46 protein-coding genes (2 of these 46 running past the window's edge) are annotated in these 57,671 nt (G+C 34.2%); 12 read left to right on the top strand and 34 right to left on the bottom strand.

Annotated features, from left to right (window positions below; translation table 11 throughout):
- From CIB95_RS10795 to CIB95_RS10745, 11 genes are all read right to left on the bottom strand, one after another.
- Nucleotides 1-849 carry the 5' portion of a M36 family metallopeptidase gene (locus CIB95_RS10795; protein ID WP_233144118.1) on the bottom strand. It extends 2,436 nt beyond the left edge of the window, so the window shows 849 of its 3,285 coding nt (coding positions 1-849); the start codon lies at nt 847-849; the stop codon falls past the left edge of the window.
- 247 nt (nt 850-1,096) lie between these two features.
- Entirely contained in the window at nt 1,097-1,795 is a 699-nt protein-coding gene (locus CIB95_RS10790) for a tryptophan 2,3-dioxygenase family protein (RefSeq protein WP_094925031.1), read from the bottom strand.
- Nucleotides 1,796-1,806: 11 nt separating this feature from the next.
- A complete protein-coding gene (gene kynB / locus CIB95_RS10785; protein WP_094925029.1) occupies nt 1,807-2,430 on the bottom strand; it encodes an arylformamidase in 624 nt (207 codons plus the stop codon).
- Between the two features lie 15 nt (nt 2,431-2,445).
- A complete protein-coding gene (gene kynU / locus CIB95_RS10780; protein WP_094925027.1) occupies nt 2,446-3,732 on the bottom strand; it encodes a kynureninase in 1,287 nt (428 codons plus the stop codon).
- Between the two features lie 120 nt (nt 3,733-3,852).
- Entirely contained in the window at nt 3,853-4,422 is a 570-nt protein-coding gene (locus CIB95_RS10775; RefSeq protein ID WP_094925025.1) for a PilZ domain-containing protein, read from the bottom strand.
- A 302-nt stretch (nt 4,423-4,724) separates the two neighbouring features.
- Entirely contained in the window at nt 4,725-5,528 is an 804-nt protein-coding gene (locus tag CIB95_RS10770) for a permease prefix domain 1-containing protein (protein ID WP_094925023.1), read from the bottom strand.
- A complete protein-coding gene (locus CIB95_RS10765) occupies nt 5,525-5,866 on the bottom strand; it encodes a PadR family transcriptional regulator (RefSeq protein WP_094925021.1) in 342 nt (113 codons plus the stop codon). The genes CIB95_RS10770 and CIB95_RS10765 overlap by 4 nt, the downstream gene beginning before the upstream one ends.
- A 91-nt stretch (nt 5,867-5,957) precedes the next feature.
- A complete protein-coding gene (locus CIB95_RS10760) occupies nt 5,958-7,901 on the bottom strand; it encodes an insertion element protein (RefSeq protein ID WP_094925019.1) in 1,944 nt (647 codons plus the stop codon).
- A complete protein-coding gene (locus CIB95_RS10755) occupies nt 7,894-8,145 on the bottom strand; it encodes a hypothetical protein (RefSeq protein ID WP_094925017.1) in 252 nt (83 codons plus the stop codon). The genes CIB95_RS10760 and CIB95_RS10755 overlap by 8 nt, the downstream gene beginning before the upstream one ends.
- Before the next feature lie 302 nt (nt 8,146-8,447).
- Nucleotides 8,448-9,389, bottom strand: coding sequence for an L-threonine 3-dehydrogenase (locus CIB95_RS10750; protein WP_094925015.1), 942 nt, complete (start codon nt 9,387-9,389; stop codon nt 8,448-8,450).
- Nucleotides 9,390-9,420: 31 nt separating this feature from the next.
- On the bottom strand, nt 9,421-10,608 hold the full coding sequence (locus tag CIB95_RS10745) for a glycine C-acetyltransferase (RefSeq protein ID WP_094925013.1): 1,188 nt from the start codon (nt 10,606-10,608) through the stop codon (nt 9,421-9,423).
- 191 nt (nt 10,609-10,799) lie between these two features.
- Here CIB95_RS10745 and CIB95_RS10740 point away from each other — a divergent pair, with 191 nt between their 5' ends.
- Nucleotides 10,800-12,020, top strand: coding sequence for an NAD(P)/FAD-dependent oxidoreductase (locus CIB95_RS10740; protein WP_094925011.1), 1,221 nt, complete (start codon nt 10,800-10,802; stop codon nt 12,018-12,020).
- 100 nt (nt 12,021-12,120) lie between these two features.
- Here CIB95_RS10740 and CIB95_RS10735 read toward each other — a convergent pair whose 3' ends face one another.
- Entirely contained in the window at nt 12,121-12,786 is a 666-nt protein-coding gene (locus tag CIB95_RS10735) for an NAD(P)H-binding protein (protein ID WP_233144116.1), read from the bottom strand.
- Nucleotides 12,787-12,884: 98 nt separating this feature from the next.
- Between CIB95_RS10735 and CIB95_RS16355 the strand changes: the two genes are divergently transcribed.
- Nucleotides 12,885-13,046: a hypothetical protein gene (locus CIB95_RS16355; protein WP_198949192.1), complete on the top strand. Its 162-nt coding sequence runs from the start codon at nt 12,885-12,887 to the stop codon at nt 13,044-13,046.
- An 80-nt stretch (nt 13,047-13,126) separates the two neighbouring features.
- On the opposite strand, the gene CIB95_RS10730 is transcribed toward CIB95_RS16355, so the two are convergent.
- Genes CIB95_RS10730 through CIB95_RS10720 form a run of 3 tightly spaced genes read right to left on the bottom strand, consistent with a single transcriptional unit; the run spans nt 13,127 to nt 15,310 of the window.
- Entirely contained in the window at nt 13,127-13,924 is a 798-nt protein-coding gene (locus CIB95_RS10730) for an ABC transporter permease subunit (RefSeq protein ID WP_094925007.1), read from the bottom strand.
- A gap of 13 nt (nt 13,925-13,937) precedes the next feature.
- A complete protein-coding gene (locus CIB95_RS10725) occupies nt 13,938-14,813 on the bottom strand; it encodes an ABC transporter ATP-binding protein (RefSeq protein WP_094925241.1) in 876 nt (291 codons plus the stop codon).
- Between the two features lie 26 nt (nt 14,814-14,839).
- Nucleotides 14,840-15,310, bottom strand: a complete 471-nt coding sequence (locus tag CIB95_RS10720) for a hypothetical protein (protein WP_094925005.1) — start codon at nt 15,308-15,310, stop codon at nt 14,840-14,842.
- A gap of 103 nt (nt 15,311-15,413) precedes the next feature.
- Between CIB95_RS10720 and CIB95_RS10715 the strand changes: the two genes are divergently transcribed.
- On the top strand, nt 15,414-15,845 hold the full coding sequence (locus tag CIB95_RS10715) for an SRPBCC family protein (protein ID WP_094925004.1): 432 nt from the start codon (nt 15,414-15,416) through the stop codon (nt 15,843-15,845).
- 202 nt (nt 15,846-16,047) lie between these two features.
- Here the strand turns inward: CIB95_RS10715 and CIB95_RS10710 are convergent, their stop codons facing one another.
- From CIB95_RS10710 to CIB95_RS10695, 4 genes are all read right to left on the bottom strand, one after another.
- On the bottom strand, nt 16,048-18,477 hold the full coding sequence (locus CIB95_RS10710; RefSeq protein ID WP_094925002.1) for a putative bifunctional diguanylate cyclase/phosphodiesterase: 2,430 nt from the start codon (nt 18,475-18,477) through the stop codon (nt 16,048-16,050).
- A 203-nt stretch (nt 18,478-18,680) separates the two neighbouring features.
- On the bottom strand, nt 18,681-20,864 hold the full coding sequence (locus CIB95_RS10705) for a DNA topoisomerase III (RefSeq protein WP_094925001.1): 2,184 nt from the start codon (nt 20,862-20,864) through the stop codon (nt 18,681-18,683).
- 105 nt (nt 20,865-20,969) lie between these two features.
- Nucleotides 20,970-22,067 carry a fatty acid desaturase family protein gene (locus CIB95_RS10700; RefSeq protein WP_094924999.1) on the bottom strand — a complete coding sequence of 366 codons (1,098 nt, stop codon included), beginning with the start codon at nt 22,065-22,067 and terminating at the stop codon, nt 20,970-20,972.
- 148 nt (nt 22,068-22,215) lie between these two features.
- A complete protein-coding gene (locus CIB95_RS10695; RefSeq protein ID WP_094924997.1) occupies nt 22,216-24,123 on the bottom strand; it encodes an ABC-F family ATP-binding cassette domain-containing protein in 1,908 nt (635 codons plus the stop codon).
- Nucleotides 24,124-24,271: 148 nt separating this feature from the next.
- On the opposite strand from CIB95_RS10695, the gene CIB95_RS10690 reads away from it, so the two are divergent.
- Nucleotides 24,272-24,568 (top strand): DUF3817 domain-containing protein, encoded by a 297-nt coding sequence (locus CIB95_RS10690; protein WP_198949191.1) that lies wholly within the window; start codon nt 24,272-24,274, stop codon nt 24,566-24,568.
- A gap of 91 nt (nt 24,569-24,659) precedes the next feature.
- Here the strand turns inward: CIB95_RS10690 and CIB95_RS10685 are convergent, their stop codons facing one another.
- Both CIB95_RS10685 and proC read right to left on the bottom strand, forming a co-directional pair.
- Nucleotides 24,660-24,860, bottom strand: a complete 201-nt coding sequence (locus CIB95_RS10685; RefSeq protein ID WP_233144115.1) for a hypothetical protein — start codon at nt 24,858-24,860, stop codon at nt 24,660-24,662.
- Between the two features lie 19 nt (nt 24,861-24,879).
- A complete protein-coding gene (gene proC / locus CIB95_RS10680; RefSeq protein WP_094924994.1) occupies nt 24,880-25,695 on the bottom strand; it encodes a pyrroline-5-carboxylate reductase in 816 nt (271 codons plus the stop codon).
- A gap of 202 nt (nt 25,696-25,897) precedes the next feature.
- On the opposite strand from proC, the gene CIB95_RS10675 reads away from it, so the two are divergent.
- Nucleotides 25,898-27,739, top strand: a complete 1,842-nt coding sequence (locus CIB95_RS10675; protein ID WP_142296498.1) for a diguanylate cyclase domain-containing protein — start codon at nt 25,898-25,900, stop codon at nt 27,737-27,739.
- Between the two features lie 46 nt (nt 27,740-27,785).
- On the opposite strand, the gene CIB95_RS10670 is transcribed toward CIB95_RS10675, so the two are convergent.
- A complete protein-coding gene (locus CIB95_RS10670) occupies nt 27,786-29,453 on the bottom strand; it encodes a glutamine--tRNA ligase/YqeY domain fusion protein (RefSeq protein WP_094924991.1) in 1,668 nt (555 codons plus the stop codon).
- A 223-nt stretch (nt 29,454-29,676) separates the two neighbouring features.
- Between CIB95_RS10670 and CIB95_RS10665 the strand changes: the two genes are divergently transcribed.
- Complete coding sequence (locus CIB95_RS10665; protein ID WP_094924989.1) at nt 29,677-31,140, top strand: amidase family protein; 1,464 nt, start codon at nt 29,677-29,679, stop codon at nt 31,138-31,140.
- A 111-nt stretch (nt 31,141-31,251) separates the two neighbouring features.
- Nucleotides 31,252-32,124 (top strand): metal-dependent hydrolase, encoded by an 873-nt coding sequence (locus CIB95_RS10660; RefSeq protein ID WP_094924988.1) that lies wholly within the window; start codon nt 31,252-31,254, stop codon nt 32,122-32,124.
- A gap of 57 nt (nt 32,125-32,181) precedes the next feature.
- Here the strand turns inward: CIB95_RS10660 and CIB95_RS10655 are convergent, their stop codons facing one another.
- The 5 genes from CIB95_RS10655 to CIB95_RS10635 form a co-directional block, all read right to left on the bottom strand.
- A complete protein-coding gene (locus tag CIB95_RS10655) occupies nt 32,182-33,600 on the bottom strand; it encodes an alanine/glycine:cation symporter family protein (RefSeq protein WP_094925237.1) in 1,419 nt (472 codons plus the stop codon).
- Between the two features lie 183 nt (nt 33,601-33,783).
- Nucleotides 33,784-34,593, bottom strand: coding sequence for a P-loop NTPase family protein (locus CIB95_RS10650; protein WP_094924986.1), 810 nt, complete (start codon nt 34,591-34,593; stop codon nt 33,784-33,786).
- A gap of 174 nt (nt 34,594-34,767) precedes the next feature.
- On the bottom strand, nt 34,768-35,967 hold the full coding sequence (locus tag CIB95_RS10645; RefSeq protein WP_094924985.1) for a dicarboxylate/amino acid:cation symporter: 1,200 nt from the start codon (nt 35,965-35,967) through the stop codon (nt 34,768-34,770).
- 147 nt (nt 35,968-36,114) lie between these two features.
- Complete coding sequence (locus CIB95_RS10640) at nt 36,115-37,194, bottom strand: hypothetical protein (protein ID WP_094924983.1); 1,080 nt, start codon at nt 37,192-37,194, stop codon at nt 36,115-36,117.
- A gap of 57 nt (nt 37,195-37,251) precedes the next feature.
- On the bottom strand, nt 37,252-38,517 hold the full coding sequence (locus CIB95_RS10635; RefSeq protein WP_094924982.1) for an MFS transporter: 1,266 nt from the start codon (nt 38,515-38,517) through the stop codon (nt 37,252-37,254).
- Nucleotides 38,518-38,663: 146 nt separating this feature from the next.
- Between CIB95_RS10635 and CIB95_RS10630 the strand changes: the two genes are divergently transcribed.
- Entirely contained in the window at nt 38,664-40,769 is a 2,106-nt protein-coding gene (locus CIB95_RS10630; protein ID WP_094924980.1) for a sensor domain-containing protein, read from the top strand.
- Between the two features lie 33 nt (nt 40,770-40,802).
- On the opposite strand, the gene CIB95_RS10625 is transcribed toward CIB95_RS10630, so the two are convergent.
- The 4 genes from CIB95_RS10625 to CIB95_RS10610 form a co-directional block, all read right to left on the bottom strand.
- On the bottom strand, nt 40,803-42,134 hold the full coding sequence (locus CIB95_RS10625; RefSeq protein ID WP_094924979.1) for a YjiH family protein: 1,332 nt from the start codon (nt 42,132-42,134) through the stop codon (nt 40,803-40,805).
- 238 nt (nt 42,135-42,372) lie between these two features.
- Nucleotides 42,373-43,302: a manganese-dependent inorganic pyrophosphatase gene (locus CIB95_RS10620; RefSeq protein WP_094924977.1), complete on the bottom strand. Its 930-nt coding sequence runs from the start codon at nt 43,300-43,302 to the stop codon at nt 42,373-42,375.
- Nucleotides 43,303-43,407: 105 nt separating this feature from the next.
- A complete protein-coding gene (locus CIB95_RS10615) occupies nt 43,408-44,850 on the bottom strand; it encodes a DEAD/DEAH box helicase (protein WP_094924975.1) in 1,443 nt (480 codons plus the stop codon).
- Nucleotides 44,851-45,043: 193 nt separating this feature from the next.
- Nucleotides 45,044-46,393 (bottom strand): dipeptidase, encoded by a 1,350-nt coding sequence (locus CIB95_RS10610; RefSeq protein WP_094924973.1) that lies wholly within the window; start codon nt 46,391-46,393, stop codon nt 45,044-45,046.
- Between the two features lie 239 nt (nt 46,394-46,632).
- On the opposite strand from CIB95_RS10610, the gene CIB95_RS10605 reads away from it, so the two are divergent.
- The 4 genes from CIB95_RS10605 (at nt 46,633) to CIB95_RS10590 (ending at nt 53,018) form a co-directional block, all read left to right on the top strand.
- Nucleotides 46,633-49,878, top strand: coding sequence for an SNF2 helicase associated domain-containing protein (locus CIB95_RS10605; RefSeq protein ID WP_094924971.1), 3,246 nt, complete (start codon nt 46,633-46,635; stop codon nt 49,876-49,878).
- 292 nt (nt 49,879-50,170) lie between these two features.
- Nucleotides 50,171-50,857 carry a cell division ATP-binding protein FtsE gene (ftsE, locus tag CIB95_RS10600; protein WP_094924970.1) on the top strand — a complete coding sequence of 229 codons (687 nt, stop codon included), beginning with the start codon at nt 50,171-50,173 and terminating at the stop codon, nt 50,855-50,857.
- Complete coding sequence (gene ftsX / locus CIB95_RS10595) at nt 50,847-51,740, top strand: permease-like cell division protein FtsX (protein ID WP_094924968.1); 894 nt, start codon at nt 50,847-50,849, stop codon at nt 51,738-51,740. The genes ftsE and ftsX overlap by 11 nt, the downstream gene beginning before the upstream one ends.
- 33 nt (nt 51,741-51,773) lie before the next feature.
- Nucleotides 51,774-53,018 carry a murein hydrolase activator EnvC family protein gene (locus tag CIB95_RS10590; protein WP_094924966.1) on the top strand — a complete coding sequence of 415 codons (1,245 nt, stop codon included), beginning with the start codon at nt 51,774-51,776 and terminating at the stop codon, nt 53,016-53,018.
- An 811-nt stretch (nt 53,019-53,829) separates the two neighbouring features.
- On the opposite strand, the gene CIB95_RS10585 is transcribed toward CIB95_RS10590, so the two are convergent.
- The 3 genes from CIB95_RS10585 to CIB95_RS10575 all read right to left on the bottom strand — a co-directional run.
- Nucleotides 53,830-55,347, bottom strand: a complete 1,518-nt coding sequence (locus CIB95_RS10585; RefSeq protein ID WP_094924965.1) for a Mur ligase family protein — start codon at nt 55,345-55,347, stop codon at nt 53,830-53,832.
- A 157-nt stretch (nt 55,348-55,504) separates the two neighbouring features.
- Nucleotides 55,505-57,361 carry a diguanylate cyclase gene (locus CIB95_RS10580; protein WP_094924963.1) on the bottom strand — a complete coding sequence of 619 codons (1,857 nt, stop codon included), beginning with the start codon at nt 57,359-57,361 and terminating at the stop codon, nt 55,505-55,507.
- A 30-nt stretch (nt 57,362-57,391) separates the two neighbouring features.
- On the bottom strand, nt 57,392-57,671 hold the 3' portion of the coding sequence (locus CIB95_RS10575) for a hypothetical protein (protein WP_094924962.1). It continues 122 nt past the right edge of the window; only the last 280 of its 402 coding nucleotides appear in the window; the start codon falls outside the window, past its right edge — the gene reads right to left on this strand; its stop codon occupies nt 57,392-57,394.

The raw sequence follows: 57,671 nt of genomic DNA, 5'->3' as shown, positions 1-57,671 counted from the left end.
TGCATCAATTACAATTTCAAACCCTTTATCCAGCTCTTCTACATATAAAACACGGAATGCTGGACGAACACCGTCATTCGTAATAAAAGCAGCTTTTTTCACACGCTGGACAGTTGGGAATACCTCTAATCCTGAAAATACGTCCCATCCATTTTCGTCTTCTAATGCTTCTGGCATGAAATTAACTATTGGTTTGTGCAAAGCGACTGCTTTCATTAACGCATCAGCTGCCGTTAGCTTATATTCACCAATTAACTTAGCGGAACGACTTGGGTTTCCTGTAACTGAAAGTATCTTCCCGTCTCTATTTACAGCTACGATAATCCGTCCTCCGTAGACCGATTCAATTCCGTTAAATGTTTGCTGGAATGTCACTGGGTGCAATCCAGTACCAGGTAATTCAAAGTCTCTAATTACTTTAAAGTTTGCAATATCTGCTGCCGTTAATCCGTAAATTGCTGCATTTTCCTCTAGCCAATTTCGAGCAATTGTCACTGCATCACCACTAGTAGCAGCAGTTAAATAACCTTCATTTTTCACAATCATTGAAGGCGTTCCGAATTTTTCATTCCACTTAATATGAACTTTAGATCCTAGTTTACTGACAGCATTTATTTGATCCTCAGTAGGTTTAAAGACTTGCATGCTTTCTCTCACATCAAAGATTCGTGTTTCGGAATGGTCGTGCCCATCCTCATGAGGTGGCAACATAACTCCGCTTTCTACAGAAGAAATATCAGAGCTTGGTAGATTAGTAAAAGCTGATCCACTTCCAACAAATAAAAGCTGACTTGTTAAAAATGCTGTTGATAGCACTTTCAAAAACTTACCTGTTCCTTTTCTGTTCATCTTAACTCCTCCTAATTTCATTTCAAAAGCAACTTAATATACAGAATATTTATACATTTCATTAAGCACTGTAATTGAAACGAAAGCAATAGAGTTTAATGATGTTTGGACTTTTGTTCACTCAAAATATGCCGGATGTACAAAACTGTAATAGACCTTATGACATATACAGTTATACTGAATACGTTACTTGACCAGTTTTAAGGCGCAAAAAAGACCCGCAAAAAATTTGCGAGTCTAAAATCTGCTAATCTTCTAATGGTTTTGCGTCATAACTACTTCCAGTCCAATCAGTAAGTTCGCATACCGCTTGCCAAAGTTCTGGATAAAACTCTTGGCGCATGCCTTTTTGTAACATTTGAGCAGGAACGCCTTTTAAGCTATTTGTATTTATACCGATCATGCGACGCACAATTTGAAAATGATGATAACGAAAGCTTTGGAACGCTTCGTCAAATTGGTTCATCTCTTTCATGAGTTCATATAAATCAAAGTTCTCTCTAAATGTTTTATGCAGTTCAAGTGCTGTTAAGTTTCTATTTTCAAGTAACTTTGCAAACGGCTCATAAAGTGTTGGTCCTTCTTTTAAAATTGCATTAAACCCTGGCGAATCTTGCCCACTTCCTTGCCCTAGTGAAAGACGGATCGTATGGTAGTCTCTTGGACTAATAACCTTAGTCATGCTGAACACTTCTGGGACATGTTTCACTTGTAAATTAACACGTTTCATTTGCGCTGTAGCTTCGATAATTTCTTTGTTTTCCATATGCTTTTTAGCTAAGTCTAAATATTGTAAGATTAATTTAAAATGTAATTCGGCAATTTGGTGAACCATTTGGAATGTTAACTCATCCTCACAACAAAGTTCTTCTTGTTTCTTTTGTAAGTTCAGTAATTCTTCAGTACGAATATACTTTTCATAATCTGATAGTTTGTTTTGATTCATTTTTATTCCTCCTAAAGGATTGGTTTTAATACTGCTCGCACAGGACTACCATCTGCCTCACTTAATGCTAGAGGTAAGGCCATTAGTTCGTAGCGGCCTGGTACAATATGTTCCAAGTTAATTCCCTCTAATATATAAATCTCATGTTTATGAAGGCCATGATGTGCTTCTAGCTCTTTGCTATTTAATGGGTCAACAGATGGAACATCCACACCAATTAGTCTTACACCTTGTTCCGATAGAAATTGTCCAATATCTGGACGTAAATACGTAATTGTTTCCGGGAAAATAGTGGCATCTTTCCATGAGTTCGTTTTTAATAATATTCTTTCGACACCCTCGAAGTCGATGTGCTTTAGGTCATCTGCGCCAATACTATCTTTTCCAGTCATATCGACTACTAGTGCTTCACCAACATAAATATTAATATCTAAATCTTTCACTTTTTTCCCTTCATTATCAAAGTGAAATGGCGAATCAATATGTGTACCTGTATGAATACTCATTGTTATTTTCCCTACATTTACAGAACCACTTTGTTCTTTTGACCAGCTTACTTCGTAGTTAAACTCCGTATCCCCTGGCCAATTCGGAACACCTTTTTGTAAAGGGCGAGAAATATCAATTAAACTCATATTCGAACGTCCCCCTTAGGCTACTACTCCACGTTTGTTTTCAAATTTTTCATATTCTTTATCATTCATTATACGTTTTAAAATTTGAATTACTTTCCAAACATCATGGTATGTGTTGTATAACGCAATCGGTGCTAAGCGAATAATGTTCGGTGAACGGAAATCTGGAATTACACCATTAGCTTTTAGTGCCTTACATATCCTTGCCGCTTCCTTATGTTCTAAACATACATGACCACCGCGGCGAACATCGTCTCTTGGGTTTCCGATTTCAAATCCTAAACCTGCAAGCTCACTTTCCATTAAGTACATCATATAAGCAGTGCTATAGAGTGATTTTTCACGAACCTTATCAATTGTAGCTTCTGTGAAAATTTCTAATGACCCTAACAATGGTGCAGTGCTAAATACATGTGGAGTCCCTATTTGGAAAGCTCCCGCGTGCTCTGCAGGTGTAAAAATATGCTCCATATCAAACTGCTTATCTTTACTTGATCCAAACCAACCAGTAAGTCCAGGAACCTGATTAAAATGTTTTTTATTTACATACAAGCTAGCAACTCCACCAGGTCCACTATTTAAGTATTTATAATTACACCAATATGCAAAGTCAACGCCCCACTTGCTTAATTCATGAGGGATTGCACCAACAGAGTGACATCCATCAAAGCCAATTAGTATTCCACGGTCGTGAGCTTCTTTTGTTAACCTTTCCATATCAAGTAGTTGTCCGCTTCGGTAAAGAACTGTTGGTAATATAATTAAGGCAATTTCATCCGACATTGCAGCAATAATATCATCTTCCTCTATTAATCTACCATCACGGCTTTCCACTCGGACCAAATGCTCATTTGGATCATAGCCTTTAAGCTTCAACTGACTTTGAAGTGCGTAGATGTCAGAAGGGAAATTTAATTCATCTGCTAAGATTTTAGTACGTTTTCCTTTTGGTTGGTAAAACGTAGCTACCAACTGATGTAAGTTCACTGTAGTAGAACCAGTTACTATTACTTCTTCTGTTAAAGCACCAACTAAAGGGGCAGTTAACGAACCTAATCGTTCTGATAGATAAAACCACGGGTGCTTACCTTCTAACCAGCCATCTATCCCTAATGTTTTCCAATCCTCTATCGACTCTAAAAGTGTCTTCTCTGCTCTCTTTGATATTAATCCTAATGAATTTCCATCCATATAAATGCTGTTAGGCTGCAGGTAGAATTCATCTCGGTATTTATTTAATACATCTGCTTTATCAAGTTCCATTGCAAAACTTTCCGTTAATTGAAAGGAATTTTTATTCATTTTTTCCTCCTTGTTTATACAGTCTAAATTAATTTTAAGGACTCCACTTATGAAGTGTCAATGTTTTAAGAATTTTTAAACAAAAAAACTCACTTAATAGCGAGCTTATTTTGGCATTTTCTATATTGTTCTATTTAGTTTTTTTCGTTTAGGTAAAGTTGACCGCTTCTTGTCACGGTTAAAAGACATGATAATTCTTATTAGGCGACTTTCATCAACTACTGATATTTTTTTAAAATCGATGCCATATGTTATTAAAGAATCTTTATATGTTTCTGTTTTTCTAACTACATGCCCTTCTAATTTAAAATCCTCTTCTAGTGCGAATTTCACCGCTACAATAACTTTATCTCGTACAGGTAAATGTTGATCAAATATAACTCTCATGCCTGTGCCACTAATATCTACTAATCTACCTTTACCTTCAATAGGTTTTTCATTCACATTTTTGTCTCCAACATTAATAACAGTTAAATAACAACTTTGCTTTTCATCCATAAAATTAATTCTATAGCTTCGTCGTCTATTAGATAGGCTTTTGGCAATCGCTTCCTTAGCTATTGTAATCAGCCCTTTTTTCTTTCCGTCTTTTTCATCCGCTGTTAATGTTGCCAAATTAAAATAAATGGATAATGCTAATAATGGTACTAATATTAAAACGGCCATCTCAACACTAGTTAAACTGCCCAAATTTCTCACCCTTCACTACTTGACGGTTAAATAATTTTAATATTCTATTAAATTATACCAAAAAACTATGGTAAGGTAATGGTGTATTTTAATATACTTCTTTATTTTTCTACTTTTTTTATTTTCGCGTATACGTTACAAAAAAAAACTACCCTATTTAAAATTAACGGGTTCGGTTGTTGAGGAGAAAATGCAAAATATTACTGTAAATAAGACATCAATTAACTAATGTTTTAACAAAGAAATAACAACTAAAATAACATATAAAAACGCCCAGGTAGTCCTGAGCGTTTTTTGCTTTCTTATTTGTCAGAAAGTGCTGCATTTTTCCCTCTCAAAGAATAAACCAGATAACCAATAACATTGAAGAAAGCAAATGCAATAATCCATCCAGCATTCAAGCGGTTTCTATGATGAGCATTGATAATCGCCCAAAGAGTAAATAAAACCCAATATATTGAAACACCTACAAGAAATATATTAAATGCTAAACTATCGTGGATTTTCGTACCAATACCAACAAACCAAACGTGTTCTTCATCGGTTCCACTATTGTCCCAACCGTTACCAAATACTTCTGATATCCAAATATCCTTTTGGTACATAAAATCTGGTTCTCCTCTTAAAGCATCAGGGTTGTTATCAAGATTAAAAACCTCAATTCGTTTAATTGTTTCATTTTCTTCAACTATCGTTGTAATCTCTTTTTTTATTTCCGCCGTCAATACTTCGCTTTCACCTAGACGTTCCAGTAAGTTGAAAGCTACTTCTTCACTTTTTTCATAATTTTTATCACCGATAAACATCATTGTTGCAAATATCACTGAACCTAGTACAAGAAAAACTAATGCAAAATTAAGCATCCATTTTGCAAATACTTTTTGTGCTTTAAACAGTTGTCCCACAACAGAACGTATTTCTTTTTCTCCGCCAAATCTTTCTATTGCAAGCTCAATTGCTTCTTGTTCACTCTTTCCTTCTGATTTCAATTCGTGAACCGATTCTAACAGATGATTTTTCATCTCTTTTTTTAACTCTTCTATTTCTTTTTTGTTTCCACTTGCACTTTGATAAACCTCATCCACAAACTTTTCTATCTGTTTCATACTTTATCTCCCCCTTCAATAAATTTATCAATAATTTGTTTAACAAATTGCCATTCCTTACGCTTTTCTACAAACCCTTCTTCACCTAAAGGCGTAAGTTTATAATATTTTCTTCTTCCTCCAGGTCCTTGTTCATCACCCCAATAAGAAGAAATCCATTCATTTTTTTCTAATCGCTTTAAAGACAAATAAAGCGTTCCTTCCTTTAGTTCGAATTGTTCTTCGCTTTTTTCTCTCACTAATTTAGCTAATTCATACCCATACATATCCTGACTATGTAAAAGCGACAAAATCAACGTATCAATATGACCTTTTAAAACTTCTTTATTTACTTCCATAATCTCACCTCCTATTTCACTATAAATAATATTACTTAATTATGCAAGGTATTCCTTCAAAAAAATATCATCCCATTAAAAATAGGATGATTTATCTAAGGTAAATTATATCTTTTAAAGAGAATTGTTTATCAGTTAAACCCAACCGTTGTGCGGGTGTTGCAGTTATATCTTTCGTCTTATAAGGCTTACAAAAGTTGTAATAGGTTCGAAGAATAGTTATAGCCATTTGTGCATATTTCGGGTTGAAATTTGAGTAGATATAAGTTTTACCATCACCGCGTGCTGTTGTCAGAGGTCTTTCAAGGATAGATATACTTCTTCGAATATGATGAATGAATGTGTTAGTAGCATTATCATTTACGTTCAACATCAACGAAGCTACATCCTTTGGTTCTAGGGACGATAGATTCGTTGTGCAATCCACAGAACGCTTACCTCTATCAATAGTGGCGAGCGGATGTAAAATAGGGTTGTCAGCATACTCCAAATGAGTTCCAGATGGTGTTATCACTTCTTTATGAAAAGTGTGTGTTTCAAATAACTCCGACATTTGAAGGTAAGCTAGTTTTCGTAATGACCTTGTTCCATAGCCTCGCAGTGTTCCCCAATTTATTAAATCCACTCTCGCTTGTACGAATTCTTCACGAGCTTGTTTTCTTGTTTTGGTCTTATCCGTTTGACAAAGAAAATGATGAGCGTCAGATAGTCGTATTTCCTTCGAAAAGACACGATTGATAGAAGTCATAAGCGAATGGTCTTCATCGGTCACAAAACGCCATTCTCTTGCCTTTACAAGTTGTTTAATAAGCCATAGATGTGCAATTGTTGTGTAAGTCGAACCGACGTGTAAACCATCTGTATATTTGGCTCTTCGTTCCACCAAAGTAAGTTCCTTATAATACTCGCTTTTATTTTGAGTATCGTTAGCAGAAGGAGGCTGAGGATAATGACTAAACTTTGGATAATGAGCGTGTTTTTTAGCAAATTCATTTAAATGGTCTTCTTTTTGTAAGACTGTATCTAAGGCAATATCTCCAAGTGCGACTTCCCAATCATAGGCTACGTCACCTCGAAACACATACCGAGATTCCACATCAGCAGATACAACAGTGTGAGTAGGGAACTGATTTTCTTCTACATCATCGTATCGGCTGCCGCCCATTCCTTTTTGACGTACATTGTTCAAATAGTAGGTCATTTTATCTGTATTAACCCACATTTCTTTGAATTCTAATTTTTGTAAGGGTTTGATTTCGTGTCTTTCTAAAAATTCTAAGCATCTACGATAGAGGAATTCTAATTTATCGTAATAGGTTCCTCTGCCAATCCCTAAAAATTCACAAGTTTTCGTTACAGGCGTTCGACTTAATAGTAGTTTTGCAAATGATAGGTTGATTTCATTTCGTTTTTGATTATAGGTAGAAGATTGTTCTCTACCAGGTGTTAATGTTGTTTTCTTTTTACAGATTTTACATTGAAATCTTTGGGTCCCTAATCTACCTTTACCTTGTTTATAGAACGATTCAGGCTCGGTAAATGGTGTTGAAACTTCAGCTATACACCCTGCCTTGTGAAATACATAATTAGGTTCATTATCTTGTACTGAATTTATTCGAACGAGACGTTGGATTTCTTGAGCAACAGACCAGTTAGATAAAGTGGAGGTGTAGCAACCTAATACACCTCCAGCAGTACCTGTTGGGTCTGGATTGCATTTTATAGATTTGTGTGTTGAAATGCCTGAAAGTTTATAACGGGTAGGTTTTCCTTTAGTCGGGTACTTCACTTGCGGTTGACTATGGTACTTACAATACGGATTCGCACAATGATTGTATTGAATTTGATATGTGAAACCATCCCACGTAAATTCAGTTGGGGCGAAAAGTAAATCTTTATATTTTGTACCAAACTGTTTTGGAGTGAGAACATTATAATCTTTGTTTCTCTCACCGATTTCACTCATTGAAAGAGGCGAGAGGACATCCACTAAATTTCCATCTTCTCTTGTAGCCAAACGTTTTAATTTAGCCAATCTTTTCGTCACCTACTAACCCTTCAATCTCAAGCTGTTTTACAATTCTTCGATTGTTTCTTTTGCTTTCAATCCAAGCAATGAAGTCTCTGTCATCAAGAAGATTTAATAGGAACCTATTCACAATTTCACTTTCGGTATATTCCGTGTATTCTGCATAAGTTTTTACTAAATTCCTTACACGTTCTGATACAAGCCAATCTACATTTTCAGCGTTATCGTTCTTTGGTTTAATGAATTTCATCCTTATATACCTCCAGTCTGAAAATTAGCATACTAATAGTATAACCAATTCACACCAGTTTTAGCACTAATTTTAGCACTAATTTTAGCAACACCGCATAAATTTATGTTGTGTTGCTAAAATTAGTGTCAAAAGTAATGCTAATTCATATGTTAATTTCTTAAAACCATTGATATAGTAATAAAAAAAGAGACGATAATTCATCTACGAATTATGTCTCTAAATATAATGTTATTTAATGTTTTCTCCCCAGCAACCGAACCCGTTAATTTAAAATGGGTAGCTTTTTCAAATACTTTTATTTATTTCGCCTTTAGTTTGCTTAGCATATCTTTCGTCATGCTAGCTAAATCATACTTTGCTTTAAAGCCCCACTCTTCTTTAGCACAAGTTGGGTCAATCGCATTTGGCCAGCTATCAGCAATTCCTTGTCGTACCGGGTCAACATCATAACTAATTTCAAACTGTGGAATATGCTTACGTATTTCTGCAGCAATCTCTTCCGGTTCAAAACTCATCGCTGTTACGTTAAAGGAATTACGGTGAATTAATTTTGAAGGGTCTGCTTCCATTAAATCTACAATAGCATTTAGCGCGTCTGGCATATACATCATGTCCATGTATGTACCTTTATTAATGTAGGAAGTATATTTACCTTCTTCTAATGCTTTATAGTATATATCTACTGCATAATCCGTCGTACCTCCACCTGGAGGAGCTGCATAAGAGATTAAACCCGGAAAACGTAACCCACGTGTATCTACTCCAAATTTTTGATAGTAATAGTCACATAATAGTTCTCCAGAAACTTTATTCACCCCATACATTGTCGTTGGACGTTGAATCGTATCTTGTGGCGTGTTATCTTTTGGCGTACTCGGACCAAATGCTCCAATGGAACTAGGCGTGAAAAATTTACAATTTAATTCACGAGCTACTTCAAGGGCATTAACTAGGCCACCCATGTTTAAATTCCATGCTAATAGTGGTTTTGCCTCCGCTGTTGCCGATAATAGTGCAGCTAAATGCATAATCGTATCGACATTATACTTCTTCGCTATCGCTAACATTTTTTCATGGTCAGTTACATCAAGTAGTTCAAACGGCCCTGAAGTTACAACCTCACTTTCAGGTTGGCGAATATCGGTGGCAATAACATTTTCATGGCCATATTCATTTCTTAGTTTCATCGTTAATTCAGAGCCAATTTGACCTAATGCTCCGGTTATTAAAATCTTTTTCATATTGTATCCTCCGTACTAAGCAAATGTAATTTTATATAATGCCCATTTCTTTTCCAACTTTTTCATAAATAGCTATAGCTTTATCTAACATTTCTTCTGTATGAGCGGCTGTTGGCATATTACGTACTCGCCCAGTTCCTTTTGGTACAGTTGGGAACACAATTGACTTTGCATATACGCCTTCTTCATTTAAACGTTTACTGAATGCTTGTGTTTTTACTTCATCACCAATAATAACAGGTGTAATAGGTGTTTCACTTTCTCCAATATCAAAGCCCAACTCACTTAAACCTTTTTTCAAGTAATTTCCGCTTTCCCAAAGCTTGTCATGCAATTCAGTGCTTTCTGCAAGTATCTCTATTGCTCTTTTTGCAGCAGCTACATCAGCAGGTGTTAAAGCTGTTGAAAACAAAAATGGACGGCTACTTACTTTTAACCAATCAATTAACTGTTTCTTTCCAGCGACATAACCACCAATTACACCAATTGCTTTAGATAGAGTTCCAATTTGAAAATCAACTTTATCTTGTAGACCGAAATGCTTTACAGTTCCTGCACCTTTACCTAACACGCCAGAGCCATGAGCATCATCGACATATGTTATTAAATCAAATTCTTCAGCTATCTCTACAATTTCCGGAAGTTTAGCAACGTCACCATCCATCGAGAAAACACCGTCAGTAATAACCATTACTTTATTGTATAATCCAGATTCTGTTGCTTCTTTTGCTTTTGCACGTAAGTCATCCATATCTGAGTGTTTCACTCGAATGATTTTCGCTTTAGAAAGGCGACATCCATCAATAATTGATGCGTGATTCAATTCATCTGAAAGAATGGCATCATTTTTATTCATTACAGCTGATATAGCAGCCATGTTACAGTTAAATCCAGATTGATATGCAATAGCCGCCTCTGTCTTTTTAAAACTTGCAATTGTTTCTTCTAATTCTAGATGTAACTTCATTGTTCCGTTAATTGTTCGTACAGCACCTGCACCAACACCATATGTATTTACAGCGTCAATTGCTGCTTTTTTTAATCTGTCATCTGTTGCTAATCCTAAATAGTTATTGGAAGATAAGTTAATAAGCTCTTTGCCACCAATTTTAATAGTCGGTCCATTTGGGCTTTCTAATGGATCAATTTCATTGTATAACCCTCTTGTTTTTAAGTCCTCTAAGTTATCTTGTAAAAAACTATCTAATACTTTTGCCATGAAAATTCCCTCCATTCAAATATTATTAGTATGTCAATATTTCATCTATGTAAGCACTTTAATAAATGTTTAGCTTCCAATATTACTTTAACAAATTTCTTTGTTAATTGGTAATCATTTCACACGTTACATTTCTAATTATTTGCTGCGCATACTATAAGTGAATGTCTGATTACGAAAGGAAAGTAATAATGGATCTCCATAGTGGAACATATTTTTGGCCACAAACCTACCTAGATGCCCCTACTTATGAGCAGTTAAACGAGAATATTTCATGCGACGTGTTAATCATAGGTGCTGGTTGTTCCGGAGCACATTGCGCTCATTATTTAAGTCAATTCGACCTCAATGTTGTTGTTATAGATAAACGAGAAGTCGCTCGGGGGAGTACTGTCGTCAGTACAGCTCTATTGCAGTATATTGGTGATAAAATGTTCCATCAGTTAGCACATTCTTTTGGCGAGGAAATTGCTGCTTTGCATCATCGCCTTTGCAAACTGGCAATCGATGATATTGAAAAATTATCAAAGACAATGGATGTTAATCCACATTTTCAACGGAGAGATAGTTTATTATTTTCTAGCTCTCCTGACGATGTCTCAATGCTTAAAAAGGAATATAATATTTTAAAAAAGTACAACTTTCCTGTTGAGTGGCTAACAAGACAAGACATTGGCAAGAGATATTCTTTTACGAAGGATGCAGCTATAACGACATTAAATGATGCAGAAATTAATCCTTATATATATACACATAACTTAATTAACATAGCTGCCAAACGAGGGGTCCGAGTATATGAACGAACAGAAATTATCGGTAAAAAACTAGAGAAACACAATGCCACCTTATTCACAAAAAACAAACGTAGTGTTAAAGCAAAACATGTTATCTTTGCTACTGGATATGAATATTTTCAATTTAAGAAAGAACGTAACACTTCTCTTGAAAGTTCTTATGCTTTATTTACGAACCAGTTAACAGAAGATACTTTCTACCCTTGGTATAAGCGATCACTTATTTGGGAGACTGCAAGACCTTACTTGTACATTAGAACGACCAATGATAATCGAGTGATTATTGGAGGATTAGATGAGCCAACATCCCTTGCAGAAATACGCGATGCAAAATTAATTAATAAGAAAAATAAGTTAATAAAAGTTTTTAATGAGTTGTTTCCCACTATTAAGGTGAGACCTGAATACTATTATGCGGCATTTTATGGTGGAACACATGATGGGTTACCGATGATTGGAATGTACGAAGAGTTACCTCATTGTTATTTTTTACTTTGTTTCGGTGATAATGGATTAGTATATAGTAACGTAATGAGCAAAATAATTGGTGATAGCATTGTGAAAGGAACTAGCGAGCATTTACCTATATATTTACAAACACGCCCATTGAAGCCATAAAAAAATATCTTAAAAACCACCACTTCAATACTCGTAAAGCATATCGGGGAAAAGTACCGCTTATGGAGTAGGATAGCGGTGGTAGATTTAGATTAGTTTTCTATATTGTTTCCTGCATATTTGCAGATTTATAAGTATGAACTCCTTCTTGAGGTCCATGTAATGCAATATTTAACATTGATTTCGCTACCTTTTCACCGGAAATCCCTCGATATGTTTTTAGCGGTCCGATTAAAATAACATGTAATTCTTTCATTAATAAAGCCCCTATACGTTCTCCTAAACGGAATTCATCTCTTTCTCCTAAAAGGAGTGATGGCTGGAAGATATGTAAACTTTTTAAACCAACTAATTTTAATTTGTCTTCCAGGTTACCTTTAACTCTATTGTAGTAAAACTTAGACTTACTGTTTGCACCCATAGCTGAGGTCACCAAAAACTTTTCTGCGTTACTTTCTTTTGCTAATCTCGCGGCTAAAAGTGGATATTCAAGATCAACTTTTTCAAAGTGTTCTCTGCTTTTTGCCTTTTTAATTGTCGTTCCTAGACAACAAAAGACATCATTTACTTCAAATAAGGCTTGATATGTTTTCATATTTTCAAAATTAATAAGCTGTTCATTTAACTTCTTATTTTCAATTTTTAACGAGCGGCGAACAAGCACAGTTACTTCTTCATATTGCTCATTTTGTAACAGTATGTTTACTAGTTGTCTGCCAACAAAGCCAGTTGCTCCGAGGACTAACGCTTTTCTCTTTTTCATCATAAATCCCCCATCTCTTTTTCTTTAGTTTATGACATTTAGCTTTTTTATGCATTTTTCTTTAAAAATGGTAAAAAATAGGTTGGTGGAGGTGGTATCTTTTGAAAAAATCAAGCAAATACACAATTGCTGGTACAAATATTGATGAAGTAAAGCAACGCAATGCCTCATCTGGGTTATCTTACAATGAAGCCTTAACATTATTAGCGCAAACAAGTGGCTATAGTTCAAATACTATTCGATTTCCGAAAGGCCAAAAGTAATAGTATAGGAAAAGCGATACACTTGGGTGCATCGCTTTTTTAATCTAAAACAATTTTCATTAATTAATAATCTTACAAAGTTAAACTGCTAAGTCTTTTTTATGGTAAATAACATAGGAAGCTACAATACTTACACAAATGATTAAAGTCATACATACTAAATATAACGGTTTTATTGTTTGCTCAACTATTATAGTAACAGAATCTATATATTCAAATGGACTAAAGTACTTTAAGAATTCCGCCTTATTTGTAATGCTTGCTAAGATGTTTAAAAAGTAGGTAACGAACACAATCCCTAAAGAAATAGACATAATACTTTTTGATTTTCTCATTACACTTGAGACTAAAAACGCTAGTGATGCAAATGTTATGTGCAGTAAGAAAGGCGCGATTGAAATTAAGAGAAATACTTTAAGTGGAACAACTTCATCACTTCCGATTTTAAATCCAATAAAAGTAGCAGCCGATAATAAAATGTTAAACTGTGTGATCGCTGCCAATAATGCGAATAACTTCTGCGTAATTACCTCTTTCCGAGTTATAGGTTTAGATAATAAAAACTCTGCCGTTTTATCACTTTCTTCTTTTACTACAATATTTCCAGCTAAAAGGACTGCAAATATGCTCCCAAATAAGGTAGCGAATAAGTAACCTTCTATAGAATAAAACCCTATCACGGTATCAAATCCTAATTGATCGATATTAAAAGCAGCTTTTAATGCGTCTGGATAAGATTCAAGCAGTTCATTAATATTCTCTGTGCTTTTGCTGATTTCTGGATACATACTTAACATCATAACAATTAGTCCACCCAAGATAGTAAACCATATCCATAACCCTTTTTGTGCTTTAACTAGTTCTCTTTTAAAAATCATCTTATCACCTCGCTTATTTCTCGTAATAATGCATAAATATTTCTTCTAGAGACGGCTCTTCAATTCGAATATCGCGGAGAGGAAAAGAAGCTAATTGTTGCACAAGCTCTCGGGCCTCTCCATTGTAAAGAAATTGCATTTGCTCCCCGTCCTCTTTTACATCCATTGCACCATTTATTGTAAGGTCTTGTTTATAATCACTAGCTAAGCTTATATATACTTTTCTAAATTGAGTACTACGCAAATCTTCAATGCGCTCTACTTTCAATATCGAACCATCTTTAATGATTGCTACCCGATCACACATCTTCTGCACTTCTCCTAAGTAGTGGGAAGAAAAGAATACGGTTGTCCCTTCCTTTTGCTTTTCTTTTAATATCTCAAAAAATGACTGCTGCATTAAAGGGTCTAGTCCACCTGTTGGTTCATCTAAAATTAGAAGCTTAGGCTTATGTAATAAAGCTTGAACAATACCGACTTTTTTTCGATTCCCAAAAGATAAATCTTCTATTTTTCGCTCAATGTTCAAGTCTAATGAATGAGCTATTTTCTTATAGTAGTCTTTATCGAAACTTTTATAAAACTTGCCGGAGTATTCGAGTAGATCTTTTACTTTCATATCATCATAATAATGCACTTCAGAAGGCAAATAACCAATAAATTCACGTATTTCTTTTGTCTCTTTTACGATATCCTTACCAAAGATTTGTGCACCACCACTAGTGGGATAAATGAAATTAAGTAATGTTCGTATTGCCGTGCTTTTCCCTGCACCATTAGGCCCAATAAAACCAAAAATTTCTCCTTCATCCACCGAAAAGTTAATGTTCTCAATCCCTTTAACTTTACGATAATACTTTGTTAAATTGGTCACTTCAATCGCTTTCATCATTCTCCCCCACCTTTTTTTACAATCTAAATGCTACTTTCTATTGTATGTATATCGTTCTCTACTAATTGTTTATATTCCTCATTTTCTATTTTGGATATTATCTCCTTACATTTTTCCTTTTGTACGCTCGATTCATTCTCTTTACCTAGTACCGCATAAGCCCTCGACAATGCCTCATGGGCATAAGCCATGTAAAAAGGTTCGAGGTTATTATTAAAGCTTATTTCAAGACACCTTTCAGCATAATATAACGCCCTTTCACCAATTTGTAATACCGCATACACTCTAGCCAACTGCCAATAACCAACTGAAATATTTGTTGCAGTAACGTCTTTTACTTTTGTCCAATGATAAAATGAGGAATGTGCTTTATGAATCATTTCCTCATCCTCTTGTTTTGTTCTATCTACTTTTTCTAACAAGTCCCAAACCGCATTAAAGCAATTCACAGCGTGTTGCCTATTTGTTAAGTTCACTACCTTTGTTTCTTTCATAAATAAACTCCTTATTATCGTTATATACTTTCTGAAAATTATAATATTTAATTCTATGGTATCATATATTTACGTTTCTTTTTAAAATCGATGAGGTGAAAAGATGATAAATGTTCAATCGGAAGTATTTATAAATAAAGATTACAAAGATGTTTTTTCTTATATTGCTAACTTTGAGAACAATCCTTTATGGCAAGGTGGTATGATTTCTGCTAAATTTACTTCGGAAGGTCCTATAAATGTAGGGAGCGAATACGACCAAGTTGCAAAATTTTTAGGAAAGCAAATTGTCTCCAAATTTCGGGTTGTAGAATATATCGAAAACAATAAAATAAAAATTGAAAGTATCTCTGGCTCTTTTCCAATTGTCGTCACTCGAAGTGTTGAACCAGTTGATGGTGGAACGAAAGTAAGTGCACTTGTTCAAGGTGACTCAAGTGGTTTCTTTAAAATTGCTGAACCAATAATGAAATATATGGTTAGCAATTCTGTAAAAGGTGATTATAAAAAACTAAAGAAGTTATTAGAAAACTAAGCTTACCTTGGCTCATTAGAAGATGGGTATACTTCTTTTTAATTTACACACACTACTTTTAGCAACATAAAAGAGGAGGATATAAATGCCAAAAAAGAAGCCAAACATTACTGAGGAACAAGTACAAGGAATGAGTATTAAGAAACGTGAAAAACAGCAAAATAAACGACAAGGTAGTAACAAATAAAAAATCCCTTTCTCATTAACTTGAGAAAGGGATTTTTTCATGTAAGTATGAATGCTCTTCAAACCATTTTTTTGCTTTATTCGCAGGCATTGGTGGTGTAAAGTAATATCCTTGCATTTCATCACAATTTAATTGCTTTAAGAAGTTCAGTTGGTCTTCATTTTCTACATGCTCCGCCATTGAAGTGATATTTAATGTTCTTGCCATTGCAATAATTGTTTTTATTATGATTATTGCTTCTTGATTTGTAGGTACATCTTGAATAAATGACCCATCAATTTTCAATCGATTAATAGGTAAGTCTTTAATATGATTTAATGAACTATACCCTTTACCAAAGTCATCTAAACTAATAGAAATTCCTAGTGCTTTTAATTGTTCAAAGATATGAATGGCATGGTCGACATCTTTCATAGCCATCGTTTCTGTAATTTCTATGTCTAGATTTTTCGGATCGAATTTCGTTTCCTCTAAAATGTCTTTAATTACAGAAACGAAGTTTTTATTGTAAAACTGTTTTATTGAGATATTTACACTTAATTGAAGCTCGGCAAAACCGTCAACTTGCCACTTTCTAACTTGTTTACACGCTTGGCGCACGACCCATTCACCAAGTTCATGGATAATACCTGTTTCTTCAGCAATTGGAATAAAATGAGATGGTGCAATAACACCTTTCTCTGGATGATTCCATCTTATTAAAGCCTCAACGCTCGTTACCTTTCCAGTATGTGTATTTACTTGTGGTTGATAGTAAAGTTCAAAGTCGTTATTAATTATTGATTTACGCATATCCTTTTCTAATGCCAACCGGTCTCCAGCTTTAGAATCTGAATGGTTATAGTAAAATTCATAAGTGTTTTTTCCTTTTTCTTTCGCTCGGTACATTGCGGTATCTGCATGTTTCATTAGTTCTATATGATTTCTTCCATCTTCAGGGTACATTGCTATTCCGATACTACCTGTTACATATAATTCTTGGTCCTTTATATGGAATGGAGTATTTATTACATCGACCATTGTTTGCACGAGTATCTCTACATCTTGTACAGCAAAATCACTTGGTAACAGTATTGTGAATTCATCGCCACCCATTCTAGCAACTAATCCATTTTCACCGACAATATCACTTAGTCTTTCTGCTAATACAAGTAATAATTCATCACCCATAGCATGACCTAAAACATCGTTAATTACTTTAAAACGGTCGACATCTAAAAATATTAAGGCAAATTCTCGTTCATCATTTACATATTGTTTAACTTTATCTGTAAAATGCCTTCTATTTGGTAAATTTGTAAGTGGATCATGGTAGGCTAAATAATGAATTTGCTCCCTCGCTTGTATCGTTTCTGATATATCTTTCATTAATATCGTAATATTAGTAACTTTCCCCTTAACAAATGTTGGAACAATTGTCATTTGCATATCTACTATTTCACTAGTTTTTGCTAATAACTTCGTTTCTGAGTATGTAGAATTACCTTGGACAGCTTGTTCAAAAGATTCTTTAAATTTATTTCGATCCGCTGGAAATATTAATCTTAAAAATGGCCCTATTGAAGTAATTTCTTCCTTTTTATATTTTGCTATGTTTAATGCAGTTCCATTGGCAGCATGAACATTACCGTCAACATCTAGTGAAAATATGGCAACTGCCCCATTATCAAATAGAGATTTGTAACGCTGTTTGTTTTCAACAATTATTTCTGCTTGTTGTTTATTATGCTTGTCTCCAAAAAAGCCTGGAACTAATTCTAAGATTACTAGACCTAAAATATTTATTGTTAATGGAAGTAGGGTGTTATCTATATATGCCCAGTTCTCTATAAAGGTCATATAAGTATTTGTAAACAAGTGCACATCAGATAAAAACGTTACACTAGAAAAAAGAGTATATCTCAAACTAGCAAATGCCATACCAATTGCCACACTACCAAAGAAAAGCCAATAAAAGTTTACGAGAGCTACACTTCGAATTTGTCGTATGAACCTTATTGAAGCAACAGAGTTACCGAAGGCCAAAATTACCCCACTAGAAAAAAGGAGGAAATTTATTTGTAATTTGTTATTAATAAGTTGTTGAAGAAAATCAACCATATTCACAATCGTGATACATGCAGCAAAAATAAACGCTCCAATAATGAGACGAAAAAAGGAAACTTCATGTAACCGAATGGTATTTACGGTAATATTTATTGCAATAGCTGTGAAAATGAAGAAAAGGATTCCTACCATATAGTCAATATTAGAAGGAGATCCCCAAAAACCTCCATATAAGTACATTAAACATATAATTCCTGAAATAAGGAGAGAACTCCAATGAATCATTAACCCTTCCGCTTTTAAACTAGGTAATTTCTTAATGAGAAACATACCGCCAAAAGCAGCTATACCACCTAATACAATTGAAATCATAAATTCTGTTAGAGAATAAAATTCCATAGTTGTGATGCTCCATTCCTTATCTCAAATTTACAAGTATTTTCAAAATTCACCTAATACTATAGTATTATTCGTTTGAAATATGTGGATTCCTGTCGCACTTCTTAATATTTTTTGTAATTTTTTGATATTTTATAGAAATTATTACAAAATAAAAAGCCCCCATTCTTTTCGCAGTACATGAAAGAATAGAGACTTATTACTTATTTATTTAATTTTAACTTTGCTAATGCATCAGCTAACGCAGTATTTAAAGGTGGTTCCTCTTTATGCTGCTCTTTTAAATACTTTGACACATCTCTCTTTGAAGCTTTACTATTTTTTTCCTTATTTCTTCTCTTATTAAAAGCAGAAAGCTTTTCACGGTGTCCACACTGACAAACAAACGTTTGAGCCTCACCTTGACCATGAAGATTTAATTTCTTTTTGCATTGAGGACATCTTGCATTCGTAACTTTATTAATTCCTTTTTTATAGTTACATTCACGATCTTGGCATACGAGCATCTTCCCTCGTTTGTTTTTTACTTCCAGTAAAAGTTTATTACATTCAGGGCACCTTTTACTTGTTAAATTATCATGCTTAAACTTTTCACTGTCTGTTTTTATTTGATGAACAGTAGATTTCGCGAATTCTTTCATGTCTTCGATAAATGTTGTTTTTTGCAGTTTTCCTTTTGCTATAAGCTCAAGTCTATTTTCCCAATTAGCAGTAAGCGCTGGTGATTTCAATTCATCTGGGACTAAATTTAATAGTTGTCTCCCTTTTGAAGTAAGGGATATTTCCTTCCCATTCTTTTCAATCAAAAATGAATGGAATAACTTTTCAATTATGTCTGCTCTTGTTGCAACCGTCCCTAACCCTCCAGTTTCTCTAAGCTTTTTCTTGAGTTCTTCATCACTTTGGTCAAGAACAGCAGTTGGATTTTCCATTGCTGAAAGTAATGTTCCTTCATTAAAAGGTTTTGGTGGTTTTGTTTCACCCGATGTAGGTTTCAGTATTTGCACTTCTAGCCTTTCACCTATTTTTAAAGGTGGAAGGCGTTGGTCTATTAATTCTATATCGTCTTTTTCTATTTCATAATCATAAACATCTTTCCATCCATTAGATACTATTCTTTTTCCAGTTGCTATAAAAATTTCTCCGTGTATTTCTGCATAGACTTTAATTTGTTCATATTCAAATGCTGGGTATAGCACTGCTATAAATCGCTTTACAATTAAATCATATATTTTATTTTCCTTATTACTTAACTTTTCAAGATGCGGCGTCTGCTCTGTCGGAATAATTGCATGGTGATCAGAAACTTTTTGATCATTTACAAATGATTTATTACCTTTTATTGTTTTTTGTAAAACTTTTGCTATTGCTTTGCGATATGGAGGAACAGAACAAGCTTCAAGGCGAGCTTTTAACGTATCTACTATATCTGAAGATAAGTAACGCGAATCTGTTCGTGGGTACGTAACTAATTTATGTCGTTCATATAAGTTTTGCATAACTGATAATGTCTCTTTTGCTGAATAACCAAATTTATTGTGCGCATCCCTCTGTAATTCAGTTAAATCATATAAGTTTGGTGCATAACTCTTTTTCTCCACTTTTTCTACATCTTTTATTATAGCTTTGTTACCTTTTAAATTTAGTAATAGTTGGTCACGCTCTTCTTTTTTAAATGTTCGATTACTCTTTGATTTCTTTTCCTGCCATATTAACTGAAAATTACTTAGTTGAGCAACCAAACCGTAATATTGCTGAGGATTAAAATTTTTTATTACTTCTTCCCTTCGAGCAATCATTGCAAGAGTTGGTGTTTGTACTCTTCCACATGATAACTGTGCATTATGTTTACAAGTTAATGCACGTGTAGCATTTAATCCGACATACCAATCTGCTTCTGAGCGAGCTACTGCTGATGCGTACAAGTTTTCATAGTCAGATCCACGTTTTAACTTCTTAAATCCTTCCAAAATAGCTTTGTCCGTAACAGAAGATATCCATAATCTTTTTAAAGGTTTTTTCACTTTTGCCTTTTCAATTATCCATCTTGCAACTAGCTCACCCTCACGACCGGCATCAGTTGCAATAACAATTTCGGTAACATCTTTTCTTGTTAGCTGCGTTTTTACGGCATTAAATTGTTTGCTCGTCTTCTTTATAACAACTAGTTTTAACTGTGGGAGCATTGGTAAATCTTCTAGCTTCCATGTTTTATATTTATCGTCGTATGACTCTGGATCTGCGAGTGTAACTAAATGTCCCAGCGCCCAAGTTACAATATATTTTTCACCTTCTAAATAACCATTTCCTTTTTTGTGACAGTTTAAAACTTTAGCTATGTCTCTTGCTACTGAAGGTTTTTCTGCTAATACAGCGATTTTTCTCATTTTATCTTACCTTTCATTTTTCCTGATCATTGTTCTACTATAACAGATTATTAACGCCTCTATAAAAAGGAAAAAACACCACAACATGTGGTGCTCTCCCTAAGTTTAATTTCTTTTGTCAACTGCTAGTTCAGCAGAAATCTCTTTTTGCTCCCGATCCTCTTCTCGAAAATTAATTGCCTTTGGGTCTAAACCATGTCCTAACGAACCATAAATCTTGCCTTTTTTAGGATCAATTAGTTCTTTTTCTTTATAGTAAAGTCTAGGCGTCTTCCAAAGTGCTATCATTGCAAGATGCATTGGCATCTGATGATAACGTTCTGGCCATAACTTTAATATTTGCTCCTTAACTAAAGGGTAGTACTTTGAACTCATTCCCGGAAAAAGGTGGTGTTCCGTATGGTATGAAAAATTAAAATGCAACACATCGATCCACTTCGGTAATGTCACGGAAAGACTATTTGCTAATGGGTCATTGATTTCTGTCAGCGGATTTAGACGATGATTTGTCGATATATAACTCATTACAATAAAGTTAGTAATGAATAGTGGTAATAAAAAGGTGTAAAACCATTTCTCAAATCCGACCATCAATAAGAGTGACAACCACAATGTCCAAGGAATTAGGAACTGCACCCAATAAGTAATTTTCTTTTTCGGTTTTGCTTGTTTAACAAAAAAGAAGAATTGTTTCGTTGAATGAATTGTGAATGTAATAAATAAAAAAGCAAAAGCAAAAAAAGCACGAACATTTTGTGGTATTTTATACATCCATTGAAGTAGGCGAACTTTTGATAAAGCATCCATACTTGGCCAAGCGTCGGGGTCCTTTTCTTCATCTTGCGTGTGAATGTGATGTGTCATGTTATGCCATTTCCTCCACAGTAGTGGGCCTGTACTAATCGGAAGCATAAAAAATGCTCCTAATAAATCTCTAAGCCATGCTTTTCGAACGACAGTACCATGTAAAATTTCATGACCTAAAAAGCCAATTGCTGAAAAGCAAAACCCAATAAGCAAAGAGATACTGATATTTAATATCGGGTGAAGATTATATTTTATGATGAGGAAAAAGCAACTTGAGATTACTACGACATACAAAAATCCTCCTAAAAGTCGCATAGGGACAGGTTTAAATGCTTTTTTAGGGAGGTGTGGCGATACTTTTGCTGCATACCAACCGAATGAATGTAACTCCTTCAATAGTATAGCTCCTTTCATATTTAACCAATGACTTATAAAGGTTAAATTATCCAAAAAACAAGAAACTATTCCCAAAATAAAAATGAAAAAAGCGATGAAATTATACTTTTCATCACTTTTAGTACTTTAGATAACTTATTATTATTTTTTACTTTTTTTCAATTTCCTCTACTAATGCGGACAGTTCGGACCATCTTTCCACAGTTTCCTCCAACATAATCTCTGTTTTTTGTTGTAACTTATGCAATTCTGTAACTTTTCCAATATCACTTCCGGCATTCGCAATCTCCTGAAGTAACCTTTCGTTTTCACCTTCAAGTTCCTCTATCTTATTTTCTATCTCTTCCCACTCTTTTTTCTCTTGGTAAGAAAGCCTTTTCTTCTTCTCTTTTTTCCAAGTTGTTTGTTTTTCTTCAACTTGTTTACTTTCTTTTTCAACTTCCTTGACCTGCAATTTTTGCTCATGTTTTAATGCCAAGTAATCACTATAATTTCCATGGAAACGTTTAATGAGACCATTTCCTTCAAATGTAATTAAATGGTCAACTACTCGATCTAAAAAATACCGATCATGAGAAACTGTAATAACTACTCCTGGGAACTGCTGCAAGTAATCTTCTAGAATAGTCAATGTTTCTGTATCTAAATCGTTCGTTGGCTCATCTAAAAATAATACATTAGGTTCGCTCATTAATGTCCGCAATAAATAGAGCCTGCGTCTCTCTCCACCGGAAAGGGTGCGAATGTATGAATGTTGCATCGATCTGTGAAAAAGGAATCGTTCTAGCATTTGTTCCGCAGTTATTATTGATCCATCTGCAGTTTTTACAATTTCAGCTTCCTCTTTTATATATTCAACGACTCGAAGGTTCTCATTCATCTCTATATGATCTTGTGTATAGTAACCTAGTTTTACAGTTTCTCCAATATGAACTATTCCTTCATCGGGCTGTATTTTTCCTGCCATTATATTTAGTAGCGTGGACTTCCCACTACCATTCGGACCAATAATGCCTAAGCGTTCTTTTCTGACAACTAAATAGTTAAAGTTTTTAATTACTTCACGATTTGAAAATGTTTTTGAAATATTTTCTAATTCAATAACATTTTTACCTAAACGGGATGACCCTAAGGCGATGTCTAAATGACTTTCGTTCAAATCTAGTTGTTCATCTTTTAATTTATGAACTCGATCGATACGTGCTTTTTGTTTCGTCGTTCTCGCTTTTGCCCCGCGCCTTAACCAAGCTAGCTCTTTACGTAATAAATTTTGTCGCTTATTTTCGCCGACAATTTCAGCTTCTTCTCTTTCCGCTTTCTTCTCAAGGAAAACTTCATAGTTACCACTGTATGAATACATGTTCCCTTTATCAAGCTCGATGATTTTGTTGGTTACTCTATTAAGAAAATAACGATCGTGAGTTACTAGCATTAAAGCACCATTGTATTGTCCTAAAAAACTTTCTAACCATTCGATTGTCTCATTATCTAAATGGTTCGTTGGCTCATCTAAAATTAATAAATCGGCAGGTTGAATAAGCGCTTTAGCGATTGCTACTCGTTTTTTTTGCCCTCCAGATAACTCGCTAACACGTTTTGTGAAATCTGTTACTCCTAATTTTGTTAATACTGTTTTAGCAATTGTACTAGCTTCCCAAGCTTCTAACGTATCCATCTTCTCTTGGACTCTGAATAGTTTTTTCTGAATGGATTCATTATTTGGAGAAGACTCTAATTGTTCTAATAGCTGCTCATATTCTCGCAGAACACTCATTAACTCTGAATCACCGTAATAAATTTGCTCAAAAACCGTTAAATCTTCATGGAGGTCTGGATATTGTGGTAAATACTCTATATGAAAGTCTTTAGCATGACTTTTTTTCCCTGAATCAGCGGAATCAATCCCAGCAATTACTTTTAATAGAGTTGATTTTCCAGTACCATTAACTCCGATTAAACCAATTCTATCTCCTTCTGATATAGAAAAAGAGATGTTATTAAATAATACTTTTTCCCCATATGTTTTTGTTAAATTTTCTATTAAATATATACTCAAATATTATTCATTCCTTTATTAAACGACTTTTTCTTGCTATTACTATCTCACATACTTCAGTGACAGTCCAACACCATTTTTCCATTGTCAAAACAGAAAATTTTATATACACTTACTAAGGTACAAACTCTATTAGGAGATGATTTCATTGTTAAAGACTCCATTAAATTACGTACGTATGTTAGGTATTATTGAAGGTATTTCATTCCTAGTACTATTATTTATTGCAATGCCCTTAAAATACTTTTTTGATTTTCCTCTTGCAGTATCTATCGTTGGTGCTTTGCACGGCGGATTATTCGTATTATATATTGCTTCCATTATTTTTGTTGTATTTGCAATTCGCTGGTCATTATTAAAAGCTTTTATCGCGATGGTCGCTTCCGTTGTTCCATTTGGCCCATTTTTTGTTGATCACCGTTTATATGAAAAGTTCCCACAATAAATAGGAAATGCTCCTTAATTTGTAGATCTATCTAACAAATTAAGGTGCATTTTTTATAAGGAATACCCTATTCCTAATTAGCTGGCACTTGTCAGCCACCTTCTATACATGTATTACTTGAGCTACCTACTTTATCATTTAAAGCTTTCAATAACTTCTGTAATTTCTCTCCACTCACCAAAGTTTGTAATTGTTTAGAATTTATTGCTATCCCAAATTGCTCAAATACTTCTTTCGTGTCTCCCCACACTTCAATAATTGCTTGAGAAGTCATGTTAGATCGAATTACCACAATCTCAACCTCTTTCCTTTTAAGATTTGTTGTTCATTAAAGCAACAGATTTTGTAGTGCAATTTTCCATTGCAGCTAAAACAGCAGCTCTGAAATTATTTTTTTCTAATGTTGATATTGCTTCTATTGTTGCCCCGCCTGGCGTACATACATTATCTTTCAACTCTCCTGGATGCATTCCCGTTTCAAGAACCATTTTTGCAGCTCCTAATATTGCTTGAGCAGTTAATCTATATGCTTGATCCCTTGGGATCCCTTGAAGGACACCACCGTCAGCCATTGCCTCAATTAACATGTAAACATATGCCGGTGAGGAACCACTTATGGCGGGAATAGCATCCATTAAGCTTTCATCAATTATTTCCACTTTACTAAAGCATTCAAAGATTGCTTTAACAATTGTTAGCTCTTCCTCATTCACTAACTCATTTGCACAAACTGCCGTCATTCCTTCCCCTACAAGGCTTGGAGTGTTAGGCATAGTACGGATTACTTTAACATTTTTTTGGCATGTTTCTTCCATGAAGCGAATGGTTATACCAGCTGCAATTGATATTACTACCGTGTTTTCTCTAATATAGTCTTTTATATTTGTTAGCACTTCTTCATATAGATTCGGTTTGACTGCTATAAAAAGCACATCAGCAAATTTTGTTACTTCTCTTGCATCATCTGTAACAAAAATATCATATTTTTTTTTAACTTTTGTTAATGTTTCTACTGATTTAGCATTTGCAATTATTTGTGATGGTCTGACTTTTCCTGAACTAATTAGACCTTCTATCATAGCTTGTGCCATCTTACCACAACCAATAAAGCCTATCTGTGAATACATGTAATCACCTTCCTGCCTTAGCATCTTGTTGTCTTTCACTTATTATAGCATGATAGACCCTTTCGAAATTGCCATTGGAATTTAGCATATAAATTAATTTAAGTACTCTATTGAATATGTGCTAAAATATATATATTAGAATTCTTATAATCTTTTATACAAAGGCAATAAAAATATATATTTTTGATATGGGCGTGATTTATTGAAAAGTAATAATAAATACTTGTTTTTACTAATATCTATCATTTTCTTATTAGTAGGTTGCACCCATAACTCCCCTCTACAAGCGGAAAGAGGAGCTATCGATGCAAGATACTGGAATTTTGAGGAGATGGGTACACTTAAATTAAAGGGCGAGTGGCTTTTTGCTTGGGATGAAATGTTACCAGAAGGTGTTCAACAAGAAAGTAGTTCAACGATTCTTGTTCCTGGATCTTGGAATAAAGTTGAAGAGTTTCCTTCAAAGGGTTTTGCTACCTACACATTATTTATTCATCATTTAGAAGCTAATAAAGAATTTGCTATTAAAGTTCCTGCGATTTCTAGTTCTTACCATTTGTACATAAACGATAATCTCGTAAAAAGCGCAGGGAAACCTGGCTTAACGAAAGATGAAACATTTCCTGCTATGGTCACGGAAGAAGTATTTTTTACACCAATATCTAATGTTACAAAATTAACTTTAGTAATGGCTAATTTCCACCACAGGGACGGTGGTATGTGGGATACTCTCGAGCTAGGGACAACGGAACAGATTATTACGAAAACTAAACTAGCAATATCTTATGAAATGATGCTTCTAGGTATATTGCTATTATCTGGACTATACCATATTTCCTTATTTTTATTACGAAAAACTGAATTATACTTGTTATTATTCGGTACATTTTGCTTAGTCATCGGGCTTCGACTCTTCGTAATGCATGAACGAGTTTTAATGGAAATTTTGCCAGCAATACCATTCAGTATAATAAATAAAATAGAATACTTATCATTTTATAGTGCGTTACCTCTTTTCATTTGGTTTTTATACTATTTATTTGGAAATGAAGTTTCGAAAACTATATGTAAATTAATCACATACATTAGCCTTCCATTTATTCTTACTGTTGTCGTTACACCTGTTTCTATTTTTTCTGAAACACTGTATTATTTTCAGGCATTAACTCTCTCGACTATTGCTTACATTATTTACACTATCTTCTTGGCAGTAAGTAGAAGACGAGAAGGCGCATGGCTCGTAGCAATTTTTGCTTGTTTTTATGCGTATACAGTAATTATGGATATTGTCTATGTTCAAAATTCTTTAGGATCTTTTGAACTATCTAATGTCGGTCTTTTTGTTTTTATTTTTTCACAAGTTTACATTATTGCTAAAAGGCTTTACAAAGCCTACGATGAAGCTGAGAAGTATTCGGCTCAATTAAAGGACCTTAACCAAACACTTGAAGAAAAGATATTACAACGAACAAGGTCACTGGAGCAATCGAAAAAAGAATTACAAAGCGCAAATGACACGTTAAAAAAACAATCTTACTATGACCAGTTAACCAAAATACCAAATCGCCGATATTTAGAAAATGTATATAACAACCTTTGGGATGAAGTCCAGAATCTTGAAAAATCGATATCATTTATCTATTTCGATATTGATTATTTTAAAAAATATAACGATACTTATGGACACCAAGAAGGTGATGAAACGTTATATAAAGTTGCAAATTGTATTAACGATTGTATCACTGAGCATAATGGTATAGCAGCAAGAATGGGTGGCGAAGAGTTTGTCGCTGTTCTTTCAAACATTTCCGAAGATAGCTTAGGTGATTTTTTAGAGGATTGTCGCAAGCGAGTTGAGAATTTGAATATTCCACATAGTGAGTCGCAATCAAGTGAATATGTAACTATTAGTATAGGGGCGGCATATGTATACCCTAAGTTTTACGATATTACCAAGCAAAAACTTATTATAATTGCTGATGAAGCACTTTATAAAGCAAAAGAAAGTGGCCGTAATAAAGTATGTATAGACATCTTAAAGTAAAAGGAAAAGGACCTAACCCTGTTTAGTAGGGGCTAGGTCCTTATTTTTATAGTTTGAACGAACTCTTCAGTGACACGATTAAATTAAAGACAAATTTATCTGCAGTAGTATGCTTAGGGTCAACATTAAAATACCCATGTCTAAAGAATTGGAACTTATCTTGTGGACTAATGTCTTTCATGTTCGGCTCAATAAAGCCATTTAGTATTTGAAGAGAATTTGGGTTTACATAGTCTAAAAATGTCTTGCCATCTTCTTTCAAATTATCAACTTCATCTTCTTCTTTATCTAAAATTAACGGTTCGTATAGACGGAACTCTGCAGGTATTGCTTGTGAAGCCTCTACCCAATGAAGTGTCCCTTTTACTTTCCGTCCAGTAAATCCTGATCCGCTTTTTGTCTCAGGATCATACGTACAATGTACTTCAACTACATTCCCATTTTCATCCTTAATGACATCTTCACATTTAATAAAATATGCATGCTTTAAGCGAACTTCATTACCTGGGAATAATCTGAAGTATTTCTTTGGTGGATTTTCCATAAAATCTTCTTGCTCAATATATATTTCGCGTGAGAAAGGAATTTGACGCATACCCATTTCTGGATTCTCTGGATTTATTTCTGCATCAAGCATTTCCACTTGTCCTTCAGGATAGTTCTTAATAACAACTTTCAAAGGACGAAGAACCCCCATTGTACGAGGTGCTTTTAACTTTAAGTCTTCTCTTACAAAATGATCAAGTACACGATTGTCAACAGCCCCATCGCCTTTTCCTACTCCTAGTTCACGTACAAAAGCACGAATCGCCTCTGCAGTATAACCACGACGGCGTAGTCCTGAAATAGTAGGCATACGTGGATCATCCCAACCGTCAACAACGCCTTCGTCTACCAATTGCTTCAATTTACGTTTACTCATTACTGTATTTGTTAAGTTTAAGCGACCAAACTCAATTTGTTGCGGCTTACTTTCCATTTCACAATGTTCAACAAACCAATTATATAAAGGCCTTTGATCTTCAAACTCTAACGTACAGATGGAGTGTGTAACATCCTCAATTGCATCTTCAATTGGGTGAGCAAAACTGTACATTGGATAAATGCACCACTTATCACCTGTATTGTGGTGCGAAGTATGGGAAATACGGTAAATAACCGGGTCACGTAAATTAATATTTGGCGAACTCATATCAATTTTCGCTCTTAATACTTTCTCACCATTTGCGAATTCACCGTTACGCATCTTTTCAAATAACGCTAGGTTTTCCTCTACAGAGCGTGTGCGATATGGGCTATCCTTCCCAGGCTCAGTTAAAGTCCCACGCAGCTCTCTAATCTCCTCTTGAGAAAGATCATCCACATAAGCCAGACCTTTTTTAATTAGAATTACTGCACGATTGTACATTTCTTCAAAGTAATCCGAAGCAAAAAATAGTCCGTCCCAGTCGTAGCCTAACCATTTCACATCTTCTTTTATCGCTTCTACATACTCCGTATCTTCTTTTAAAGGATTTGTATCATCAAAGCGTAAGTTCGTCTTTCCATTGAACTCATCCGCTAAATCGAAGTTTGTAATAATTGATTTTGCATGTCCGATATGTAAATAGCCATTTGGCTCTGGTGGAAAACGTGTGATAACCTGGTCGCGTCTACCCGTCTCTAAATCTTCTTTAATAATAGGTCTAATAAAATTTGACGTGTTTTCTTCCATTATCATTTTCCTCCTTATATCTATTTTTAAAACTACTTTACAGTATGTTTTTAATATGATAACAAATATTGTATCACAGGTGTTAGCGGAATATTAAAGATATAAATTACGTTTATGTAATAATCTTAAAAATGTTACATGGAAATGGCTTATGCTACACTTATGTAAAAGAAATTGTTGTAAAAGAACCTTTAAAGCTATTACTAATTAAGGAGTGTTAATAATGATAAATTCCAGACTAAAAAAATTTAGTGAAACATGGTTACTAGAAGCTTCTATTTCAGACATTCAAGAAGCAGTTGATCAATCTGTAGTATCTTACAAGGACATCGTATTAATGTATCTGAGCCGTATAAGTATGTTTAACGAAAAAATAAATGCTGTTTTAGAAATTAATCCCGATGCTGTTTTCATTGCCGAGGCACTTGATACAGAAAGGATGCAAAAAGGTAAGCGTGGGATGCTCCACGGCATTCCTATACTACTAAAAGATAATATCAACACAAATGATAAAATGCATACAAGTGCAGGGTCAATAGCACTGCAAGAAAATGTGGCAAGTGAGGATGCTCATATTGTAAAAAAACTTCGCGAAGCTGGCGCGGTTATTCTTGGAAAAGTAAATATGACTGAATGGGCAAACTTTATGACCGAAGGGATGCCAAGTGGATATAGTTCCCGTGGTGGTCAAGTAATGAACCCTTATGGACCAGGAATTTTTGATGTAGGTGGCTCAAGTAGTGGCTCTGGAGCTGCAATTGCAAGTAACTTTGCAATGGTAGCAATCGGTACAGAAACTTCTGGTTCTATATTAAGCCCTGCCAGTTCTAATTCAATCGTCGGCATCAAACCTACCGTTGGGTTAGTTAGTCGATCTGGAATTATTCCAATCTCTAATAGTCAAGATACAGCTGGCCCGATGGCAAGATCTGTTACTGACGCAGCAATTGTATTATCAGCTATCTCAGGGGTAGACGACACGGATATTGCTACGAAAACAAACAATTTAGGAGATACAGAATATTCTACTTTCCTCGATGATAAAGGACTAAATGGAAAGACAATTGGTGTGTTGAGGGAACCTGCATTCTCTTATTTAAATGAAGAAGAAATGAATATAATGGATGTGGCAATAAATAAACTACGTGAATGTGGTGCTACAATTATTGATAATATTAAAATTCCTTCAAGTAATGTGGAACTTGGATACGAAACTTTAATATATGAATTTAAAGTTGATTTAAATACATATCTACAAAAGACAAGTTCTAATGTATCTATCAAATCTTTAAAAGACTTAATAAACTTTAATCACGAACATAAGGAGCAAATGTTAAAATACGGCCAATCCTTATTGGAAATGTCTGAAGCAACTACTGGAACGTTAACTGAGCCTGCATATATTGAAGCAAGAGAAAAAGATCTGTACTGCTCGCAAGAAAATGGAATCGATGCGGTGATGAAGCAGTATAATTTAGATGCAATTATTACTCCGAACAATTTTGGTGCTGGGTTACCGGCAAAAGCTGGTTATCCTTCTATCACAGTACCAGCCGGCTATACAAAAGAAGGTAAACCTTTAGGTATAACTTTTACTGCTAGTAAATATGAAGAAGGTAAGCTACTCGAAATTAGTTTTTCATATGAACAAGCTACAAAGTTACGCAAGGCACCTATTCTTAATTAAGCTTTGAAAACACTAGATGCTCTAGTGTTTTTCTTTTTAACCTAAATCAAAAGCAATCGCATACAATAATAGAGTACGATAAATATTATTATAACTATTGAAGGTGAGTTTATGGACACAATCACTCATACGTTATTCGGGCTGACAGCTTATAGCGCTGTAAATAAAGATCAAAAGTCAAAAAAAGAAAAACATGCCTTATTATTCACAGCTATAGCCGGGAGTAATATTCCTGATATCGATGTCATCATGCGTGTTACTGAAATTGGACGTATCATGGACCTCATGTGGCATAGGGGAATTACGCACTCTTTATTAATGATTCCGATATGGACCTTGTTGCTTATTTGGCTTTGCTCTTCCATCTGGAAGGTGAAAAGTAAAGCAATTAATTTCTTAACATTTTTCTCTGTTAGCCTTCATGTTCTTTCTGACGTTTTAAATACATGGGGTACTGGATTATTAGAGCCCTTCTCGTCTATACGGATAAGCCTTGGGATTATATCTATTATTGATTTTGTTATATGGGGATTAATCATGTTAGGTTTTATTTTATCTTACTTATTTAAATCTATTATTTCACGAAGCAAAGTATTTAAATTCGTCTGGGTGGGCATTGCCATCCACATAACATTCCAAGGAATGCTTGGCTATAGGGTCTATCAATCTAGCATTACTAATTATGATGAAGTCGTTTTACGTGCTGAGTTTATTCCATGGCATTTTACTGTTATCGGTAGAAAAGAAGAAACGGTTGAGCTGTCATCTGTTAGCATCTTTCGAGAGAGACAAATGACTCATACATTAATTTCCGATACCAATGCAGATCTACAGTGGCTTTTCAAACAAAATCCAAAAGCGAAGGTTTTAATGGAGTGGGCACCGTTTGTTATTATTAAAGATTCTAATGATCAAATAGGAATATATGACCCTCGATTTTTTATGGACGGCGAGTCTTTCTTATACGAATCTGCAAAAAAATAAAACAACCACTTTGTCCCAAGAAATGGCAAATGTGGTTGCTTTTTTGATGTTTACTTATTAATTTTCTTTTTGTCCTTTTGGTTCCCAAGCTTCTACATTTTCTAGCCCTTCAATACTGTCAGCATAAAAGACAGGGTCTTTTCCAGCTTTTCTTTGCTTCATGTAGTCTTGTAATACTTTGAAGGCAATATTTCCCAAAAGTGCGATTGCTATTAAGTTTATAATCGCCATAAACGCCATTGATAAATCCGCAAGGTCCCAAACAATTTGTAACTTTGCAGTAGCACCCCATAATACAATTGCAATTACTGCAACTCGATACGTTAAAAGTAACTTATTGTTGTTATTAATAAAACTAATATTCGTTTCACCATAATAATAACTTCCGATAATTGAACTAAAAGCAAATAGCAAAATAGATATGGCTATAAATCCGTTTGCCCAAGACCCTACGTGAGAGGTTAACGTTCCTTGCAGCAAGGCAATACCGTCTAACCCTTCCATGCCACTACCATATCCTAATAAGATAATAAATGCAGTAGCACTACAAACGAATAATGTATCAACAAATACTCCTAATGTCTGAATAAGCCCTTGTTTTGCAGGATGGCTTACAACTGCTGTAGCTGCAGCATTCGGTGCACTACCCATACCAGCTTCATTAGAGAATAAACCTCGTCTGACGCCGTTCATAACAGCCGCACCGATAGTACCACCTACAACTTCTTCTAAACCGAATGCACTTTTAATGATTAAGCTTAAAACCGCTGGAATTTCTGTTATATTCGTAATAATTACAAATAAACCAATTAATAAGTAAAACAAAGCCATAAATGGCACGACAATCTCTGACACTTTAGCAATTCGCTTTACACCACCGAAAATAACGAGTCCAGTTAATATTGCAACTCCGATACCCATTACCTTTTCATCGATTCCAAAAGCAGTATTATAAGCGGAAGATATTGTATTTGCTTGAACCGCATTAAAAACTAATCCGAAAGATAACACTGTGAAAAAAGCGAATAATATACCTAACCATTTTGCTTTAAGTGCTTTTTGCATATAGTAAGCTGGTCCACCTTTGAAACCATCTTTATCTTTTACTTTATAAACTTGTGCTAAAGTACTTTCAATAAAACTAGTTGCTCCTCCAAGTAACGCTACAATCCACATCCAAAAAACAGCACCTGGCCCCCCGGCTGTTATAGCAATTGCTACTCCTGCTAAATTCCCAGTACCTATACGCGTCGCTGCCCCAATACAAAATGACTGGAAGGACGATACACCTTTAGTACCATTTGCTGTTACAAGCGCCTTGTCAGTTAACAAACGGAACATTTCACCAATTAATCTAAATTGAACAAATTTAGTGCGATATGAAAAATAAAGCCCTAATCCCAATAATAGTGGGATCAATACATTTCCCCACCAAAAACTGTTTTGACCATTAATCCATTCATGAATAACTTCAATTATTAATCTTATTTCCTCAATCACAGGTGCTCACTCCAAGTTGTATTTTTTTATTTTTCTGACTAATTAAAAAGTATGGTTTTTACTATACAGTAAAACAAGCTATATTTCTATTATTTTTCACCTGTAATTTTATGTCACTACAAAAAAAGAATGCTTCTTTAGAAACATCCTTCTCATTAATTATAAAGATCCTATAAACTTCAATTTCTCTACTTCCCTTTTGTCTTCTACACCATCAATAATTCGCTTCATATCTATTAGGACTTTCTTTAATGGCACAAACACTCCCTTTTGCCCAGTAAAAGTTTCCGCTACAAAGAAAGGCTGTGTTAAGTACGCTTCAATTCTTTCACCGCGTTTAAAAATTTTGTCGTCTTCTCCAGTAAATTTTGTTATACCTTGAGTACTTACCTTTAATCGCAGTTCTTGGTAAAGACTAAGTATCTTATGTGCTTGCTCTATTACTAATAGTTGCTCTTTATTTAATAAATGACTAGGCATTTCCGTGGCATATGATTTAACCGGGTCAATTGCAGGATATATATATCTTTGTGCTAACGTTGCATCAAAATGCCACTCAGTTAACGAAGACCGTTTAGCTTGTTGAGAATTCCCATCTAAGTCTATATATATTGTTGTAAGTGAGTGAACCGCCATTTCTTGTAGACTTTCATTAGTTTCAACCCAAACACTATTTGCAAGCCCTGTAAAAAGTAATACTTCCTTCTCTGCGCCACTCTCTTTTAAAATTGACATTACTTCTGCACGGTTCTGGCAAACATAATCAACTTCCTTTTCTATCTCGATAAATTCAGCGTAATTCCCTTCAGATTTCAATAAGACAGTAAGAAACCCTTCCTTTTTCATACGAAAAATTAGTTCTAAAAGAACAACTACCTGACCCATCCCAGAGCGCGCAAATATTCTCACAGTTTCACCTTTTGTTATTGGAGCAAAAACATCGATCACTTTAATGCCTGTTTCTAACATAATCTCCAGCTCCTTATCCTTTTGTTTTATTTCCCCTTATCTTTGAGAGTAATAAAAATTACTTAATAAAGCAATTAATTTTACTTCTAAAAGTAATTTTGTTTACTTTGCGGGTAAAAAAATAACCTAATCTATAAAGATAAGGTTATTTTTTCAAGGTTAGTTTATATTTACTTACGCCTTTTCAGACTTTGAAATGATGACAGCACATGCTGCATCTCCTGTTATATTAACTGCCGTACGTGTCATATCCAAAATACGGTCAACTCCTAATACAAGTGCGATAGCCTCAACTGGTAAACCAACGGATGTTAAAACCATCGAAAGCATAATTAAGCCGACACCAGGGACACCTGCTGTACCGATACTTGCTAATGTCGCCGTCAAAACTACTGTTAATAAAGCACTTAAGCCTAATTCCACGCCATATACTTGTGCAATAAATATGGTTGCTACCCCTTGCATAATAGCCGTTCCATCCATATTAATTGTTGCTCCTAACGGTTGAACAAATCCACTAATACTTTTAGGAACCTTTAAATTGTTTTGAGCAGTTTTCATAGATACAGGTAATGTTGCTGAACTACTAGAAGTACTAAAAGCAACAATCATTGCAGGGTAAAACCCTTTAATAAATTTCACTGGATTGAATTTGCCCAATAAGGAAACTGCAGAGCCATAAGTGAAAACTAAGTGAATAAATAAGACTAAGACTACTACAAACATATATTTACCCATTGCCGAAATGGCATCTATTCCCTGACTTCCGATTGCAGTTGCAATTAATGCAAAAGCACCATATGGAGCAAATTTCATGATTGCTTGTACTAAATACATTAAAACTTCATTTAATTGCTCAACAAATCGTAACACTAGATTTACTTTTTCTCCTAGACGAGCCATTCCAAAGCCAATGAAAATCGAAAACGCAATAATTTGAAGCATTTTCCCTTCAACCATTGCACCGAATGGATTAGCTGGGATAATATTTATTAGCGTATCAATTACCGGTGGTGCTTCTCTTCCTTCAAAAGTTGCACCATCCAGCTTAAAGTCTCCTGCACCAGGTTGAATAACAGATGCAATTCCTATCGCTAAAACTAGAGCAATCGTTGTTGTGATTAAAAAGAATGCAATCGTTTTAAACCCTATTCTGCCCAACTTTTTCGGATCACTAATTCCTGCTGTTCCGAGTATGAGAGAAACCACTACAATCGGTACAACTAGCATTTTAATTAAATTAACAAAGATTTTCCCTAATGGATATAGTATGTAATTATTTATCCCTTCAAATACTTCTGGAAATGGATTAAGAGCTACTCCTACTACTATTCCTAAGAACATCCCCAATAATATCTTTTTTGTTAAAGACATGCATCTTCCTCCTAAATTGTAATTTGGATACCTTATACAAAATACGACATTATTTAAGTCTATCTACAATTTAATAAAGTTTCAACTATTAGAATCTTATTAGAATAGTTTGTCGTTTAATAAGATACCCTGATGAGGATAAAAACTTTACGAAATATCTATATTCTTCAACATTTTTATTAAAGCAGGTAATCTTTCTACCATCTCATCTTTCGTGCCAAAGCGAATTTCCATGCTTTTTGATAATTCACCAGAAATTAGTTGATAATGATCAAAACATAAGTTTGCTAACTTGAGAAACTGTTCTTTTCGGACCGCCCTTTTTATATCAATACTTCCTCCAGAATATCCTTCTAAAAACCCGTCTGCAACTTGATTTAATTCGATATTATATTGATGAAACCGATGTTTTTCATATCTTTTCGTATTATAAAATGTAGGGAAAATGGCTTCATAACAATTCATTACATTTCCTGCTAGGGAATTTCCATCATACAATATTGGCAATGGATCAATAACAGCCAATTTTCCACTATTAAACAATAAATTTTCAGGGGAACAATCTTGATTTGTAAAAGCTACTGTACGTGCATCAATTGTTCTTTCCTTCAGACATTCTAAGTGCTTTTCCTGCAAACCATTTTCTTTAAATCTTTTATCCCAATTACATAATGCTTCATAATCAGAAATAAGTTCATCATTTTCCTCTTCCATCGAAGTAGATACATCTGTTTTTAGTTGACCTTCTATCTCACTTCCATTCCAAGATAGATATCCAAATCCTTGCAAACCATGATCTAATTCATGCATACCTCTAAATAGCTCTCCTGTCTGAAAACCTAGATCAAAGGCATCTTCATTAGTTAGACTAGACAGATCGACAGTGCTCCCTTTATATGTCTCGAGCGTATACGTGTTATTTTCTTCTGCATGATACGTGAAAAATTCTGGACATACGCCACTTCTTACCTTATTTGCTAACTCATAATATTTTTTCGTGCCTCCGTATTCAGCATGAACAGTCTTCTCACAAAATTCCACTTTATCTCCGTAAACTGAAATCACTTTTGGAAACCTTAAAACAAACTTTTCATTCGAACGTAAAGTTAGCAAATACGCATCATGCCATGCACCTTCACCTAAATAGGACACTTCACTTCCATCTTTTAAAGGTTGAAATCCACTATTTATCAAGGCATTATCTATTTTTTCCAATGGATGTTTCATCTTTTTCCCCATTTCTCTGACTATTAAATTCACATGGATCTTTTAGTACATAATCTATTAATTTAATTCTCTTAACTCTTTAAACGAAATTAAAACAAAGGTTGAATATACGACTACTAAAGCAGCACCTACAGCCATAATAATATGAATTGAAATTCCTAATGATAGCACAAAGGAAGTTATAGCAAAGGAGACTGGTATTAATCCCATTGAAGCTAGTGAAATTAGACCCATTACCCTCCCTAAAACTTTTTCTTCAATAACACTTTGAATTGCTGAAACTGTTGGAATATTTGATCCTGACAAACAAGCGCCAAATAACCCCAATATAATCATACTGACCCATAGTTGTGTGGTGAAACTTACGCCAATAAACAGCATGCCACCGATAATAAGAAGGGTTAATCCAATCAGACCTCTTTTTCTACTTAAATTTAATACAGCGACTACAATAGAACCTACTAACATCCCAACAGCTAAGCCTGCTTCAAGTAAGCTAAAAGCCAATGCATCACCTTGTAATATGTTTTTAACAAATAACGGAAGACCCATTGTCATTGGTCCAACTATAAAAAGGTTCATAAAAACTGTCGTTAATATAACTAGTGTTAATAATCGAGAATTTTTCACATAGGAAATTCCTTCTTTGAATGTTTCCCAAAAAGATTGACCTTCTGTTTCATTTTTAGCTGATGCTTTTGAAACTTTCATAAATGATATTAATATACTCGCAATGAATAACATAACCGCAGTTGTTCCAAAAACAACTTCATAGTTTCCAAATGCAATAATGAGGCCTGCAATCATCGGAGCAACAATAAATGAAGATTGACTCGTCATTTGAATAATTGAATTACCTCTAGTTAAATTTTCACTTTTAATAATGGTAGGAAGAATCGCTCCACTTGCTGCCCAAAAGAATGCATCCAAAATGCCAAAAAAGAAGGCAATAACGACAAATGTCCACAATGTTATCTCGCCAAAGAAGAACCAGGCAACTAACCCTATTAAAAGAACACTCCGTGAAAAATCAGATATAAACATTATTTTCGTTTTGCTATACCGGTCAGCAATTGTCCCACTTATAACCATAAATAATAACCTTGGAATACTTGATGCGATAAAAATTAAACCTAATGATGCTTCTAGGTTAAGCACTTGCACCACATACCAACTTTGTGAAAATAGAAAAAACGATATGCCAAAGCTTGATAATAATGCTGCCCCCCATAACAATAAGAAGTTTTTATTTTTAAATATAGATGCCTGTGCTTCTTCTAACAATAAGTTACCTTTAGCTGGTGCCGTTTCGGGATTAGACATTGACTTAACCTCCACATGAGTAGTTATAAACTCATTGTAAAGAAAATTCTAACTTTCGTATATAATCTTTAGAATGATTTATCCTCCGCCTAAAGGAGGAGTCTTGTTAATCTTGTTTTTGCTACAACTGAATAGTTTACCTTATATTGCTAAAACTACTTTTAAATAGCTCCTCGCAAGAAGGTGATAGTATTTTATACGGTAAGGAACTTAAAAATCATTTAAAACAGCAATTAGGTAGTTTTTTTGATGTCTTTCATAATTATCCTGATTATATTTTTGTTATTGATGCTCTAGGTGACATAATCGACATAAATAAACTATTTCCCGGGTTTGAAAAGGAAGAAATTATTGGTCAATCCTTTTTTCAATTTATCGGCAAAGACAATCAACATTTTGGTAAAGTTAAATTTCAACAAGTTCTTTTAGGCCAAACAAAAGAATTAGGCATTCACATTCCTTTCCCAAGTGGTGAAATTAAATATTTACATGTTACAGCTGTACCTTTACTTATCGACGGGAGTATTTCAGGAATATACGGTATTGCTAAAGATATGACGATTGAGATGAACTTAAAAAAGGAGTTAGATTACCAGAAGGAAGAATATAAATCTTTTTTTGAATATCACCCTGATGCAATTTATAAAATTGATTTAAATGGCAACTTTATGTCAGCAAATCCAGCCTCAGCCAAGTTGACTGGATATAGTACGGAAGAACTTATCGGTAAGCCTTTCAGACCTTTAATTTACCAAGAAGATTTAACTAAAACAGAAGATAACTTTATTAAAGCAATAAATGGAATCCCACAAAATTACACGGTCCATATCATCCATAAAAGTGGCGAACTATTAAAAGTTAATATTACAAATATTCCTATGTTAGTTGAAGGTAAAATAAATGGCGTTTACGGAATTGCAAAAGACATTACGGAAAATGAAGCACTTGAAATAAAAACTAGACATATGGCATTTCACGACTTTTTAACAAATTTACCTAACAGGTGGCATTTAGAAACCTTTTTTACTAATTTAGTAAGTAATAGTAGTCAAGATGAGCTTTTTGCTTTGTTATTCATTGATGTTGATCGCTTTAAAGACATTAACGATACATTTGGTCATCATGCTGGCGATGAGTTAATAATAAAAGTTGCAAATTCATTAACAAAGCTCTTTCCTAAGCAATTTATAGCAAGAATTGGTGGAGACGAGTTTATTATTATTTTTGAAAATACTACTAAACGCGCTGTTGAAAATGAGGCAGCACGAATCATTAACAATAGGTCCAATGAGTTTGAAATTGAAGAACAGAAAATTAATATCACCTATAGTGTTGGTATTCACCTTTTTACTCACTTACAAGGAAACTTAAATGATGCAATAAAAAAAGCTAGTGCAGCAATGAACTACTCAAAAAGGTTAGGTAAAAATAGATTTCATTTTTATTCTGAAGAGTTAAACGAGTTAATTAACAACAAATTTCTTTTAGAAATGAAACTACGAGAGGCAATTAGAAAACAAAAGTTCATGATCTATTATCAGCCGAAAGTGGACCTGCACTCTAATGAAATTATAGGTGCCGAAGCATTGCTACGTTGGTGGGATGATGAGTACGGATTTATTCCCCCGTCCGAATTTATTCCAATAGCTGAGGAAGTTAATTTAATGGATGATATCGGTAAATTCGTTTTAGAGTCATCATGTCAACAATTAAGTAAGTGGTTAAACCTAGGGTTAAAACCTATTATTATGTGCGTTAACCTTTCCCCTTGTCAATTTTTACAAGAGGATTTAATCGAGGAAGTACAACAAACATTAAAATCAACGAATATACCTAACCATCTTCTAAGCTTAGAAATAACAGAGGGAATAGCAATAAAGTTTCTATCGCAAACCATCGAAAAATTAACTTTATTAAAACAGTTAGGTGTTAAAATTGCGCTTGATGACTTTGGAACTGGTTACTCTTCATTAAATTATTTAAAACAACTTCCATTATCTATATTGAAAATAGACCGTTCTTTCATTCTTGATATAGAAACTAACATTCAAGATCAAGCAATCACGCGAGCTATTATTACAATTGCAAGAAGTTTAGGGTTAACGGTAGTTGCTGAAGGAGTGGAGACCGAGGGGCAATCCCTCTTTCTAAAAGAAGAAGGCTGCAATGAGGCACAAGGGTTTTATTATAGTAAACCTATACCAGCAGACGAAATGGAGAAATTATTAAGAGAAGGGTTGAAGGAAAGCTAAATCAAGACAACTTTCCTTCAACTTTTTTTACAACTAAAATAACCAATATGCAATTGGTGTTGCTATAATTAGCGTTAAAATAGTCCTTTCTACCCAAATCACTAGTAACTTAGGAATACTAACAGGAATGTCTGTAGATAAAATACAAGGAATTAATGCTGAGAAGAACAAGATTGCTGATACCGAAACTACACCTATGACATATTTCGTTACCATTGAAGCATTAGCAACTAATAACGCTGGTAAGAACATCTCGGCAATTTCAACAGCAGCAGCTTTAGCAGCAAGCATTGGTTCAGGTAAAAATGCAGTAAACGGGTAGAAAATATAACCTATAATATCAAAAATTGGTGTGTATTCTGCAATTACTAAACCTAATAATCCAATTGACATAATAGATGGTAAAATACTCATTGTCATAATAAAGCCATCTTTTAAATTTATCCATATATTTTTATGGAGCTTTGGTGTATTTTTCACTGCTTCCATTGCACTTTCCCACGCTCGCGCAAAACGTTTTTCTTTAATAACCTCTTCCGGTTGACCTTTTCCGCCGTTTATATACTCTTCGCTAACTTTATTTAATGGCCAAATTCGAACTGTAATTGCCGTAACGATAAAAGTTATTGCTAGCGTACTCCAGAAGTAGGCATTCCAGTGCTCCATTAATCCTAAAGTTTTTGCTACAACAATCATAAAAGTCGCCGATACCGTTGAAAAACCTGTTGCAATAATCGTCGCTTCTTTTACTGTATACTTGCCTTCCTTAAACACACGATTTGTAATTAATAGTCCAATCGAATAACTTCCTACAAAGGAAGCAACTGCATCAATTGCTGACCTTCCTGGTGTCTTCCAAATTGGACGCATGACTGGTTGTAAAATAACTCCTAACAACTCTAGTAAACCATATCCTACCAATAACGCTAAGAAAATAGCACCAATTGGAACTAATATTCCAACAGGAATAACGAGTTTTTCGAATAAAAATGGTCCCATTCCAGCCGCCATTAACCATGCAGGTCCTAATTCAAATAAAATTAGAATAGAAGAAAGTAACCCTAACACTTTAAACATTGAGAAAGTAATTGTTACTTTGTCTTTATTCCATGTTTTCGTTACAAATGGATAAATTGCACCTAAGATAATTACAAGTAAAGCATAATATGGGACCACAGTGGGAAGGGAAGTTTTTACGTATGTGACAAGATGATCAAGTGGAATAGAAGACTTTTCGTTAATAGTAATAGGAATAAAAAACATAAAAATACCGATTGCACTTAAACAGAAAAACTTTACTACATGCAGTGCATTACGAGTAGCAGGCTGAGAGCCTTTTGAAACACTTGAAACGTTTGTGCTCATTACATTTTTCCTCCTTTTTTGTAATAGTATTAGAAGAGTATATTTGGTTACTTGTCCCAATAATCCCCTTCTTTCCTATTACTATGAGAAAGTCAAACATGACATGCCATGTAATTCATAGTCTCTTACTAGTTAAACTTATTAGTGTGACTAGTAATCAACACCTTATAAAAAAAACATAAAAAAACTGATCCATTCGAGCATATCACTCAAAGAATCAGCTTTATTTATATTGTTGCTATTTTGTTAAAGCCTCTGTTAAATAAGGAACTACTTGTTTTTTTCGTGAAACGACGCCTTTTAATAAAGCCGTATTATTTTCAAGCTTTACGTTAAATGCTCGTTCAACGCCTTCAGCTTGATTGCCTAAAGCAAGTGCTACAGAATCATTGTTTAAGATGTCAGTCACAACGAATAAGAATAAATCTAAGCCTCTTTCATCGATGCGAGAACTAATAGCCGCTTCGAACTCACCCTGCTTTGATAGTATATCATTTGTATCAACTGTATTAACTTGGCCTACTTCTACTTTGTAATTCCCAATCGAGAAGTCTTTTGCATCAAGTGTAAGCAGCTGTTCGATTGTTTTATCACTTAAATCCGCTCCAGCTTTGAGCATATCAAGTCCATAACTTTCAGCATCCACACCAGCAATTTCAGCTAGTTCATGTGCAGCAGCAACGTCTTGCTCTGTACATGTAGGTGATTTAAACAAAAGTGAGTCGGAAATAATCGCTGATAGCATTAATCCTGCAATCTCTTTTTTAATTGTTACGCCATTTTCTTTATACATTTTATTTAATATTGTTGCTGTACAACCTACTGGCTCACAACGGTAGTAAAGAGGATCACTCGTTTCAAAGTTAGCAATACGGTGATGATCAATTACTTCTAAAACTTTTACATTTTCAATATCATTGGCACTTTGCTGACGTTCATTATGATCAACTAAAATTACTTCTTTAACTTCTTTTGAAACTTCTTCCACTAAACGCGGCTGCTCAAAATTAAATGTATCTAATGCATATTGTGTTTCTCCATTTACTTCTCCTAAGCGAATAGGTTCAACGTTCATACCTAGTTCCTTCTTTAAGTCCGCATAGGCAATTGCTGAACAAATTGTATCCGTATCTGGGTTTTTATGCCCGAAGATAAATATCTTCTCCATAATCTCATAACTCCTTCTATCAGTTTTAATATGTATTAAGTTATATCTCTAGAAAATATTCTATCATAAGCGCTTACTAATTTTTATTAAAAATATTTAAAGCAATTATTTTTTAGCTTCATGAACCTTTAATTGTTTTCCCTTAATCGTCGTCTTTTTCATAGTTTTTAACACAAGCGGACCTTTACCATTTAATATTTCCACATAGGAATGGTTTTCTTGAATTGTAATGATTCCGATATCAGCTGCTGATATACCTTCAATTTTGGCAATTGTGCCTACAAAATCTACCGCTCTTATTTTTTTCTTTTTACCTCCATTGAAATAAAGTTTCATAATTCCTTTATTTAGATTACTACTTTTGTCTTCTTTTATTTCAGGCTTTTCATTTAGTTTTCTTTCGAATTCTTCTCTTAATTTAAACACTTCATCTTTTGCGGGAGGCATTTCCTCAGGGATTTCAAAGCCAATATATCCCTCAATCTCTTTTATATACTTATCTTCTCTAGGTGTAGCAAACGTGATTGCTTTACCGGCATTACCAGCACGACCAGTTCGTCCTGTACGATGAACATAGCTTTCTTTTTCAAGTGGGATATCAAAATTAATGACATGAGAAATATTTTCTATATCAATTCCTCTTGCCGCAACATCTGTAGCAACTAAATATCGGAATTCTCCTCTTTTAAAATCATTCATTACGTCAAAGCGATCTTCTTGTACCATCCCACCATGGATTTTATCGACAGGATAATGCAACTCATCTAGTTGATCAACCAACGTGTCTACTTTTTCTTGCGTTCGGCAAAAAATAATACAACTTTCTGGATTTTCGACCGTTGTAACATCTTGAAGAATGTTCAGTTTATCCTCTTCATTCACTTTAATTAAAACGTGCTCAATATTCTCGGTAGTAATACCAGTTGCTTTAATTTCGATATTAGTTGGCTTTTGCATATACTTATAGCAAAGGTTCTCAACATCCTCTGGCAATGTTGCTGAAAAAGTAAGCGTCACTCTATCTTTAGGTAACTTTTGAATGATTGCTTCCACTTGTTCAATGAATCCCATATTAAGCATCTCGTCCGCTTCATCTAAGACAAGAAAGTCCAAGTGGTCTACGTGTAATGTTCCTTTTTCAATGTGGTCTAGTACTCGCCCAGGAGTACCTACAACAACATGGGTCTTCTGTTTCAACTCTAATTTTTGTTTTGCAAACGGACTTTTCCCATAGAGGGCAGTAGCTTTTATACGTTTAAATCTTCCGATATTTGAAATATCTTCCTGTACTTGGACAGCAAGTTCTCTTGTCGGTGTTAATATTATTGCTTGGGGCTTATTTTCTTCCCACTTTACTAACTCACAAATTGGAATACCAAATGATGCAGTTTTTCCACTTCCAGTTTGTGATTTTACGACAAGGTCTTTCTTTAATAAAGCGCTAGGAATTACTTTCGCTTGTACTTCTGTTGCCTCTTCGTAACGCAAACTTGCTAGCGCTTTGACTATTTCTTCACTTAAATTAAAATCCGTAAACTTATTATTCATCTAAGGTCCTCATTCTTTTCTTTAGTATGTTTAGTTTTATAATTTTCGACACTTCAAGTTTGTATACATTTGAACCTTTATGGAAAACATTTTTATGCTAAGAAACACATTGCTTAAGTAGAACTCTCATTATAACATTCGTCAGGCACGTCAAACAAAAGCCTCCTAAGTTAGGAGGCTTTAAAATATAGTATTATAATGTTTGGAAATACTCACAAATTGTTTCTATACCTTTTGAAAAGTTCTCTAAATGGAAGTGCTCATTTGGAGCGTGTATATTCTCATTAGGTAAGCCGAATCCCATTAACACTACTGGCGTGTTTAATACTCTATAAAATACTTCCACAATCGGTATAGAGCCACCTGCTTTAGGATATAGCGGCCTTACACCATACACTTTCTCATATGCATCCGCTGCTTTTTGAATCATTGGGTCATTAGAGTCTAAAGAAACAGGGTCTCCAGTAATTAGTTTCTTAAGCTCTACTTTTGCACCTATTGGTGAATTTTTTGTAATGTGTCTTTCAATATACTCATAAACCTTATCTGGCTTTTGATCTCCTACTAATCTACAGGAAATTTTAGCACTTGATTCACATGGAATAACCGTCTTAAAACCTTCACCGTGAAAGCCACCAACTAAACCATTTATTTCAAGTGTTGGACGAATGCTCACTTGTTCTGCAGGTGTATATCCTACTTCACCAAAGAAATCCTCTATACCTAATTCTTGTTTCATTTTCACTTCATTGAAAGGTATTTGAGCTACTTCTTCTTTAATTGTATCTGCCGGAGTTGGAACGCCTTCATAAAAATCTTGCACGGCTATTTTTCCGTTTTCATCATGAAAGGTATCAAGTATTTTTACGATGCTATGTACAGCATTAGGGACAGCTCCACCATATGATCCTGAATGGAGATCAGTGTTTGCTGTTCTAACTTTCAACTCCATCGCTAGCGCTCCACGTAAGGATGTACAAATAGCTGGTTGACCTTTATCGATAAGTGACGTATCAGATATTAAAACTGCGTCTGCTGCTAATTTTTCTTTATTTTTATCTATATAAGGCGGTAGATTAGGGCTTGCTATTTCCTCTTCACCTTCAATGCAAAATTTAATATTTACAGGTAAAGTTCCGTGTTTTTTCATTAATAATTCAATTGCTTTTAAATAAAGAAACATTTGTCCTTTATCATCTGTCGCACCTCTTGCATAAATTTTTTCGTCCCTAATAGTAGGCTCAAAAGGTGGTGTTTCCCATAATTCAAGTGGGTCTATTGGCTGTACATCATAATGACCGTAAATCAACACAGTTGGCTTTTCTTCTGCATGAAGCCAATCGGCATATAATATCGGGTGACCTTTTGTTTGGATTATTTCGATATTTTCCATTCCAATGTCTTCAAGTGATTTTGCCAACCAACTTGCTGCAGCTTGTACATCTTCCTTATGTTCCGGTAGCGCAGAAATACTCGGAATTCTTAGTAACTCTTTTAATTGCTCTAGAAAACTTTCTTTATGCTGTTCAATATACTCCTTCACACCTTAACCTCCTTCACATTATTAACTAATATTATACATTAAACTTCTTCTTTCCTACCCAAAGGAGAAATAACAAGGATTGTAGCATACTATGTAGAAGAGTTATTAAGCGTAAATAATGATGTTCTTGCAAATTTTTGTTGATTCATTCATTAAGGTATAATGTTTAGTAAAGCATTTTTTCTGTAAATAACCAAAACCAAGTAATTAAAGCCAAAGAAAAAAGGACTGTCTTAAAAATGTTAAGTATCGAAATAATTAAGAACATGTTCCCAGATTCGTTTTACCGAAGAGGACTCCAATATTATCACCAATTCCGTGTTGAACAGCTATCTAATTCTGAAAAAGATGGTCATTGGACAGCAAAAGTTGCCGGAAGTAAATTATATAACGTAGAAGTAGATATCTTTGAGGATGAATTTTTCTACAACTGCACGTGCTCTGCATATGAGGAATATCAATCATGTAAGCATTGTGTAGCAGTACTATTAGAAATTGCAAATAAATTAGGAGAAAAGTCGACTGTAAATAAGCTAAAAGTGAGTGAAACAAATACACCTCTTTTTAGTGATGGTAAAGAAGAGCAACAGATAAAAAGCGAAGATTCATTAAGTCAACTTTCGACGAACTTAATTGACCTTTTTGCTGAAGATGACTTTGAATCAACTACTTCAACGATTGGGGAACCTATAAAAGTTGAATATAGCTTAAAACCTGATTATAACCAAGCTAACGGTACACTTTTTACTGTAGAGATGAAAATAGGAATTGAACGACTTTATGTTGTGAAAAACTTAAAGGAACTATTAGATTATATCGAAAATAAAAAGGAATATTATTTTTCAAAATCATTTTCCTATGATCCTTATCTTCACTCATTTCATAAGGAAGACTTAGAAATATTCCAATTATTAGCTAAGATTAATAAAAGTGAGACTTTTTTTAATTCAAGATCTGCATGGAATATATCAACGAAGCAAAAAGGGATAACGCTTCCTCCTTTATTTGCTGATGAGCTTATCTCTTTATTACATGAAAGAAATTGCAAATTACAAAATGGAGATGAGGAATTTAACCATTTTAAGTGGACGAGCGAAAAACTTCCTTTTACATTCTCTCTAATACAAGAGGAAGAAAATTACTTATTGGAATTACAAAAATCGAGCCTAGTCGAATATATGAGTAAGTATGGTTATATGCTAGTAGATAACGCTGTTTACAAGTTAAGTGACCAACAACAACAGGTCATGCACCGTATAAATAATAGTATTGATTTAGAAAGCACAACAGCTATTCCGATAAAACAAGAAGACATTGGATTATTTCTCTCACATGTTGTCCCAAGTTTAGAAATGATTTGTAATGTAGAAATGTCTCCAGAAGTGAGAAGCTCCATTACAAACCCCCCACTTGTGGCCAAGCTCTTTTTGGAGATTGATATCGTTCGTATTACTGCTAAACTCGAATATCATTATGGGGAAGACATTATTTTACCTTTTAATGAAGAAAACATTAGCAATCAAGAACAAATCTTAATTCGCGATGTGAAAAAAGAGCGTAAGATAATGAAATTAATCGAACTTTCTTCTTTTAAGTTTAATGGGGTTGACCTCTATTTAGAAGACGATGATGATATTTTTACGTTTCTTTATGATATTTTACCTAAGCTCGAAAAAATAGTTTCGGTATTTTCAACTGGGGAAGTATCCCCTTTATTAAATAGGGAGCAAATAAAGCCAGAAATTCAATTAGACCTGCAAACTAACGCAAACTACTTTGAAGTAAACTTTGACTTTACGGATGTAAACCAAAATGACATTCAACAGATTATTAAGTCAATCATTGAGAAAAAAAGATATTATCGTCTCCAAGATGGGAGCTACATACCATTAGAAGAGGATACTTTTCATCCAATCGGTGATTTATTTCGCGAACTTAACATTGCACCAGAAGCTGTTAATAGTGGGAAATTAACGTTACCGAATTATCGTAGCCTGCAAGTGGAGGAGTTAGTCTCTAGAAATAGAGGCGTCCATTATAATAAAGCTTTTGAAAAACTAATTGCAGATATAAAGAAACCAAGCAAAAGTAATTACCCTCTTCCAAAAACTTTAAATGCTGACTTACGTGACTATCAAATTGTAGGATATCAATGGTTACGTGGATTAAGTTACTACCATTTTGGAGGCATTTTAGCTGATGATATGGGGCTAGGTAAAACGTTGCAAGCGATTGCCTTTCTCTTGGCAAAATGGGAAGAAAATAGCGCAAGCGCGCAACCATCTCTTGTCGTTTCACCTGCCTCACTAGTGTACAATTGGCAAAACGAGTTTAAAAAGTTCGCCCCAAACCTTAAAGTGAAAGTTATTCAAGGAAGTAAAAGTGAACGGGAAAACTTAATTAACGACATTGAGAACTGTGATGTGTTAATTACTTCGTATCCATTAGTACGCCAAGACTTTGATCTATACAATGAGCATGAGTTTTCAACTCTTATTTTAGATGAAGCACAAGCTATTAAAAACCATATGACAAAAACAGCTAGAGCTATTAAAACGATTAGAAAAAGTAATTGTTTCGCACTAAGTGGTACACCAATTGAAAATTCATTAGATGAACTTTGGTCTATCTTTGATGCAATATTGCCAGGTTTCTTCCCGAACAAAAAAACGTTCGGCTCTCTTTCACAACAACAAATTTCCAGAATGAGTCGCCCATTTATTTTGCGCAGATTAAAGAAAGACGTTTTAAAAGAACTACCTGATAAAATTGAGACAGTACACACTTCCGAATTAACGAAAGAGCAAAAAGAATTATATCTTGGTTACTTAGAAAAAATACAAAGTGAAGCTGCCTTAGCAATGAGCACGAATGGCTTTCAAAAGAATCGCATGAAAATACTTGCTGGCTTAACTAGACTTCGTCAACTATGTTGTCACCCATCGCTTTTCATAGAAAACTATGAAGGAGAATCTGGCAAGATGAACCAACTTCTAGATATGGTTGATAATGCGTTAGAAAATAAGCAACGGATACTAATTTTTTCACAGTTTTCTAGCATGCTTAAAATAATTCATACGCAGCTAAGTAATAAAGGAATTGAACCCTTTTACTTGGATGGCAATACTCCTTCTAGTAAACGAGTCGAATTTGCCGAACGCTTTAACAATGGCGAAAAAGAAATCTTTTTAATCTCCCTAAAAGCTGGTGGAACTGGATTAAATTTACCTGGTGCAGATACAGTTATTTTGTATGATTTATGGTGGAATCCCGCTGTTGAGGAGCAAGCTACCGGAAGAGCGCATAGAATGGGGCAGAAAAAAGTTGTCCAAGTTTTTCGTTTAATTACAAACGGAACGATCGAAGAAAAAATCTTTTCGTTACAACAGAAGAAAAAGGAACTAATTGAAAACATCATTCACCCAGGTGAAACGATGTTCTCTAGCTTAACTGAACAAGAAATTCGAGAATTATTAAGTGTATAACAAATAAATAATTAAAATTATCGACAGAGCTCTTAAAAGAGTTCTGTTTTCTTTTTTTTACGACAAAAGTCCTTAAAATTGAAATATAAATTTAATATATATTATCTGTAAATGCCGAATAGTAGGTGGTACAATAGGATTATATGTCAGTTTTTGTTTATTATTAAATTTTCCGACATTTTTAAACTATATTTGCTTTTCAGACTATTATATTTTCGGACAGACAGTTTTTAATAGAAGTAATCGAAAGTTTTTACACCAAGGAAAAACATAATTGGCGAGGTGGGAAATAATGATAGAAATGCATGGGGTATATAAAACATATCCAAACGGTGTTTTAGCACTAAATGGCATTGATATAAAGATTAAGCAAGGTGAATTTGTTTATCTCGTTGGGCCAAGCGGAGCCGGAAAATCCTCTTTTATTAAAATGTTATACAGAGAAATTAAACCTTCAAAGGGGACAATTATAATAAAAGGTGTAGATGTCTCTAAGATTAAGGAAAAAAATGTTCCTCTTTTAAGGAGAGGTTTAGGCGTTGTCTTTCAAGATTTTAAGTTATTATCAAAACTTACCGTATATGAAAATATCGCTTTTGCTTTAGAAGTTATCGAAGAACCGAAGCGAAATATAAAAAGACGGGTACTCGATATTTTAGATTTAGTTAAACTGAAACATAAAGCGCGCTTTTATCCAAATGAACTATCAGGTGGCGAGCAACAACGCGTAGCAATTGCAAGAGCAATTATTAACCACCCAAATCTTCTAATTGTGGACGAGCCTACTGGAAACCTTGACCCTGATACTTCATGGGAAATTATGAATGTTTTAAACGAAATTAATAATCGTGGAACTACAATTATTATGGCAACGCATAATAAGGAAATTGTAGATACAATGAAAAAACGAGTCGTAGCTATCGAAAAAGGAAAGATTGTTCGAGATGAGCAAAAAGGAGGCTACGGATATGAAGATTAGAACATTCGGAAGACATACTCGTGAAGCCTTTAAGCATATTGGTCGAAATGGCTGGATGACATTTGCCTCTGTCAGTGCCGTTACAACCACTTTACTTTTAGTAGGTGCATTTCTTGTCATTATGATGAATTTAAACGAATTATCAACTTCTGTAAAAGAAGATGTTCAAATTAAAGCCTATATTGACTTACTAGCAACTGAAGATGAGGAAGCAGCTTTAAAGGCAAAAATTAAGCGAATCGCTGAGGTTGAAAGTGTCACTTATTCTTCTAAAGACCAAGAACTAGAGAACTTAATTCAAAGTTTTGGTGAAGAGGGTGCATCATTTCAGTTATACGAACAAGACAACCCCTTATATGCCGCCTTTATTGTAAAGGCAAAAGTTCCAGAGGATACTGCTTATATTGCTAGCCAAATCGAAACATTTAATAGTGTTGCAGATGTAAAGTACGGCCAAGAAATTATTGAAAGTTTATTTACCTCTCTTAAATGGGCAAAGAATATAGGAATCGGCTTAATTATTGCTCTCGTATTTACAGCTATGTTCTTAATCTCAAACACTATTAAAATAACTATCATTGCTAGAAAAAGAGAAATTGAAATTATGAAACTAGTTGGAGCTACAAATGGGTTCATTAGAGCACCTTTCTTTATCGAAGGATTAATTTTAGGTGTTTTAGGTTCAATCCTACCAATAGCTGCTATTTTAACTAGTTACCATTACATTTATAAAAGTATCGCACCGAAGTTAGAAGGTACTTTTTTCACATTATTGCCTCTATATCCATTTGCTTTTCAAATTGCTGGGTTATTAGTGACAATTGGAGCGTTTATTGGTATGTGGGGAAGCACAACATCCGTTCGAAAGTTTTTAAAAGTTTAATAGTTTTAAGTATCATGAAAAGGAGGCAGTATTTTGAAAAAATCACTTTTTATTACCTTAACACTAGTTACTCTATTATTTATCGCCTTTTCATTTAGCAGTACTCTTATAAATGCTGAAGATGACGGTGATAAACTAAAAGAAGACTTAGAGAGAATTAAAGAAGCACAAGCTTCCTTGTCTAATGATATGGAATTAACTGAAGAAGAGATTAAAGAAATTGAAGAAGCACATGCTCGTTTGGAACAAGAAATTAGACGAGTAGATATGCAAATTGCAGAAGCTATTAATAATATTGAAGAGAAAAATATTGAAATTGCTGCAATTGAATTAGAAATAGAAGAATTAAAAAAAGATATCGAGATTTTAGTTGAGAGACTTAAATTGCGAGATGAATTACTTAAAAATCGTATGCGTTCCATTCAAGAGAATGGTGGTACGATTGATTATTTAAATGTTATTTTAGGAGCTAAAAGTTTCGGTGATTTTCTTGATCGTGTAAGTGCTGTTACGACAATTGTTGAACAGGACAAGCTTATTATTAAAAGGCATCAAGAAGAAATGGAGCAACTTCAAGAACTTAAAAGCTCTTTATCTACTAAACTTAATGACTTAGAGCAGCAGTTAATAGAATTACAAGCTTTAAACGAACAACTTAATCAACAGCGCTTTGAGAAAGAAGAGTTTATGGCTCAATTACAACTTAAACACGATGAATTACATCAAATGTTAGAGGAACAAGAAGAAGATGCCGAAACTCTAGCTGCAGAAAAAGCTGCTACAGAAAAAGCACTAGCTAATTGGGAAGAGAAGAAGCGTAAAGAGGCAGAAGAAGCAAAGAAAAGAAAAGAATTAGAGGATAGAAGTGGACTTCCTGCGGGAACTTTCATACGCCCGAGTCAAGGCCGCGTTACATCTGAATACGGTCCTCGTTGGGGCGGCACACATACTGGGATTGACCTTGCAAGAATAGGATTTATGGAGTCTGCAGTAGCTTCTGCTGGAGGAGTAGTCTTTAAAGCTGAGTATTATGGTGGATATGGTAATGTTGTCTTCATTACTCATAATATTCAAGGATTCACGTTTACAACAACTTATGCGCATTTAGATCGCATTGACGTATCTGTAGGGCAAGAGGTTGAGCAAGGACAACATTTAGGTATCGTTGGTAATACTGGTTATTCAACTGGTCCGCACCTTCACTTTGAATTAATTGAAGGTGACTGGAGTAGTCGATATGAAAAAAGAGTAAACCCAAGAAAATATATAATATTTTAAAGAAAAGCTGAAGCAATCGGTTAACGGCGTAAAAACTGGAGCACTCTGATTAAGATAAAGGATACACGAATAGTGAAGCTATTCGATGTAGACTTATCGAAATGAAGAGTGTGAAGTTTTCTAGACGTTGATTGCTGAAGCTAGACAATAAAGAAAAGCTGAAGCAATCGGTTAACGGCGTAAAAACTGGAGCACTCTGATTAAGATAAAGGATACACGAATAGTGAAGCTATTCGATGTAGACTTATCGAAATGAAGAGTGTGAAGTTTTCTAGACGTTGATTGCTGAAGCAATCGCTTAACGGCGTAAAAACTGGAGCACTCTGATTAAGATAAAGGATACACGAATAGTAGAGCTATTCGATGTAGACTTATCGAAATGAAGAGTGTGAAGTTTTCTAGACGTTGATTGCTGAAGCTAGACAATAAAGAAAAGCTGAAGCAATCGGTTAACGGCGTAAAAACTGGAGCACTCTGATTAAGATAAAGGATACACGAATAGTGAAGCTATTCGATGTAGACTTATCGAAATGAAGAGTGTGAAGTTTTCTAGACGTTGATTGCTGAAGCTAGACAATAAAGAAAAGCTGAAGCAATCGGTTAACGGCGTAAAAACTGGAGCACTCTGATTAAGATAAAGGATACACGAATAGTGAAGCTATTCGATGTAGACTTATCGAAATGAAGAGTGTGAAGTTTTCTAGACGTTGATTGCTGAAGCTAGACAATAAAGAAAAGCTGAAGCAATCGCTTAACGGCTAAAAAATAAAAGGCAAGATATCAAACTTACTGATATCTTGCCTTTCTTATGTTACGGGTGTAATATATTTACCTTATTAACGTCTGCTTTCATTTCATCAATTTGTTTCAAGATTATTTCTGCACCATAATCCATCCCTTGGCAACCTGCAAGTAAAATTAAATCTCCAGAACTAGCATTAGCAAGTGAATATGCAGTTGCGTCAGGTAATTCATCAAATAAATTAACTTTTATATTAGCTTGTTCCATTACTTCTAAAAACACTTTTAATTCCTCTTCTGTAACTTTATCTTTATCCGTCACATGAGAAATACTTCTAGTAGCAGTAACTTCCTCAATATTAAGCTTTTTAGCCCAATTGACAATCGCCTCTGCATTTTCCTTATTTACTTTAGGACCACGTTCCCCCCTAATAGCGTAAGTTAAATGCAACTTTTCATATTCCATAAAGTTCAATGTTTGCAACGTCACATTAATATTACCAGGGTTAGCAAAATGGTCATCAATAATTTTAATTCCATCTTCAAAGACAAACTCAAATCTTCTTTCTACCCCTTTAAATTGCTTTAATGTGTTTTGTATCGTTGTTACTGAAACTCCACTTAAAAGGCTTATTCCAATAGCAACCATTGCATTATATACAGAATGTAATCCTGGTACACCTAGCTCTACTTCAAACTCTCCAGGGCTAATATCAATGTTATTTACGTTAATTGGCTTTAGTATTTGGAAAGTAAATTTAGCTCTACCTGTTGATAAATCTAAGTGTTTACAATAAAAATGACCTTCAGTATTATCCACACCGAAAGTGATTGTTGTTGCTTTAGTTTTATTTATTAATGACGACGAATATGGACAATCTAAATTTAAAATAGCTACACTTCTTTCACTAGCATTTCTTATTAAACTTGATTTAGCATCAAAATATTTTTCAACAGTTCCGTGCATATCAATATGCTCACGGCCGAAGTTATTAAAAGTAACAATATCATAATCAACTTTTTCCACCCTATGTAATTCAAGTGCAGCTGAAGAGACTTCCATCGTAACATGGGATACATTTTGGTCGACCATTTGTTTTAAATAGTTTTGCAAATCCAGTGATTCTGGTGTTGTTAGCTCTGCAGGTATGACAGTCTCGTCGATTTTTATTGCCACTGTTCCAATTAATCCTGTTTTAAGTCCTTCATTTTCTAAAATTTCATTTGTCATATATGACGTTGTTGTTTTTCCATTTGTAGCTGTAATACCTATCATTTTAAGCTTTTTCGATGGTTCACCATAAAAGTATGCTCCTAATTGAGCAAGAGCTATTCTACTGTTTTCAACCTTGTATTGCGGTATTTCTACATCCTCTTGGAACTCTTCCACAATAGCAGCAACCGCTCCATTTTCAACAGCATTTTTTATATACTTATGCCCATCAGTTTTATAGCCTTTAATACATACAAAAACATCATTCAATGTAACTTTTTGTGAATGATATGTAATGCCGTTTACTGTTAAATCCTTCTCATTTATTGTACTTATAACATTTATTTTTTTTAATAAGTGACTTAGTTTTTCCATTTTTATGCCTCCTCTAGCGAGAAAATAATTACATAATAATAATTCGTATCCTCTAGTTAATTATTGTATGCATTAAATAAATTTATTAGTTCTGGCCAAGATCATTCAAGAATTTTGTTACTATATTATATGTTATTAAAATGATATTAACAAAATATTATCCGGCATGGGTTTGATCTGTCTGCTTTAATATTTCATTTATTATTGATAAGAAGTGGTTTACAACTTCTTCATCAAACTGTGTGCCCTTTCCATTTTTCAATTGCTTTATTGCAAGTGGAACGGTTAATGGTTGTTTTCTATAAGGCCTCGCAGAAGTCATTGAATGAAAAGCGTCAACTACCGATATTATTTTTGCACCTAGCGGAATTTCGTTACCTTTAATGCCTTCAGGGTAACCTTTTCCATCTGGCCGCTCGTGATGATACAGTACATATGGCAATACCTCTTCTAATTCATCTACGAATGCAAGAATGTTGTAACCTAACTCAGGATGTGTTTTCATAGTTTTTATTTCTTCTTCTGTTAATTTACCTTCTTTATTTAAAATCGAATCTGGAATACCTATTTTTCCAATATCATGTAATAAGCCTGCAATAGATATTCTTTTAACTTCTTCATCTTCAAGTCCCATACTACTCGCTAATATGCCTGCATATTTTGACACCATTTCTGAATGGCTATGTGTGTAGGAGTCTTTTGCCTCGACAGCCTTCGTTAATGAGATAATTGTTCTTAACAAATTCCCTTGATTATCTTTAGTATTCCTACTATAACTTTCCTTTTTCAATTTATCTATTTCACTAACTTTTACAACACGGTTCTTCCCTAAACTCTTTGCAGTGTACATTGCTTGGTCCGCAAGATGAATGAAATCTTGTTCATTAGCATCATCAGGATAACTTGCTAAGCCAATACTTATTGATATAGGTGTTAATATACTGTTATTTCCATGTAATGCAACGAGATTTCTTATTTTCTCAGCCTGATTATAAGCTAATCGTTCATCTATATTTGGCATAATGACTACAAATTCTTCACCACCATAACGGCAAACAATATCCTCTGACCTTACATTATCTTTAATTAACTGAGCAATGTCTTTTAATACTTTATCACCATAAACATGTCCTTCATGATCATTTAGCTTTTTAAAATTATCAATATCACAAAATAGTAAAGAAACAGATTGTTTTAATTTATTAGCTGTTTGTATGTGTTGTTGTAACTTATGTTTAAAAAAAGCACTATTATATGTACCTGTTAATGGATCTGTAATGCTTTTAAAATATCTATCTTCCAATTTATATACCATTTTATTAAAAGCATCTGCCACTTCATTAATCTCATAGCTAGCATTGAGATTTAACCCTTCATAATCTTTTCCTTCCTGAATGGAAGTAGCAGCTTCTCGCAATGTGAAAAGCGGTAAAACCAGTAAGTGTTTAATAATTATCCATAATGCTATCAACATAATTAATCCAAGTGATATTCCGACTACTGCAATAGATAAAATTCTGTCCTTAACAACGAGAAACTCTTTTGTATTGTCTATGTATAACTCAATAGCACCAATAGTCATGCCATCTTCTAAAAGGGGGGCAACTAATCGGACAAGGTGTTGTTCATTATCTTCTATGTGAGCAACCATTGTTTTCCCTTCAATTGTTGTTGAAGCTAAGACTTCTGGAGTATTCGTGCCGATTAAATTTCTTTCCGTAGATGCTAAAACTAAATGTTTTTCACCTTTTTTTACATGAAGGTTTAATTGAAGGATGTCTACTTCTCGATGTTTAAGGTAGTCAAATATTTGTTGGACATCTTCAATCGAACGGGATTCTTCATACCTCCCATTTATAGTAGTTGTTATTCCCTTTAATTGGCTTATGTATGTTTTTTTTACCGTGTCATTAAATGTAAATGTTTCAAAGCTTATTGATACGGAGACAAGAATAATTATTACAGTTGAAAACATTAAAACTATCTTAGTCTGTAAACTTAACCTATTGAACATAAATTACATCCTATCGTGGTCGGATTTTTATTAATCTATATAAAATTCTTGCACTTCATAAACTCCATAAGGCGTATGGTCATTATTATGCAATGAAACACGAACTACGTTTTTTCCAGGTTTCACTTCTTTTAATATGTATCTGAATGATGTGATTGCTTGTTTTTCTCCATTATTTACATAAACATGGATGTGACCTTCCCCTGCTTTTCTTTCTTTCCCATAATTGACTTTAGAAATAAGCAAGTCTGTATCAACAAATAATATCGCTTCATTTTGTACAATCTTTATCTTAATATTTAATTCAGGT

The sequence above is a fragment of the Lottiidibacillus patelloidae genome (assembly GCF_002262935.1).
GTDB classification, from domain to species: Bacteria; Bacillota; Bacilli; order Bacillales; family SA5d-4; genus Lottiidibacillus; species Lottiidibacillus patelloidae.
The sequence above is the reverse complement of the archived record's forward strand: the minus strand, read 5'-3'. Positions and strand labels throughout refer to the sequence as shown.

Excerpts from the sequence above, each read along its gene's own strand:
- CIB95_RS10755 (WP_094925017.1), bottom strand. The coding sequence starts at position 8,145 with ATGAAATTCATTAAACCAAAGAACGATAACGCTGAAAATGTAGATTGG.
- CIB95_RS10790 (WP_094925031.1), bottom strand. The coding sequence starts at position 1,795 with ATGAATCAAAACAAACTATCAGATTATGAAAAGTATATTCGTACTGAA.
- CIB95_RS10725 (WP_094925241.1), bottom strand. The coding sequence starts at position 14,813 with ATGAAAGCGATTGAAGTGACCAATTTAACAAAGTATTATCGTAAAGTT.
- CIB95_RS10720 (WP_094925005.1), bottom strand. The coding sequence starts at position 15,310 with ATGAAAGAAACAAAGGTAGTGAACTTAACAAATAGGCAACACGCTGTG.
- CIB95_RS10730 (WP_094925007.1), bottom strand. The coding sequence starts at position 13,924 with ATGATTTTTAAAAGAGAACTAGTTAAAGCACAAAAAGGGTTATGGATA.
- CIB95_RS10580 (WP_094924963.1), bottom strand. The coding sequence starts at position 57,361 with ATGTTCAATAGGTTAAGTTTACAGACTAAGATAGTTTTAATGTTTTCA.
- kynU (WP_094925027.1), bottom strand. The coding sequence starts at position 3,732 with ATGAATAAAAATTCCTTTCAATTAACGGAAAGTTTTGCAATGGAACTT.
- CIB95_RS10705 (WP_094925001.1), bottom strand. The coding sequence starts at position 20,864 with ATGAGAAAAATCGCTGTATTAGCAGAAAAACCTTCAGTAGCAAGAGAC.
- CIB95_RS10645 (WP_094924985.1), bottom strand. The coding sequence starts at position 35,967 with ATGTCTTTAACAAAAAAGATATTATTGGGGATGTTCTTAGGAATAGTA.
- CIB95_RS10750 (WP_094925015.1), bottom strand. The coding sequence starts at position 9,389 with ATGAAAAAGATTTTAATAACCGGAGCATTAGGTCAAATTGGCTCTGAA.
- CIB95_RS10650 (WP_094924986.1), bottom strand. The coding sequence starts at position 34,593 with ATGTTAGAAACAGGCATTAAAGTGATCGATGTTTTTGCTCCAATAACA.
- ftsE (WP_094924970.1), top strand. The coding sequence starts at position 50,171 with ATGATAGAAATGCATGGGGTATATAAAACATATCCAAACGGTGTTTTA.
- CIB95_RS10740 (WP_094925011.1), top strand. The coding sequence starts at position 10,800 with ATGGATCTCCATAGTGGAACATATTTTTGGCCACAAACCTACCTAGAT.
- CIB95_RS10620 (WP_094924977.1), bottom strand. The coding sequence starts at position 43,302 with ATGGAGAAGATATTTATCTTCGGGCATAAAAACCCAGATACGGATACA.
- CIB95_RS10670 (WP_094924991.1), bottom strand. The coding sequence starts at position 29,453 with ATGGAAGAAAACACGTCAAATTTTATTAGACCTATTATTAAAGAAGAT.
- CIB95_RS10715 (WP_094925004.1), top strand. The coding sequence starts at position 15,414 with ATGATAAATGTTCAATCGGAAGTATTTATAAATAAAGATTACAAAGAT.
- CIB95_RS10735 (WP_233144116.1), bottom strand. The coding sequence starts at position 12,786 with ATGATGAAAAAGAGAAAAGCGTTAGTCCTCGGAGCAACTGGCTTTGTT.
- CIB95_RS10640 (WP_094924983.1), bottom strand. The coding sequence starts at position 37,194 with ATGAAACATCCATTGGAAAAAATAGATAATGCCTTGATAAATAGTGGA.
- CIB95_RS10625 (WP_094924979.1), bottom strand. The coding sequence starts at position 42,134 with ATGAGCACAAACGTTTCAAGTGTTTCAAAAGGCTCTCAGCCTGCTACT.
- CIB95_RS10605 (WP_094924971.1), top strand. The coding sequence starts at position 46,633 with ATGTTAAGTATCGAAATAATTAAGAACATGTTCCCAGATTCGTTTTAC.
- CIB95_RS10770 (WP_094925023.1), bottom strand. The coding sequence starts at position 5,528 with ATGAAACAGATAGAAAAGTTTGTGGATGAGGTTTATCAAAGTGCAAGT.
- CIB95_RS10615 (WP_094924975.1), bottom strand. The coding sequence starts at position 44,850 with ATGAATAATAAGTTTACGGATTTTAATTTAAGTGAAGAAATAGTCAAA.
- CIB95_RS10585 (WP_094924965.1), bottom strand. The coding sequence starts at position 55,347 with ATGGAAAAACTAAGTCACTTATTAAAAAAAATAAATGTTATAAGTACA.
- kynB (WP_094925029.1), bottom strand. The coding sequence starts at position 2,430 with ATGAGTTTAATTGATATTTCTCGCCCTTTACAAAAAGGTGTTCCGAAT.
- ftsX (WP_094924968.1), top strand. The coding sequence starts at position 50,847 with ATGAAGATTAGAACATTCGGAAGACATACTCGTGAAGCCTTTAAGCAT.
- CIB95_RS10660 (WP_094924988.1), top strand. The coding sequence starts at position 31,252 with ATGGACACAATCACTCATACGTTATTCGGGCTGACAGCTTATAGCGCT.
- CIB95_RS10710 (WP_094925002.1), bottom strand. The coding sequence starts at position 18,477 with ATGGAATTTTATTCTCTAACAGAATTTATGATTTCAATTGTATTAGGT.
- CIB95_RS10665 (WP_094924989.1), top strand. The coding sequence starts at position 29,677 with ATGATAAATTCCAGACTAAAAAAATTTAGTGAAACATGGTTACTAGAA.
- CIB95_RS10745 (WP_094925013.1), bottom strand. The coding sequence starts at position 10,608 with ATGGCAAAAGTATTAGATAGTTTTTTACAAGATAACTTAGAGGACTTA.
- proC (WP_094924994.1), bottom strand. The coding sequence starts at position 25,695 with ATGTATTCACAGATAGGCTTTATTGGTTGTGGTAAGATGGCACAAGCT.
- CIB95_RS10765 (WP_094925021.1), bottom strand. The coding sequence starts at position 5,866 with ATGGAAGTAAATAAAGAAGTTTTAAAAGGTCATATTGATACGTTGATT.
- CIB95_RS10635 (WP_094924982.1), bottom strand. The coding sequence starts at position 38,517 with ATGTCTAATCCCGAAACGGCACCAGCTAAAGGTAACTTATTGTTAGAA.